Annotated in this window: 54 protein-coding genes and 1 riboswitch (2 of these 55 only partly in view); of the genes, 29 read left to right on the forward strand and 25 right to left on the reverse strand. The window is 66.4% G+C overall.

The features are described from left to right. The 4 genes in view from scnC to CJ179_RS23140 are tightly spaced (at most 22 nt apart) and all read right to left on the reverse strand, a layout consistent with a single transcriptional unit that may run on beyond the window. Positions 1-201, reverse strand: the 5' end (the start) of a protein-coding gene (scnC, locus tag CJ179_RS23125; protein WP_095863000.1) for a thiocyanate hydrolase subunit gamma. It extends 489 nt beyond the left edge of the window; the window shows 201 of its 690 coding nt (coding positions 1-201); it begins with the start codon at positions 199-201; its stop codon lies beyond the left edge, outside the window. Further along, a complete protein-coding gene (locus tag CJ179_RS23130) occupies positions 198-497 on the reverse strand; it encodes an SH3-like domain-containing protein (RefSeq protein WP_095863001.1) in 300 nt (99 codons plus the stop codon). Before CJ179_RS23130 ends, scnC begins: the two co-directional genes overlap by 4 nt. Beyond that, positions 494-937 carry an SH3-like domain-containing protein gene (locus CJ179_RS23135; RefSeq protein WP_072947371.1) on the reverse strand — a complete coding sequence of 148 codons (444 nt, stop codon included), beginning with the start codon at positions 935-937 and terminating at the stop codon, positions 494-496. The genes CJ179_RS23130 and CJ179_RS23135 overlap by 4 nt, the downstream gene beginning before the upstream one ends. Positions 938-959: 22 nt before the next feature. Further along, positions 960-1,154, reverse strand: coding sequence for a CbtB domain-containing protein (locus CJ179_RS23140; RefSeq protein ID WP_072947372.1), 195 nt, complete (start codon positions 1,152-1,154; stop codon positions 960-962). A 236-nt stretch (positions 1,155-1,390) separates the two neighbouring features. On the opposite strand from CJ179_RS23140, the gene CJ179_RS23145 reads away from it, so the two are divergent. Beyond that, positions 1,391-2,056 (forward strand): DsbA family protein, encoded by a 666-nt coding sequence (locus tag CJ179_RS23145; RefSeq protein ID WP_095863002.1) that lies wholly within the window; start codon positions 1,391-1,393, stop codon positions 2,054-2,056. On the opposite strand, the gene CJ179_RS23150 is transcribed toward CJ179_RS23145, so the two are convergent. Further along, positions 2,053-2,508: a hypothetical protein gene (locus CJ179_RS23150; RefSeq protein WP_095863003.1), complete on the reverse strand. Its 456-nt coding sequence runs from the start codon at positions 2,506-2,508 to the stop codon at positions 2,053-2,055. The two genes, CJ179_RS23145 and CJ179_RS23150, sit on opposite strands and share 4 nt — an antisense overlap. Positions 2,509-2,651: 143 nt before the next feature. On the opposite strand from CJ179_RS23150, the gene CJ179_RS23155 reads away from it, so the two are divergent. Continuing rightward, positions 2,652-3,596, forward strand: a complete 945-nt coding sequence (locus CJ179_RS23155) for a DUF5996 family protein (protein ID WP_095863004.1) — start codon at positions 2,652-2,654, stop codon at positions 3,594-3,596. Between the two features lie 40 nt (positions 3,597-3,636). Here the strand turns inward: CJ179_RS23155 and CJ179_RS23160 are convergent, their stop codons facing one another. The 3 genes from CJ179_RS23160 to CJ179_RS23170 form a co-directional block, all read right to left on the reverse strand. Next, complete coding sequence (locus tag CJ179_RS23160) at positions 3,637-4,434, reverse strand: CbtA family protein (protein WP_095863005.1); 798 nt, start codon at positions 4,432-4,434, stop codon at positions 3,637-3,639. Beyond that, positions 4,425-4,619: a CbtB domain-containing protein gene (locus CJ179_RS23165; protein ID WP_005244930.1), complete on the reverse strand. Its 195-nt coding sequence runs from the start codon at positions 4,617-4,619 to the stop codon at positions 4,425-4,427. Before CJ179_RS23165 ends, CJ179_RS23160 begins: the two co-directional genes overlap by 10 nt. A gap of 22 nt (positions 4,620-4,641) precedes the next feature. After that, a riboswitch (cobalamin riboswitch) is annotated at positions 4,642-4,775 on the reverse strand. Positions 4,776-4,825: 50 nt separating this feature from the next. Next, the gene (locus tag CJ179_RS23170) at positions 4,826-5,140 is read right to left on the reverse strand and encodes an antibiotic biosynthesis monooxygenase (RefSeq protein WP_012691525.1); all 315 of its coding nucleotides are present in this window, start codon (positions 5,138-5,140) and stop codon (positions 4,826-4,828) included. A 32-nt stretch (positions 5,141-5,172) separates the two neighbouring features. Between CJ179_RS23170 and CJ179_RS23175 the strand changes: the two genes are divergently transcribed. The 5 genes from CJ179_RS23175 to CJ179_RS23195 all read left to right on the forward strand — a co-directional run bounded on the left by CJ179_RS23175 (position 5,173) and on the right by CJ179_RS23195 (position 10,078). Beyond that, complete coding sequence (locus tag CJ179_RS23175; protein WP_072947377.1) at positions 5,173-5,928, forward strand: alpha/beta fold hydrolase; 756 nt, start codon at positions 5,173-5,175, stop codon at positions 5,926-5,928. Between the two features lie 62 nt (positions 5,929-5,990). Then, positions 5,991-6,449, forward strand: coding sequence for a helix-turn-helix domain-containing protein (locus tag CJ179_RS23180; RefSeq protein WP_072947378.1), 459 nt, complete (start codon positions 5,991-5,993; stop codon positions 6,447-6,449). A gap of 19 nt (positions 6,450-6,468) precedes the next feature. Beyond that, on the forward strand, positions 6,469-7,659 hold the full coding sequence (locus tag CJ179_RS23185; protein WP_095863006.1) for a putative toxin-antitoxin system toxin component, PIN family: 1,191 nt from the start codon (positions 6,469-6,471) through the stop codon (positions 7,657-7,659). 147 nt (positions 7,660-7,806) lie between these two features. Continuing rightward, on the forward strand, positions 7,807-8,826 hold the full coding sequence (locus CJ179_RS23190) for a methyltransferase (protein WP_072947380.1): 1,020 nt from the start codon (positions 7,807-7,809) through the stop codon (positions 8,824-8,826). A 58-nt stretch (positions 8,827-8,884) separates the two neighbouring features. Beyond that, positions 8,885-10,078, forward strand: a complete 1,194-nt coding sequence (locus CJ179_RS23195) for an ATP-grasp domain-containing protein (RefSeq protein WP_095863007.1) — start codon at positions 8,885-8,887, stop codon at positions 10,076-10,078. 25 nt (positions 10,079-10,103) lie between these two features. Here the strand turns inward: CJ179_RS23195 and CJ179_RS23200 are convergent, their stop codons facing one another. The 5 genes from CJ179_RS23200 to CJ179_RS23220 all read right to left on the reverse strand — a co-directional run bounded on the left by CJ179_RS23200 (position 10,104) and on the right by CJ179_RS23220 (position 17,725). Continuing rightward, the gene (locus CJ179_RS23200; RefSeq protein ID WP_072947382.1) at positions 10,104-11,363 is read right to left on the reverse strand and encodes an acetyl-CoA carboxylase biotin carboxylase subunit family protein; all 1,260 of its coding nucleotides are present in this window, start codon (positions 11,361-11,363) and stop codon (positions 10,104-10,106) included. 125 nt (positions 11,364-11,488) lie between these two features. Further along, positions 11,489-12,307 carry an aminotransferase class IV gene (locus CJ179_RS23205; RefSeq protein WP_257015711.1) on the reverse strand — a complete coding sequence of 273 codons (819 nt, stop codon included), beginning with the start codon at positions 12,305-12,307 and terminating at the stop codon, positions 11,489-11,491. 36 nt (positions 12,308-12,343) lie between these two features. After that, positions 12,344-13,270 carry a hypothetical protein gene (locus CJ179_RS23210; RefSeq protein WP_072947384.1) on the reverse strand — a complete coding sequence of 309 codons (927 nt, stop codon included), beginning with the start codon at positions 13,268-13,270 and terminating at the stop codon, positions 12,344-12,346. Next, positions 13,236-16,679 carry an ATP-binding cassette domain-containing protein gene (locus tag CJ179_RS23215; protein ID WP_095863009.1) on the reverse strand — a complete coding sequence of 1,148 codons (3,444 nt, stop codon included), beginning with the start codon at positions 16,677-16,679 and terminating at the stop codon, positions 13,236-13,238. The genes CJ179_RS23210 and CJ179_RS23215 overlap by 35 nt, the downstream gene beginning before the upstream one ends. Then, positions 16,673-17,725, reverse strand: coding sequence for a cupin domain-containing protein (locus CJ179_RS23220; protein ID WP_095863010.1), 1,053 nt, complete (start codon positions 17,723-17,725; stop codon positions 16,673-16,675). The genes CJ179_RS23215 and CJ179_RS23220 overlap by 7 nt, the downstream gene beginning before the upstream one ends. Before the next feature lie 217 nt (positions 17,726-17,942). On the opposite strand from CJ179_RS23220, the gene CJ179_RS23225 reads away from it, so the two are divergent. Both CJ179_RS23225 and CJ179_RS23230 read left to right on the forward strand, forming a co-directional pair. Next, positions 17,943-19,199 (forward strand): hypothetical protein, encoded by a 1,257-nt coding sequence (locus CJ179_RS23225; RefSeq protein ID WP_095863011.1) that lies wholly within the window; start codon positions 17,943-17,945, stop codon positions 19,197-19,199. 2 nt (positions 19,200-19,201) lie between these two features. Beyond that, complete coding sequence (locus CJ179_RS23230; RefSeq protein ID WP_095863012.1) at positions 19,202-20,197, forward strand: methyltransferase; 996 nt, start codon at positions 19,202-19,204, stop codon at positions 20,195-20,197. Here CJ179_RS23230 and CJ179_RS23235 read toward each other — a convergent pair. After that, complete coding sequence (locus CJ179_RS23235; RefSeq protein ID WP_072947389.1) at positions 20,175-21,077, reverse strand: A/G-specific adenine glycosylase; 903 nt, start codon at positions 21,075-21,077, stop codon at positions 20,175-20,177. The genes CJ179_RS23230 and CJ179_RS23235 overlap by 23 nt on opposite strands. 100 nt (positions 21,078-21,177) lie before the next feature. On the opposite strand from CJ179_RS23235, the gene CJ179_RS23240 reads away from it, so the two are divergent. Both CJ179_RS23240 and CJ179_RS23245 read left to right on the forward strand, forming a co-directional pair. Continuing rightward, positions 21,178-21,804 carry a carbonic anhydrase gene (locus tag CJ179_RS23240; RefSeq protein ID WP_095863013.1) on the forward strand — a complete coding sequence of 209 codons (627 nt, stop codon included), beginning with the start codon at positions 21,178-21,180 and terminating at the stop codon, positions 21,802-21,804. A gap of 59 nt (positions 21,805-21,863) precedes the next feature. After that, positions 21,864-22,628 (forward strand): hypothetical protein, encoded by a 765-nt coding sequence (locus CJ179_RS23245; protein ID WP_072947402.1) that lies wholly within the window; start codon positions 21,864-21,866, stop codon positions 22,626-22,628. On the opposite strand, the gene CJ179_RS23250 is transcribed toward CJ179_RS23245, so the two are convergent. The 3 genes from CJ179_RS23250 to CJ179_RS23260 are packed head-to-tail and all read right to left on the reverse strand — an operon-like array spanning position 22,621 to position 26,488. After that, entirely contained in the window at positions 22,621-23,583 is a 963-nt protein-coding gene (locus tag CJ179_RS23250; RefSeq protein ID WP_095863014.1) for an asparaginase, read from the reverse strand. The genes CJ179_RS23245 and CJ179_RS23250 overlap by 8 nt on opposite strands. Positions 23,584-23,597: 14 nt before the next feature. Further along, positions 23,598-25,043 (reverse strand): amino acid permease, encoded by a 1,446-nt coding sequence (locus tag CJ179_RS23255; protein WP_072947404.1) that lies wholly within the window; start codon positions 25,041-25,043, stop codon positions 23,598-23,600. Next, complete coding sequence (locus tag CJ179_RS23260) at positions 25,040-26,488, reverse strand: aspartate ammonia-lyase (RefSeq protein WP_095863015.1); 1,449 nt, start codon at positions 26,486-26,488, stop codon at positions 25,040-25,042. Before CJ179_RS23260 ends, CJ179_RS23255 begins: the two co-directional genes overlap by 4 nt. Positions 26,489-26,706: 218 nt before the next feature. On the opposite strand from CJ179_RS23260, the gene CJ179_RS23265 reads away from it, so the two are divergent. After that, positions 26,707-27,426, forward strand: coding sequence for a FadR/GntR family transcriptional regulator (locus CJ179_RS23265; RefSeq protein ID WP_095863016.1), 720 nt, complete (start codon positions 26,707-26,709; stop codon positions 27,424-27,426). Between the two features lie 17 nt (positions 27,427-27,443). On the opposite strand, the gene disA is transcribed toward CJ179_RS23265, so the two are convergent. After that, positions 27,444-28,529, reverse strand: a complete 1,086-nt coding sequence (disA, locus tag CJ179_RS23270) for a DNA integrity scanning diadenylate cyclase DisA (protein WP_012691546.1) — start codon at positions 28,527-28,529, stop codon at positions 27,444-27,446. A gap of 85 nt (positions 28,530-28,614) precedes the next feature. On the opposite strand from disA, the gene CJ179_RS23275 reads away from it, so the two are divergent. Beyond that, the gene (locus CJ179_RS23275; RefSeq protein ID WP_179377631.1) at positions 28,615-29,178 is read left to right on the forward strand and encodes a PaaI family thioesterase; all 564 of its coding nucleotides are present in this window, start codon (positions 28,615-28,617) and stop codon (positions 29,176-29,178) included. Between the two features lie 6 nt (positions 29,179-29,184). Here CJ179_RS23275 and radA read toward each other — a convergent pair whose 3' ends face one another. Together radA and CJ179_RS23285 are read right to left on the reverse strand one after the other, a co-directional pair. Next, positions 29,185-30,567: a DNA repair protein RadA gene (gene radA / locus CJ179_RS23280; RefSeq protein WP_072947408.1), complete on the reverse strand. Its 1,383-nt coding sequence runs from the start codon at positions 30,565-30,567 to the stop codon at positions 29,185-29,187. 46 nt (positions 30,568-30,613) lie between these two features. Beyond that, entirely contained in the window at positions 30,614-31,246 is a 633-nt protein-coding gene (locus CJ179_RS23285) for a hypothetical protein (protein WP_095863017.1), read from the reverse strand. A gap of 263 nt (positions 31,247-31,509) precedes the next feature. On the opposite strand from CJ179_RS23285, the gene carD reads away from it, so the two are divergent. From carD to rlmB, 5 genes are read left to right on the forward strand one after another with little or no spacing between them, the layout of a single operon-like run. Continuing rightward, the gene (carD, locus tag CJ179_RS23290) at positions 31,510-31,998 is read left to right on the forward strand and encodes an RNA polymerase-binding transcription factor CarD (RefSeq protein ID WP_005262216.1); all 489 of its coding nucleotides are present in this window, start codon (positions 31,510-31,512) and stop codon (positions 31,996-31,998) included. A gap of 18 nt (positions 31,999-32,016) precedes the next feature. Then, complete coding sequence (gene ispD, locus CJ179_RS23295) at positions 32,017-32,697, forward strand: 2-C-methyl-D-erythritol 4-phosphate cytidylyltransferase (RefSeq protein ID WP_072947410.1); 681 nt, start codon at positions 32,017-32,019, stop codon at positions 32,695-32,697. Continuing rightward, positions 32,697-33,173, forward strand: coding sequence for a 2-C-methyl-D-erythritol 2,4-cyclodiphosphate synthase (gene ispF / locus CJ179_RS23300; protein WP_005244898.1), 477 nt, complete (start codon positions 32,697-32,699; stop codon positions 33,171-33,173). The genes ispD and ispF overlap by 1 nt, the downstream gene beginning before the upstream one ends. Before the next feature lie 11 nt (positions 33,174-33,184). After that, complete coding sequence (gene cysS, locus CJ179_RS23305) at positions 33,185-34,579, forward strand: cysteine--tRNA ligase (protein WP_072947411.1); 1,395 nt, start codon at positions 33,185-33,187, stop codon at positions 34,577-34,579. Between the two features lie 2 nt (positions 34,580-34,581). Beyond that, the gene (gene rlmB, locus CJ179_RS23310) at positions 34,582-35,550 is read left to right on the forward strand and encodes a 23S rRNA (guanosine(2251)-2'-O)-methyltransferase RlmB (RefSeq protein ID WP_072947412.1); all 969 of its coding nucleotides are present in this window, start codon (positions 34,582-34,584) and stop codon (positions 35,548-35,550) included. 13 nt (positions 35,551-35,563) lie between these two features. Here the strand turns inward: rlmB and CJ179_RS23315 are convergent, their stop codons facing one another. After that, the gene (locus tag CJ179_RS23315) at positions 35,564-36,445 is read right to left on the reverse strand and encodes a biotin-dependent carboxyltransferase family protein (RefSeq protein WP_072947415.1); all 882 of its coding nucleotides are present in this window, start codon (positions 36,443-36,445) and stop codon (positions 35,564-35,566) included. Positions 36,446-36,492: 47 nt separating this feature from the next. On the opposite strand from CJ179_RS23315, the gene CJ179_RS23320 reads away from it, so the two are divergent. Beyond that, positions 36,493-37,176 carry a ZIP family metal transporter gene (locus CJ179_RS23320; RefSeq protein ID WP_095863018.1) on the forward strand — a complete coding sequence of 228 codons (684 nt, stop codon included), beginning with the start codon at positions 36,493-36,495 and terminating at the stop codon, positions 37,174-37,176. A 54-nt stretch (positions 37,177-37,230) separates the two neighbouring features. Here the strand turns inward: CJ179_RS23320 and ald are convergent, their stop codons facing one another. Then, a complete protein-coding gene (gene ald, locus CJ179_RS23325) occupies positions 37,231-38,337 on the reverse strand; it encodes an alanine dehydrogenase (protein WP_095863019.1) in 1,107 nt (368 codons plus the stop codon). Between the two features lie 212 nt (positions 38,338-38,549). Then, positions 38,550-40,157, reverse strand: coding sequence for a PucR family transcriptional regulator ligand-binding domain-containing protein (locus CJ179_RS23330; protein WP_095863020.1), 1,608 nt, complete (start codon positions 40,155-40,157; stop codon positions 38,550-38,552). A gap of 141 nt (positions 40,158-40,298) precedes the next feature. On the opposite strand from CJ179_RS23330, the gene CJ179_RS23335 reads away from it, so the two are divergent. From CJ179_RS23335 to CJ179_RS23345, 3 genes are all read left to right on the forward strand, one after another. Continuing rightward, positions 40,299-41,816 carry a CoA-acylating methylmalonate-semialdehyde dehydrogenase gene (locus CJ179_RS23335; RefSeq protein ID WP_095863021.1) on the forward strand — a complete coding sequence of 506 codons (1,518 nt, stop codon included), beginning with the start codon at positions 40,299-40,301 and terminating at the stop codon, positions 41,814-41,816. 20 nt (positions 41,817-41,836) lie between these two features. Beyond that, positions 41,837-43,225, forward strand: coding sequence for an aspartate aminotransferase family protein (locus CJ179_RS23340; RefSeq protein ID WP_095863022.1), 1,389 nt, complete (start codon positions 41,837-41,839; stop codon positions 43,223-43,225). A gap of 129 nt (positions 43,226-43,354) precedes the next feature. Continuing rightward, positions 43,355-46,612: an NAD-glutamate dehydrogenase domain-containing protein gene (locus CJ179_RS23345; RefSeq protein WP_095863023.1), complete on the forward strand. Its 3,258-nt coding sequence runs from the start codon at positions 43,355-43,357 to the stop codon at positions 46,610-46,612. A 62-nt stretch (positions 46,613-46,674) separates the two neighbouring features. Here CJ179_RS23345 and CJ179_RS23350 read toward each other — a convergent pair whose 3' ends face one another. Then, a complete protein-coding gene (locus tag CJ179_RS23350; protein WP_072939513.1) occupies positions 46,675-48,171 on the reverse strand; it encodes an APC family permease in 1,497 nt (498 codons plus the stop codon). Between the two features lie 253 nt (positions 48,172-48,424). On the opposite strand from CJ179_RS23350, the gene CJ179_RS23355 reads away from it, so the two are divergent. Beyond that, complete coding sequence (locus CJ179_RS23355; protein WP_072939510.1) at positions 48,425-48,886, forward strand: Lrp/AsnC family transcriptional regulator; 462 nt, start codon at positions 48,425-48,427, stop codon at positions 48,884-48,886. Positions 48,887-48,888: 2 nt separating this feature from the next. Here CJ179_RS23355 and CJ179_RS23360 read toward each other — a convergent pair whose 3' ends face one another. Next, the gene (locus CJ179_RS23360; RefSeq protein WP_179377632.1) at positions 48,889-50,415 is read right to left on the reverse strand and encodes a gamma-aminobutyraldehyde dehydrogenase; all 1,527 of its coding nucleotides are present in this window, start codon (positions 50,413-50,415) and stop codon (positions 48,889-48,891) included. A gap of 291 nt (positions 50,416-50,706) precedes the next feature. On the opposite strand from CJ179_RS23360, the gene CJ179_RS23365 reads away from it, so the two are divergent. From CJ179_RS23365 to CJ179_RS23390, 6 genes are all read left to right on the forward strand, one after another. Further along, the gene (locus tag CJ179_RS23365; protein ID WP_095863024.1) at positions 50,707-52,086 is read left to right on the forward strand and encodes an aspartate aminotransferase family protein; all 1,380 of its coding nucleotides are present in this window, start codon (positions 50,707-50,709) and stop codon (positions 52,084-52,086) included. 113 nt (positions 52,087-52,199) lie between these two features. Next, positions 52,200-53,687 carry an APC family permease gene (locus tag CJ179_RS23370; RefSeq protein ID WP_218834836.1) on the forward strand — a complete coding sequence of 496 codons (1,488 nt, stop codon included), beginning with the start codon at positions 52,200-52,202 and terminating at the stop codon, positions 53,685-53,687. Between the two features lie 192 nt (positions 53,688-53,879). Beyond that, on the forward strand, positions 53,880-54,719 hold the full coding sequence (locus CJ179_RS23375; RefSeq protein WP_072939502.1) for a polysaccharide deacetylase: 840 nt from the start codon (positions 53,880-53,882) through the stop codon (positions 54,717-54,719). Beyond that, positions 54,716-56,221, forward strand: coding sequence for a C45 family autoproteolytic acyltransferase/hydolase (locus CJ179_RS23380; protein WP_095863025.1), 1,506 nt, complete (start codon positions 54,716-54,718; stop codon positions 56,219-56,221). Before CJ179_RS23375 ends, CJ179_RS23380 begins: the two co-directional genes overlap by 4 nt. After that, complete coding sequence (locus CJ179_RS23385; protein ID WP_095863026.1) at positions 56,218-56,988, forward strand: SDR family NAD(P)-dependent oxidoreductase; 771 nt, start codon at positions 56,218-56,220, stop codon at positions 56,986-56,988. Before CJ179_RS23380 ends, CJ179_RS23385 begins: the two co-directional genes overlap by 4 nt. Positions 56,989-57,007: 19 nt before the next feature. Then, positions 57,008-57,482 carry the 5' end (the start) of an aromatic ring-hydroxylating dioxygenase subunit alpha gene (locus tag CJ179_RS23390; RefSeq protein ID WP_072939592.1) on the forward strand. 551 nt of this gene lie beyond the right edge of the window, so the window shows 475 of its 1,026 coding nt (coding positions 1-475); the start codon lies at positions 57,008-57,010; its stop codon lies off the right edge, out of view.

A 57,482-nucleotide genomic window follows, 5' to 3' on the forward strand; every position in this document is an offset into this window, starting at 1 on the left:
ATCCACCCACGCCTTCGCGACCAACTTCGAACCACCCGACGGCCCTACCGATTCGGCCCATTCCGAGAAGCGCCGGTGATCCTCGCGGGAGAACAGTCCGTGTTCGATGGACAGTTCCCGGATGGCGGTTTCCAGGATCTCGAATTCGCTGACCTCCTCCGAGGCCTGGATCGGGGCGTGATCGTCGTGCGAATGCGTCATGTGTCGGCCTCTCCTGCCGGCTCGAGCCAGCGCTCGGAGCACTCGGTTTCCAAGGTGTCGATCTCGTATCCGGTGTAGCGGGGCCAGAGGTCGGTCTGCTGGAAGCGGACGACGTAGAACGGCTCGGTCCGGCCGTCGTCGACGCGTCCCCACGCCTCGTCCTCGGGGATCACCCACTCCGGGCGGTGTTCGACGACGACGCCGGTGTGCCCGCGGATGAATGCCTGCGTGCGGGTGTGGAACATCGACGTCGCATCCTTGACGGTGACGCGGTCGCCGATCTCGAACTTCGTCATGACCGGCCTCCCGCCGTAGGTCCGCCGGCGGTCCGGGCCCGCACTTCGTCGATCTTGGCGGAGAGTTCGTCCGGCGTGATCAGGCCCTTGTTGATGAGTGTCTTGGCAGCCACCGTGATCCACCGCGCGTAGTACGGCAATCCGAAGTAGAGCGTGGCACCCAGGTCGTTCTCGGCGCGACGGCGTTCCTCCGAGTTCCACACGCCCCGCCAGCCGAGGCATTCGCACGTGACGTACGTGCTCATCTCCCAGTCCTCTTCGACCTTCTCCTCGTACGCGACGGGAAGGGCGGGCTGGCCGCCGACGTCGTGCAGCACGTGCCGCAGCGCGTCGAACGCGGAATTGGGGAGGTAGTACGGCGAATCCATCTCTTCGTGATGGAGGGGGCCGTACCCCGCCACTCTGTTCGCCTGTGCTTCGAATTCTGCTGGAGAGTTCATCGCGCGCTCCGTAGGGGTGGAACTAGTGACAGGGGACTCCCAGGAGATGGCGTCCGTCGTGCATCAATTCGTGCAGGTACATGCCACTTCGGGAGATCGCACCCTGGTCGAAGCCGACCAGGTAGAGGGTGAGAAGTGAGAGCAGGACGACTCCGACGGCGATCAGCACGATTCCGACTGATTCGACGGACTTGCTCGGTGAAGAGACGTAAACCATGGCTACTCCTGGAGGAGTTCGGGTTCCGCAACCATCGGCCGTCGATTGTCCGGGCATCGCGACGAGCGCCCCTCGTTCAGCGGCACGATCGATACGACGTTACTCTCGCCGTGTCGACACCCTCACCGTACCGTTCGGTCGAATTCGGCGGGCGTAAATACACCACGGCGAGCCAAGACATCCTCTGAGCGGAACGAGCCGGAACAGAATCCGGCACCGATCTGTTCCACTGAACTGTGACGACACAGCAGAAGCACGACGGCGACATCGAGATCGAGATCTGGTCCGACGTGGCCTGCCCCTGGTGCTACATCGGCAAGCGCCGTTTCCTGTCGGCCCTCGACGAGTTCGAGGGGCGCGACCGGGTCAACGTGACGTGGCGGTCGTACCAGCTGTCCCCGGACACCCCGGTCGGGGAGCGGCGCACCGAACTCGACGCCCTGGTGGAGAGCAAGGGGCTGTCGGCGGAGCAGGTCCGTCAGATGTTCGGGCACGTCGCGCAGACGGCGGCCGACGAGGGTCTGCGACTGGACTTCGACACGGTCGTCGCCGCCAACACCTTCGACGCGCACCGGCTGATCCACCTCGCGGGCGACAGGCGAGATGCCGTGGTGGAGGGACTGTTCCGCGCCCACTTCGGTGAGGGCGCCGTGATCGACGACCGCGAGGTGCTCGTCGACATCGCGGCGCGGGCCGGGCTCGACGCCGACACGGTGCGCGCCGAACTCGATTCCGATGCCGGTGCGGACGCGGTCCGGGCCGATCTCGACACCGCTCGTGCGTTGCAGGTGTCGGGGGTGCCGTTCTTCGTCGCCAACCGCCGGGTCGCGGTATCCGGTGCGCAGCCGAAGGACGTGTTCCTGCAGCTCCTGACGCAGGCGAGCGCGGCGCCGGTCACCTAGCAGCGGGCGAAGTACCGGTTGGCGTCAGCCCGGAACATGAGTGCCAGTGCGGCGATCACCGCCGCGAGGTGCGTGAGCCGGGCGAGCGCGATCACCGCGACGTCGAGCGTCAGACCGGAGACGGCGGACATCGGGTCATCGCACGCCGTCATCCAGGCGATCGGCTCCGCCACGAGCGACGTGACGCCGAAGGCGCCGAGGCTGATCGCGAGGACACCCCGCGCCCACGCCCTGCCGCTGCGGAACCGGGTCATGACGAACAGCACCGCGGCGTAGACGAGAACACGGACCGCGAGTTGTCCGGCGAGCCCGGCGACGTCGGCGTCCGGATTCTCCAGTGCGGTGGACGCGTGTGCAATCGCCTCCACCACGCCGGCGAACAGGGCGAGCCCGAGCAGCCAGAACGCGTGTTCGACCGTCTGCGGGGCCGGTGGTGCGGTGCGAGTGGTCATGTCCCCAATGCTGGTATCGGTGACATCGCGGGCACATCACCCCGGGGAGTGGCGGCCACCCCTACTCGGGTATCGGTGCGGCACCTTGCCATCACTCCGGACGGGGAGCACATTGAAAAGCACGTCGTCGGCAGGGAGGCACTGTGCGCGAGCAGACACGATCCGGAGATGCATGGCCGGCGTTGAAGGTGGACGAGTGGACGCCGACGAGGGACACCCTGCACATGTGGACGCAGATCGTCGGGAAGATCCGCCTGGCCCACGCACCGCTGATCAACCACTGGTGGCAGGTGCCGCTGTACGTGAGCCCCCGCGGTCTCACCACGTCGACCGTCCCGTACGGCACCGAGTGTTTCGACATCGAATTCGACTTCGTCGACCATCGGCTGGTGATCCGCACGAGCGCGGGCGGAACCGGAACGGTTGCGCTCGAACCGAAGTCGGTGGCCGATTTCTATGCGGAGACGATGGACACGCTGGCCGAACTGGGCGTGACGACGACCATCCTGGCCAGGCCCAACGAGGTGGAGACGGCTGTTCCGTTCGCCGAGGACACGCAGCACTGCTCGTACGACGGTGAGTCGGTGCACCGGTTCTGGCGGCAGCTCGTGCAGGCGGATCGTGTGCTGCACGAGTTCCGTGCCCACTTCATCGGGAAGGTCAGTCCCGTGCACTTCTTCTGGGGTGCGCTCGACCTGGCCTGTACCCGGTTCTCCGGTCGAAGCGCGCCCACTCATCCTGGGGGAGCGCCGAACTGCGGCGACTGGGTGATGGTCGAGGGCTACTCACACGAGCTGAGCAGCTGTGGATTCTGGCCCGGCGGTGGCGTCGAGGGCGCGTTCTACGCGTACGCCTATCCGGAACCGGACGGCTTCGCCGACTACCCGGTCGGGCCGGACGGCGCGTTCTACAGCGCGGAGTTCCGGCAGTTCCTGCTGCCGTACGAGACCGTCCGCACCGCGGACGACCCCGATGCGGCTCTACTGAAGTTCCTGCACAGCACGTACGATGCGGCCGCCGATCGGGGTGGCTGGGACCGGGCCGCCCTGGAGACGGACCCGGCCCGTTGGGACACCCATCCCATGTGAGTGGCACGGTGTGCTCCAGCACACCGTGCCACTCACATGGTCAGGCAGAGGCGTTCGCCGACGCGGGCGCCGTGGCCCGGGTGGCACGCTCCGTGAGGAACGCGAACACGAGTCCGAGAACCAGCCACAGCGTGGCCTGCGTCGCGAGGGACGACAGCCGGAACTGCCACAGCAGCACGGCGGGGAAGTCGTCACCCACTTCGTTGATCGTGGGCAGCACGAGGTATCCGATGGTCGCCACCACGAGGAACGCGACAACCGGCGCCGCGATCCGCACCGACAGGAACTCCTGCGCGGCGACGGCCTTCGCCGCGAAGACGGACGCCACCACGGCGAGCAGGCCCAGCGCGACTGCGGCAAGCCACAACCAGGTGCGCTGGTTGATCGTGTCGGGATCGCCGACGGCCGGCGGGTTGGCGGGGTACTTGAAGAACGGCACGGCCTCGATCGCCAGCCAGCCGAGCGCGGCCAGCGACATGCCGAAGACCGGACCCGACAGCGTGGTCAGCCGTCGCGCGTAGTGGAGGACGACGGCGAAGATCGCTCCGAGAGCCAGTCCGGCGAGGGACGTGGCGAGGAACAGTCCGAAGCGCTGCCCGTCGCGGCTGACCAGTGCGTCTTCCTCGTCGTGCGAGTGCCCGGCAGGCTCGTCCGCCTGGGTGGCGTCGTGCGAGTGGCCTTCGGGTTCGGCGGCGCTGTGCGATTCCTCGATCGCGATGGCCGCGTCGATGTGCGACTCACCGAGAACGAACGCGACGCCACCGGCCAGGATGCCTGCGATCAGGCCGGCCAGCAGACCGCGGATGAGGAGTTTCGTGAAGGAATCGGTCAGTGGCATGGCAGACCCAGGAGGTGGCGGCCGTCGTGCATCAATTCATGCATGTACATGCCACTGCGCGAGATCGCGCCCTGGTCGAATCCCACGAGGTAGAGAGCGAGCATCGCGAACAGAACGATCGCGAAAGAGATGACGGCGAGACGGGTCGTGTCGACCGACGAGCCGGGTGCGTAGGCGAGTGCCATAGTTCCTCCTGGGATTTCGCGTCCCCTAGGTCCAGGCGATGGCCGCAGTATCTGGCTGTCGAGGTGGTTCCCGTGAAGGACTACTCCGATTTACAGTGGCGCGACCGCTCCGGGATTGCACCGGATTCCTGCCGAACCATCGCATTGTCCTGCGAACTTTTGCACCCGGCGGGCCGTCGTGTCAATCCTCGGCCCGCCCCCGCCGCTCAGCTCTTGTTCGCCGCCGCGACGTCGAGTACGACCTCGAACTCCAGCAGCGACGCCCCGGACGCCACCGGCTTCTTCCGCTCACCCGCATGTGCTTCCCGGGCCGGACCGTCGCGCCACGCCGCGAATGCCTCTTCGCTCTCCCACTGCGTGACGACGAAGTAGCGGTTCTCGCCCTGCACCGGACGCAGGAGCTGGAAGCCGAGGAAGCCGGGAGAGTTCTCCACGGCGTGCGCGCGCGCCGCGAAGCGCTTCTCGAGTTCGGGCCCCGCACCCTCGGGGATTTCGATTGCGTTGATCTTCACCACTGCCATGCGGGCGAGATTACTCCGCTAGCGTCGGAGTGGTGGCGGGTGAGAGTGCGTTGCACGACGAGGGTGGGACGGGACAGCCGATTCTGCTGCTGCACGGACTGATGGGCAGTGCCCGGACGTGGGGACGGCACGTGCCGTGGCTGCGCGAGCACGGCCACGTCTTCACGTTCGACGCCGCAGGCCACGGCAGGCCCGCGCCGTCGCGGTTGACGACGGAAGCATTCGTAGCAGATCTGTCCGCGGCTCTCGCGGCCTTCACCGAGCCGTGGGTGGTGATCGGCCATTCGATGGGCGCCCTGCACGCCTGGTGCCTGGCGGCCGAGCACCCGGACAAGGTGTCGGCGCTCGTCCTCGAAGACATGGCCCCCGACTTCCGTGGCCGCACCGCCGACGACTGGGCGGCGATGATCTCGAACTGGCCGCAGCCGTTCGCGACCCGGGAGGATCTGTTCGAGTTCTTCGGTCCGGTTGCCGGACAGTACTTCCTGGAGTCGTTCGAGAAGCGCGCCGACGGCTGGTACCTGCACGGCGACGTCGACACGTTCCGCGACATCTCGGCGGAGTGGGGCGACCGGCACTTCTGGGACCAGTGGGCGTCGATCACCGTTCCGGCCCTGCTGATCGAGGGGGAGTTCACCATCACCCCGGACGGTCAGATGCGGACCATGGCGGAGCGGCATCCCGGCGCCGAGTACGTCCGCATCGCGCAGGCCGGGCACCTCGTCCACGACGACCAGCCGGAGCAGTACCGGAAAGTGGTCGAGGAATTCCTCGACGAACTCGGCTGAGAGCCACCTCGTCCGCTGCTCAGGACATTGTGTGTTCGTTTTTTTCGTTTTATGGTTGAGGTATGGCCGCTCTGATGAACCACACGGTGTTGCCGCCGGGCGCCGACGATCGGGACCTTCTCACCGCGTTGAAGTTTGTTCTCGCTGGTCAGGGCGATGTGACTATCTCGACCCCGGAGGGTTCGGCGCCGTTGCCGGACAGTGTCCGCGGGTTGCTCGTCGACGCGGTCACGGCTCTGGATCGGGGGCAGGCGGTGACGGTGGAGCCGCACCGGACGGTGCTGACGACGCAGGAGGCCGCCGAACTGCTGGGCATTACCCGGCCGACGTTGGTGCGGTTGCTGGAGGCCGGGAAGATTCCGTACTCGTCGCCGGGCCGGCATCGGCGGGTGGAGTTGGCGGATGTGCTGGCCTTCCGACAACACGAGCGTGCGCGACGCGGTCAGGTGTTCGAGGAGATGGCGCACGAGGAAACCCCGGACCCCGGCGACGCCGCTGACGGCTTCGTCTCGACCCGCTGATCGAGGGGCAGGGCAACCGGTGGCTGCCTTTCGGGTGGTTCTCGACGCGTGCGTCCTGCTTCCGCAGGCTCTGAACAACCTGCTGCTCACCCTGGCCGATGCCGAGTTGTTCCGGCCGGTGTGGACGCCGGATCTGCTCGACGAGGTGGAGCACAACCTGGCCGGGGAGAGGTTCGGTAAGTCGCCGGAGCAGGCGGCGCGGCGGATCCAGCAGATGCGCAGAACGTTCCCGTTCGCGGAGGAGGAGTCACGCGGGTACCGCGAGTTGATTCCCGCGATGACCAACGATCCGAAGGACCGGCACGTCCTGGCCGCGGCGGTACGGTCCGGTGCGGCATTGATCGTGACCGCGAATCCGAAGGACTTCCCACCTGCGGCCCTCGACCCGTTCGACGTCGAGGCGATCCACCCCGACGAATTCCTCTGCGATCAGCTCGATCTGGACTCCGAAGCGGTGTTCGAGCGGATCCACGTGCTGGTCGCCCGGAATACGCTCCCGCCGCGCACGGTGGGGGAGCTGCTCGAGTTACTCGACCGGCTGACCCCACGGTTCGTCGACGCGGTCCGGGCATTGCTGGTCGACCGGGACGACGCCTCGGACCGCGGTGCGGTGCCGGCGGTGTCCGCCCTTCCGGAGCTGACCGACGAGCAGATCGACTCGTTGCCGCCCGAGGTGCGGCAGACGTACCGGCAGATTCGTGCGGTGGATCCGGCCGAACTGGTGCGGTTTCTCGGGCACACAGATCTGGTGAATGCGGCGTGGGCATTCCTGATGCCGGTGTGTGTGGACGGGGATCTGCTGTCGGTATGGCCGAACGTGGACCCCGACTTCCGGGCGGTACTCGCGCAGAAGTGGGTGCGTGACAACCACTATCAGATGACTGTTGACGGTTGGGACAGTGAAGCGGTTGAGGCGGCCCTTGCCGGGCCTGTGCCGGATCATCCGCTGTGGGTGCATTTCGAACGCGTGCATCTGCGGTCGTTCCGGGCGATGCTGCCGGATCCGGCGACGTGGGGAATCGGTTCAGCCACCAGGATGGTCGCCCCGGGGGTCGAGGCGCTCTACGTACTCGACGCCTCGGCGCTGGAGGGCGGCCTGTGGCAGCCGAACGATCCCCGGTACGTGTGCCCGGTCCTCATGCATCTCGTCGACGGGCGTTGGCTGGTGCGAAATCTGGGGTCGGAGTCGGACCCTGCGACTACCACCTGAACCTACGTCGGTGCGGGGCGGGGGTGAATGGTTGCCAGCCCCTGGGTATCTATCGCGCGACGCGGTGAAACCTCACGCTGGTGGAACGCCCGGGAGTCCGGGAGTTCCACGTATTGCTGTACTCCACGACCTATTCAAAGGCGCACAATGTACTTCGACTTCCGTGACAAGCCCGACCGTCTCTGTGTCAAAGAAATGGTTCACGGCTACAACATATCCAGCTGCTTGTTCGTAGCCGTCGAGCTGGAGCTCGCCGATCTGCTGGCGGCGGGCCCACTGGCGCTTGCCGACCTCGCCCAACGAAGCGGCACTGATCCCGATGCGCTGAATCGGATCCTCCGCCTGCTGATGAGCGCGGGGATTTTCTCCGTGGACGAGCAGGACAGATGCGCACTCACGCCGCGAGCCGAATTCTTGCGCAGGGATAATCCGGAATCGATCGCAAGCGAGGTGGAGCTCTTTGCCGGCGCAGAAACGTACCTGGCCTGGAGCGAGCTGCTCCAATGCGCTCGTACGGGGCAGACAGGATTCGGCCAGTTCTTCGGCAAATCCCTCTTCGAGTACCTGGCCGAGCACCCCGACTCCGCCCGGCGCTTCCATCTGGGCTGGCACGAGATCTCGATCCGCGCCGGTCTCGAGACCGCGGAGGCGATCGATTTCGCGGACAATCGGCACGTCGTCGATGTCGGCGGTGGCTACGGCATCGTGACCGCCCAGCTGTTGCGCAAATACGGTCATCTGCGGGGCACGATTTACGACCTGGAGTTCTCGCTGGCCAGGGCCGGTCACACCTTGCGGGAATATGGCGTCGATGAGCGGTGTGGCATTGTGCCCGGCGACGGTTTCACAGAGGTGCCTGGCGGGGGCGACGTCCATCTGCTCAAGAGCGTTCTCCACACGATGAACGACGACGACTCGGTACGTGTCCTCACCAATTGCGCGAACGCACTCGAGCCCGGCGGCAGGATCCTGGTGCTGGAGCGGGTGATCAGCGAGGACGGCGGATACGTCTGGGGAAATGTGGTGGACGTCGCCATGCTGGTCATGACGGGCGGCCGGGAGCGAACGATTCAGGACTACGCGCGCCTCTACGAGCGCGCAGGCCTCGGACTCACCGGCAGTACGCTCCTGCCCTGCGGCTTCAGCGTAATCGAGGGCCGGAAGTGAGACCGGCCGGACGAGCGCGACCTCCGGGAATCAGCGGACCTCGGGGAGCTGGGTCGGCATGGCTCACATCTTGATCGTCGGCGGACATGACGAGACTTTCCGAATGATCGAAGATCTACCGGTCGAGCTGTCTGTGTTTCAGAATTCCGAATCGGTCACCGCGCAGCAGGCCAGGCGCGCCCACCGGCTGTGCGTATTCGATTACCGCAACCATGCAGAGGCGCTCAGCATGGCGCGGGAGCTGCACGAGGTCGAACCCGTCGATGCCGTCGTGTCCTTCACCGAGCACGGCCTCATGCCGGCCGCCGTGATCAAAGAGGCATTGGGCATCAAGGGCAATGCGCGGGAAGCCGTCCGGTTGACCCGCGACAAGATCGCCATGCGCGAGCACCTGGCCGGTCGTGATCTCGGAGCTGTGCGGACCCGAAGCTGCCATTCGGCCTCCGAGGTACGGAGCTTTCTTCAGTCAGTGGGCGGCCCGATCATCGTCAAGCCGGCTGAAGGCGCCGGCAGCTCCGGTGTTCTTCGCGTCTCCAGCCTTGACCAGGTCGAATCCGCATTCGCCTGCTCTCGAGGCGAGTACCCCGGGCCGACCCTCGTCGAAGAGTTCATCGACGGCCCCGAATACAGCGTCGAATCCTTCACCATGGATGGCCGGCACGACATCATCGCAGTGACCGCAAAAACCACCACCGGCCCGCCACGGTATATCGAAACCGGTCATCTGATGCCGGCCGTGCTCGCGGTATCGGCCCTTGCCGAGCTCCGCGGTCTCGTCACCGATTTCCTCAGTTCGATCGGTCATTCCTTTGGGCCGGCCCATACCGAAGTGCGTATCGGTTCGGCCGGGCCCCGGATCATCGAGGGCAATACCCGTCCTGGAGGCGATTTCATTTGGGAGCTGGTGCACCGTGCGATGGGTCGCGATCTGGTCCGGGAGTCGATCTGTCATCTTGCCGGGCTGCCGCCGCAATCGCGAACACCCGGGCTTGGAGCAGGCTGCGTCGCATTCTTTGGTTACGAGAATGTGGTGATCGAACGCGTGCAGGGCATCGAGGCCGCGCGTCAGGCCGAGGGGATAATCCGGTTGCAGTGTTCTCTCGAACCAGGGCAACACCTCGGTCCGCTCCGGTCCTCTGCGGATCGTCAAGGTGTCATAGTCGCGGTCGGCACCGATCTCGTGGACGCCGAGCGCCGGTTGGCTGACGCGCAGGCTCGGATTCGGGTGGAGACGAGTCCGCTCCCGCACTGACCGGGCAGATTCATGTTCTGCCCGGTCAGCCAGGTGTGGGGCATTGCGTGGGCTGCTCGATCGGTACGACTTGCACGGTCGTCAGGATTTCGCGAATGAGTGAGGTCACTTCCGAGCTCGACCGGCCGGCGACGATGCCGCTGACGGGTAATTCGAAATCGAAATAGCTCACCGTCTCCGGAAGAGAAGCGCCCGCGTCCAGCTCCTTCCATCGAACAACGTCTGGGTGGGCCTGAAACCGTTCTCCACCCGATATCGCGCAGTACCGCGACGGAAGCAGGTGACCCGGGAACATGAAATCCCCGTAGACCGTGCTGCTCGCCGTACTTTCGAACCATCGTTTCAGTGGATTGATGTCGAGAGGTGACCAATCGAGGTTGCAGGCCAAACCGGCCGCGACCAAGTCGATGCCTGTGGCAAGCCGGAACGTCTCCTTGATATGTCCGCCGCCGGGGCGGGCGCCGACCTCCAGGAAAACCATTCCATCTGCGGCCTCGATCATTTCGAGATGAAATGGGCCATTGTCGATACCCACGGCCCGAAGGTACTCGACCGCTACCTTGCAACGCCCACCGTCGTCGTCGACTTGAATCGATCCCTGCGGAACTCCCTGGGCGAACTCGAGGCAAGTGCCCAGATATCTGCTGGCGACGATCGCCACCGGCGCACCGGCAAGCATCACGCCATCGAAGTGAAAGATCGGCCCCTCCACATATTCTTCGAGCTGGAAGCGTTCCGGATCCCAGTCCTCCAGACCTGTAGGGTGATTGAGAATCGCAGCGCCGGCGTCAGCGTAGGTGGCGAAAACGAAAACATCCTTGCTGGCGGTTCCATCGAGTGGTTTGAGCACCGTCTTCCCAGCCCAAGGAGCGACATCGGCGGACGCAGCGGTGAGCGCCTCGTCGCAGCGAACAAATCTGGGCACGCGAAGTCCGCATCCTGCGACCGCGGCTTTCATCGCTACCTTGTCGTTCACGATGTGGACCTGCTCCGGTGATGTCCCTTCTACTCCGAGGCTCCGTCTTATCTGCGCCGCCTCCATCATCTCGTATTGGGAGACGCTGATGACCCGGTCGAAGGCATCGTCGGTGGAGAACAGGGTGCGAACTTCCTCGGCCAGACCTGCTCGACCCGGGCGTTCAACCCTCGTGCAGGGAAGGTCGGGCGGCAGGGTCGCAAGTTGCGCGCTCGAGCCCACGTAGACGACATCGTGAATTCCATGATCGATGACACGATGGTATTCGATGAAGGAATACGGAACGCGATGGAGGATGAGCAGTTTCATTCGGAAGACCCCGCTGGATGGAATACAGTTCGGCGAATAGGACTTTCACCTTCCAGTACTATCCCGAGCCGACGGCCGTGAAGCTAGGAACCCTGGGGGGAAAGATCGCCCACCTTGTGTGGTCGTCATCGGATCGCGGACCGGCCGTTGGTCAAGCGCCGATACTCGGTTGCAATCGCATCGACCACTGCGGACTTCGCATACCGGATCTCGTCGATGCCGGAAACCCCCATGATTTCGATCGCAGTGCCACACAGAAATGCGGCGTCGAACGATCCGATCTCGTCGTAGGCGATGTCGCGTTCCGTTACCGAGAGCTTCAGTCGCGGACACAACTCATCGATGACCACCCTTCGGGTAATCCCGTCGAGGGCCAATTCGGCAGTGGGCGTGAACAATGCGTCTCCCTTGACGAAGAACACATTCGAGCCGCTCGACTCGCACACAGCGTCGGCTGTCGAGAGGAAGAGCACATCATCGTAACCGTCGGCCCGCCCGCGGTGGCTCAAGTAGCTCAACGCGTAGGTAGACGACGTTTTCGCCTGATACGGGTGGCACGAGGCGGGTGCACGCCGCCACGTTGCCGTCGAGAGCCGATAGTGCTCCGCGGCCGAATACGAAGGAAAGGGCAGCGCAAACAGGACCACCTTGCTGGACGAGCCCTGCGCCTTGAAACTCACATCGGTGTCGTCATAGAAGACCAAGCACTTGATGTACGCATCGGTAAGGTCGTTGGCCCTCACCAATTCGCGGCAAGCATCGGCCAAGTCCGCATCCGAATAGTGCACGGTGTGCCCGAACAACTCGGCGGACCGCCGCAACCTCGCTATGTGGTCGTCACATTTGAAGATGCTGCCGCCGTACGTGCGGATACCGTCGAACACCGATGTGGCATACGACAACCCATGGGTGGCAGGTGACAGGCTCACCTCGTCGAATCGCACGCATCGTCCATCTGCCCAGGCTATTTCGCTGATCATCTAGTCTCCAAGTCGCGATCTCGCGTAGTCCCGCATCGCCTGCGTACGCCGCGTGTTGACCGGAATCAGCCAGTTGTCCAGGTCGACAATGTGAATTGCGCCTACCCGGACCTTCGCGTCGATGGCGCCTCGGCCGAGGCAGACGTCCGCGAAACCCAGCCGATCCGCGAAATGATACATTTGGTAGTAGTCGGCGATGTACAGATTCAATCCGCGTGGAATTCGGTCATGGTCCAGTCCCCGAACGAGTTTCGTAAACACGCCACGGTGGTCGTCGGCGTAGCTCAGTGATCCGGCCAACGGAGTATTCGAATACTTGTCGTAGTCCAGCTTCACGAAGTATTTCTCACCTTCGGACGAGCCTGCCAGCATACGCAGCACATCGTTCGTATAGAGGTTCTTGGCGTGTCCGTATTTGGCCACATTCAAGGCCTGAAGGCAGGCGAAATCGCGCAGGACCCGATTGTCTTCTGCCACGTCCGAGAGACGGTGTATCTCGGTTGTGCACGCCGCCTCGGCCTTCCTCGTGAGCCTGACGATCGATTTGTATTGGCTGGCTCCTACCGCGGTTCGCAGGGCGAGGTCCACACTTCGCGAAGACCGGAAGAATGCCGCCTTCATGAATGGAACTGCAATGACGTCGGCGCGCCGGCGGCGATCGGATCTGCGAAGGGAAGGGACCAGCAACCAGTCGGCGGTTGACGCCAGGCTCGACAACTCCGCCAGTGCCCGATCGTCGGGCTCGTCGCACACGGGCATGTAGAAGTATCCGGGTGCGACGTACGCTCGCTCGTGGTGCAGGGCGTCATCGCTGCTCACGCTGCCCTGGAGTACCGCGTTCCAGTGCGCGATGTTCCTCAGCGGAAGTTGTGGCCGTGGAACGTTGTGACTGTTACAGAACGCATCGCGTTGGGGCAGCCATTCCATGGTCTTCCTCCTTTCCATTCCAGTTCCGATCGGCTCTCGTGTGCGACTGGCCGGAATTCTCGAGGAGGCGTCGCTCGCCGTTGAAGTGGAAGACTCGGCTGGCAAGTTCGGTCAGCCCGGGATTGTGCGTGATGATGAAGAAGAGCGTGTCCGGCAAGGCAGAAATCACGGCCTGCAATATCGAGAGCTCTGCTGCTGTACTCAACTCGGATGTTGCTTCGTCGAGAATTGCGATCGCGGGGCGATTGATCAACAGGTCGAGGAGCGCCAGCCGCTGCAGTTCCGTCTTGCTCAGATTCAACTGACCGGTGGCGGGGACGGGCTCGTCGAATCCGGACGGTAGTCGCCCGACGACGTCTGCCACGTCGAGATAGTCGACGACGCGAGCCAATTCGAGCGGTAACGGGCTGTTGAAGTGTTCGATCAATTTGCCTGGCTTGAAGATCGGACTCGACGTCAGGAGGAGGATGTCTTCGGCGTGGGAATTCGAGACGTATCCCGTCGTCCGGCCCAATGTCGAGAGGACGCCTGTTGTCGGCTGCAGACTGCCCACAACCAGCTTCGCAAATGTCGACTTGCCGACCCCGCTCGGCCCCATGATGACCACGACGTCTCGGCTGGCAAAGGACTCGGAAAGCTCTTCCAGCAGCACCGCCCCGGTGTGCGGCGCGACGTACGCTACTTCCGAAAACGACACGAGCGCTGCGTCGTCAACTGCTGAGCCGGTCCAGCACGGCGCCGGGCCGGTCGGAGGCGTGAGGAGGCGATCCGCGCTGTCGAGAACCTGTCTGAGGTCCACCAGGCAACGGCCCACTCGGGCGAAAACGGCGATGAGGCTGTACGAGAGACTGAGCGCGAGAACACCGCTGAGGCCGGATCCGCCGCCGACCTGGACAAATACGGTGGAGCCGACGACGACCGACAGGAAGAGCACACCCATCAAGTCGAGCTTGTAATTGAACCAGCGGCGCGCGCCCGCATTATCCATCGAAGCGAAGGCGCGATTCATCAAACTCTTGTTCAGCCAATTGACGAGGGCCGAGTTGTCGCGTGCCAAATCGAATCTCGCTGAGCTCCAGGTAATGGCCTCGACCCGCTCCAACACGGTCGACGTCGTACCGATCTCTCTATCGTTGAAGTCCTGCAGTCGCCTTCCCGATCGCTTCGAACTGTGCCAGTAGGCGAAGCACATCCCGACAAGGGGCAGCAGGACGAAGATGTTCTTGCTCAATACGAACGCGGCGGTCGTGAGCAGCAATGTAACCGCACCCAGCGTATTCAGAAGTACTTCTGGCAGAAGTTCGTCGATACGTCGTTGATCCCATGTCAGTTTGCTCTGATAGTCCTGATCGACCTCGTCGAAGGCCGACCTGGAGGGCTTTGGACTCATGACGGTCGAGAAGTAATTCCGACACTTTCGGGATGCCGCCATGATGCTGCGTTTGACGATGAACAGGGAGGTGAAGATCGACAGGAGTGCCCCGGCGGACAGTGCGGCGATGAGGATTGTCGCTGCTGTCCGCGCATTCGTGGTCGAAATTCCGCTGGCAGCTGTGTAGTCACCGACGATCGTCAGAACGTCGCGGCACGCAAACAGGACGCATGCGACAACCGCGACCTTCGCGACGCCCAGGCTCATCAGACTGCGGCGTGACGAGGTCGAGAATTCGGGTCGGTCCACGCCCTGGGGACGGCGAGCGACCGACCGATCCTCGTGAGCGAGCGCCCCGTTGCGGTCTCGAACAGGATTCGCCGCACGTGGTGTGAGGTTTCGCATCACCTCCACGACCTCGCCTCCGGCCACTACCCATATCTCGTCTGCGGCATCTTTTTCATCGGGCTTGTCCGTTGCATAAATGACCGTGGTGTCGTGCCACGGCCCGCGTAGAAGGGCGGCCAGCAGCCCATTCGCCAGGTCGTCGTCCAGCCCTGCTGTGGGCTGATCCAGGTACACGAACTTCGGTTCGGCCAATAGTGCCCGTGCCAGTTCCAGTCGCTTCCCCTGCCCGCGGGACACGTTCCAGCCCTCGGTCCGGTCGCGTGACTTGCTCGAGAGGTAGTCGCCGTAGAAGGTTTCGGGAAGTCGGGACAGTGTCAAGGCTCGACGGGCCTCGTCGTCGGTGAATTCGCTTCGATAGAGACACAAATTCTCGTAGAGCCCGCCAGGGAATATCCACGGTTCATCCGGTACGAAGAACGTTTTGCTGTTCACCTGGCTGCTGTGACGTGCACCGATTTTCAGAACGGATGTCTTGCCACTGCCCGCGGCGCCGACGACGGCGATGTGCTTCGCCGTTGTTGCCGGTAGGCGCGTTGCGGTCGCATCGGTGTCCAGCGGGTGCGGACTGGATAGATACTTCGCAACGTTGGTGTGCCCGACAATGCCCTGGGACAGACTCTGAACAATGAAGGGAATATTGTTGGCGACGGATTTCAAGCCTCCGACCAGCGCCATTGTGGACAACAGGCCTGCTGGATCGACGTAACCAAGGTGGGCCAGCTGGGTGAACACCGCGGCCAGCATGGCAACGATCGGAGTGAGTGTCGATATGAGGTTGATCCGCGCGATGAGACGCGCCGCTTTCAGGAGCGCGCGCTCCTCGCCATCTCGCTTGTCGGCATAGCGCCGAAACAGTTCGTCGTTCCAGTTCTTGAGCCACGCGAGCAGGCGATTGTTCAGCGAGAACAGGCCGACTTCGATGCGATCTGCCGCCGTCGCCGACAGTGCAGCGTGCGCGGCATTCAATTGTTTGGCGTTCCAGTAGATCACCGCGGAACTGACGAGAATCACCGACAGTGCCGCCAGAGCGCTCAGTCCCAACGCCACGAAGAAGTACGCGGAGGTGAAGGTGATGGTTGCGAGTGCCAGAATGATGAAAATGAGTCCGGACCACGCGTTTTCGACGCGTGCTGCCTCCCGGTCCAGCAGCGTGACCAGGTCGGCCGGTTGGTCGGAAGGGGCATTGCTGCGTTTCTTGTGCAGCAGCCTTTGTTCTATGTATGTCCGGGCTCCGATGCCTACCACGTCGGCTTGCATGAAGGTGTGATTCAAGGCAAGCCATGCCAAGTAGGTCAGCACGATGCAAGTGATACCGAGCGTGAGGTTCGTCGTGACTGCTGAATCGCCGGTGACGAGGTGCTGGATCAGCGATTTCAGCGTGATCGCAGCACCGAAGGCGCATCCTGCATTGACCGCGATGGCCACGAGCCCGAGCATGATGTCACGACGAAGTCCGCCGAAGACGGATCTGCTCAGTCGCTCGCCTCGGGGCGCGTTCACGCTGTCCCGCTGCGCCGCGTCACACCACCGCTGCCATCTGGCAAGGTGTGAGGCGTTGGGCACCGGGTCGAGTCGAGTTCGGGGTGTGGGAACCTCGAACCAGACGATTTTCCTGAGGACGCTCAGCATGTGGAGTACGTGGGGACCGCCGTGTCGGCCAAGGCGATCGACGCGATTCTGTCGCACAATTGCGTGATCATCTTCCATCCCTCGGCAAGTGCTTCACGGAGTTCTCGAATCTCGGCCGGCGTTGCTCGATCGAGCAGATCGATTCCCATACTCACGTGCTCGCCGTCGTCTTCTCCGTGTTCTTGGAAGTGCGGAATTGCCGGAAATGCTCGCGCCGCTTCCCGGTGCCAGATTTCGCCACTACCTTCCAGCACCACATGCATCAGCAGAGTGCGCACCATGTCGCTCCGGTACAGCATTTGATGCCTGAACCACTCCATTGTCGATACGAACGTCTCATCGGTGACCGGCGCGTGCGCTGATCCCCGTTGGTTGCGCAGGTTGTCGTTATGGCCCAGTTCCTCGACCAGATGGTCGAGCGCCACCTGCTTGTGCGCCGTATCGGTAGTCATCGCGACACGCAGGTGCAGCAGGTCCTGAAACACGTCCGACCAGGTCTGCTGGCAGTCGAGCAGCCGTTCCCGAACGTGTGGGTTGTCGAACGAGGGGTCGTCGATCAGCCGCAGCAGGCTGCTGGTTCCGAATTGCTGCAGGTACTTCTCGTTGTCCGCCAGGAGCACAGCCGCCCGATTCGGTACCTCGCCTGCAAACACTGCGTTGGGCTGCTCGGCGTCCTCGTAGAGTGCCTTGCCGTCGAACTGGATCGAGAGCGCCCAGAAACCGTCCTGGGTTCCTTCGAAGCCGTGCCAGGTGTCGCCGGGTACGAGGATCATGTCTCCCGCACCGACCTCCTGCTCTGCACTGCCCATCGTTCGTCCGGAGCCCTCGCAGATCAGGATCAGGCTGGGCTCCGGGTGCTTGTGCACCGCCAGCACCTCACCGCACTCCAACCTGACCCAGCTGATCGCCAAATTGCTGGAAGCAGGAATGAATTGCGCCAACTGAGGGTGCTGGCTGAATATCTTGACGACACCCAGGTTGTGGACGCTCCCGCCGACAACGGCTTCGTTGATCGTCTCGAGTGCGCTTCTGGCGATTATGTGCATAGATTTCTTCCTTCTGTGGGATCGACCTGCCTCGAGTTCTGTATCGCTCCCAATCCTGGGCACGTGCCTGCGGGCGGAACAGGCACCCCAGGGTTGAAAACGTCACCCCCCCAGCGGAAAGGGTGCCGCAAAGTCTCCCTAGGGTGTCTATCCGCATTCGCCGCGCGTCGTCGAAGATTGCTGAACACCGCAGTAAGGATGAGAGGCGGGTTTCGCATTGATTTCCGAAACGCTGCTCGAAGCCGAGCAGAAGTTTGTTCGTTCCGGCGTGATCGGCGTCGGGGGCACGTGCGTTCAGGCTGCTGAAGCGACGACCGATGAATTGTCTGGACGCAATATCGAGAATGCGCTCCGACAATGGGAGGCGGGGGACGCGGAGTTTCCCCATGCGGCCGTCGCGGCCCATTATCAGACGGTCGGGCGCAACGGGGTCCGGCCCCGCCTGGTCGCCATGCTGCAAAACTTCCATGACAACAACCGTGCGCATCATGTTCTCGGTGCCTGGCTACCGATGACGTTCGATGCCCAGAATGGCGACTATCTGTCATATGTCGGGCTCGACTATTTCGACCAGGTCGTCCGGTCCGATGACGCGCAGCGCGTGGACGCATTCGTTGCTGCCGCGGCCATGGACCTCGCGTTGCTGGAGGCGCGAGCACTCGGGAGGTCGGCACACGCACCCCAGGTGGTCCGGACGCGCGCAGTGACACGGGTCGTGACCCAACTCGACAGGCTCGCACCCGATTTCTCGCTCGAACCTTCCGTCGCTGCGGCCGGTCTCGCGGCGCTGGCTCAGCCGGGCGCCGACTACGGCCCGTTTGCTTCAGTCGCTGCGCCGGCGCTGAACAGTGTGCCCGAAGAGATCGGAAGTGCAGTTCGGCTGACGTTGCTGCCGACGACGCGCCTGCACGACGAGCAGATGTTCATCCGCTGCATCCAGATCTTCGAAGGTCTGTATCGGCAAGTCGCGACGGCGATTTCGAGGTCGATCCGTGACCTGCGCGACGGTCTTGCTGCAGCGGCGAAGGATCGCCTCGACCGGGCGTCGATCCGCCTCGAAGCGGTGCCTGCGCTCTTCCGGGTTCTCACGACGATGCCGGTTGACGCCTTCTCGATTATTCGCGGCTTCACGCATGGGCGGAGCGCGGTGCAGTCGCGCGCGTTTCGTGAGGTCGAGTTCGCTTGCGCTCCACCTGAGTCCCGTGACTTCGAGCACGTTGGGAAAATCGATATCGGGGAGGATACATTGCAGGACGTCTATCTCGCGATGCGCAAGACGCATCCGGATGCACACGTTCTCGAGGAGGCGATGCGGCGCCTGGACCGTGCGTGGGTTGCGATGAAGCGCGGCCACTGGGGCATCACCCTGAAAGTCATCGGAACGGTGCCTGGCACCGGCGGGACGGCAGGCGCGTCGTATTTAAAACATGCTGCGATGACGTCACTCTTCCCGCGGCTGTCCGAGGTGGCGTGAACATGAGCGATATCAACCACCGAGTGAGAAAACAGATCATGGGATACATCGTGTCCCAATCTATTTCAGCCGTCTGTGAGCTGGGTGTGCCCGACCGACTGGCGGACGATGCGTGCTTGCTCGGCGATCTCGCGGCGAGCGTGGGCGCCGACGCCGACGCACTCGGTCGATTCCTGCGGGTCCTCGTCGCGGAAGGCTTGTTTGCGGAAGACGGTGGAGGGCGATTTGCGTTGACGGAGGCCGGTGAGCTTCTGCGGGCAGACACTCCGGGCTCGCTTCGTCACCTGGTCGGCTTGATGTCGAACGAGGCCTACCTCGTGTGGGGGCACGCAGCGCATTCGATCCGGTCGGGGAAGGAATCGTTTTCAGCGGCGTTCGGCAAGCCGTACTTCGAATGGTTGTCCGAGAATCCGTCGGCAGCCGATGAGTTCGCACGGGGCCAAGCAGGGCTGGTCGAGCTGCGTTTGCTGCCCTTGCTCGACCACGACTGGTCTGACGTGGGAACGGTCGTCGACGTCGGTGGCGGGACCGGCGCGCTGATCACCCGGTTGCTCGATCGGCACGAGCATCTACGCGGAATTCTGTTCGATCTGCCTCATGTGGTAGCGGAAGCGCCGTCGACGTTCGGTTCGGCCGGCATCGGTGAACGAACGACAGTCGTGGGCGGAAGTTTCTTCGACGACGTCCCAGGCAATGGTGACGTGTACGTGCTGTCTCAGATTCTCCACGACTGGGATGACGCGTCCGCAGGCAAGATCCTCAGCAGTTGCCGGCAAGCGATCCCGCCAGGCGGACGATTGATGATTGTCGAGCAGGTCCTGCCGGAATCGGCGACAACCCACCCTATGGCTCTGCTGGATCTCCACATGCTGGTTCTCCTGGGAGGTCGCGAGCGCACGATCACCGAATGGCGCCGACTGTTGACCGACCACGGATTCACGCTGGATTCGATCACGCAAGGTCCGCGGTCATCCGTCATCGAAGCGGTTCCGGTGTGAGCTGGCTGCCCTCGCCCGCGAGGGCGAAGAGCCCGTCGTCGGTCTGCTCGACGAGGCCGTCGATCAGCAGGGAGTGGAGGGCGCGGTCGCGTTGCCCGGGGTCGTCGAGCCACACCTGGTCGAGCAGGACGCGTTCGACCGGGGCGGTGCTTTCGCGGAGTACGGCCATGAGCTTGCCGCGCACCTGACGGTCGGTGCCTGCGAATTTCTGCACCTTCCGGCGCTCTCCGGTGTGCGCGGGACGTCCGGCGTCGACCCAGGCGCAGTTCGGCAGCGGGCAGCGGGAGCATTCGGGGGAGCGGGCGGTGCAGACGGTGGCGCCGAGTTCCATCAGGGCCGCGGAGAACGTGGCGGCCCGGGCACGCGTCCGGGGAAGCAGGGTGGACACGTCGGCGAGGTCACGGGTGGTCGACGGGTTCCCGGGCTCGGCGCTGCCGTGGACGGCCCTGGCGACCACCCGCCGGACGTTCGTGTCGACGACGGGGACCCGCTGTCCGTAGGCGAAGCAGGCGACGGCCCGCGCGGTGTACGCACCGATGCCGGGCAGGCCGAGGAGGGTGTCGACGTCGCTGGGCACCACGTCGCCGTGTTCGGAGGCGAGCACACCGGCGCATTCGTGGAGTCGCAGCGCACGACGCGGGTAGCCGAGCTTGCCCCACGCGCGCAGGACGTCGGCCTGGCTCGACGCGGCCATGCGGGAGGGGACGGGCCAGCGCTGCACCCATTCCTCCCAGATCGGGGCCACCCGGACGACCGGTGTCTGCTGCAGCATGATCTCGCTCATCAGGATGTGCCAGGCGGTGACGCCGTCGCGGCGCCACGGCAGATCCCGGGCCTGGGCCTCGTACCAGTTGATCAGCGCGGAGGAGTCAACGGCCACTTCGTCCTCACAAGTCCCTTCGTTCACGGGTGAAACAGAATTTCCGGGGTCGTCATAATCCCGTCGCGACGGTGCCACACGCCCGGTGCACAATGATCCCATGCCTAATTCGAACCCGGTGTCCGCATGGAAAGCCCTTCGTCAGGGTAACGACAGATTCGTCAGCGGCACCTCGCTCCATCCCAGCCAGGGCGTCGCCGATCGGGCGAAGCTCGTCGGCGGCCAGCACCCCACGGCCGTCCTGTTCGGTTGCGGAGACTCCCGCGTCGCCGCCGAGATCATCTTCGATCAGGGTCTGGGCGACATGTTCGTCGTCCGCACCGCGGGTCACGTGATCGACGACGCCGTGCTCGGGTCCATCGAGTACGCGGTCGGCGTGCTGAACGTCCCGCTGATCGTCGTGCTCGGTCACGACAGTTGCGGTGCCGTGAAGGCGACGCTCGACGCCCTCGACGACGGCAACGTGCCGCCCGGCTTCATCCGCAGCATCGTGGAACGCGTCGCGCCGTCGATCCTCATGGGACGCCGAGAGGGCCTCAGCACCGTCGACGAACTCGAGGGTCGCCATGTGGTGGAGACCGGTGCGCTGCTCATGCAGCGTTCGCGCATCATCGCGGAGAAGGTGGAGAGCGGCGCGTGCGCCATCGCGGGCGTCACGTACAAGCTGTCCGACGGCCGTACCCACCTGCAGGGCGCTGTCGGGGACATCGGTGAGCTCACGGACTGACCGCGACACGCCGCAGCCGCTGAGCCGTTGCCGCGCGACGCCGAACTACCGTTGACGTCGTGCTGGAACCGAATGGACCGTTGCCCCCCGAGATTTACTGGCGCCGCAGGGCGCTGGCGATCGGCGGCGCCATCGTCGTGTTGCTGCTCGTGGTGTGGTTGATCAACTCGCTGCGTGGTGGCGGTGACTCCGAGACGGATCCGGCGGCAGCGAGTTCGTCGTTGACCACTCCTGTGTCGATTTCCCCGACAGCCTCGGGTTCGTCCACGTCCAGCGGTGGTTCGGGCGGTTCCGGTGGCGGCGGCGGTGGCGCCGCTGCCGCCGGCGGCGAGGCGTCGTCGGGCACGTCCGGTTCGTCGGGGGCGTCGAGCAGCGGCGCCTCGAGCAGCGCAGCTCCCAGCGGTCAGCCGGTCGCTGCGGGACAGTGCCCGGACCAGTCGCTGGCCATCAAGGTGGCGGCAGACAAGCCGACGTACCTGCCCGGTGAGGAGCCGAGCTTCACGACGGTCGTCACCAACATCGGCACCACGCCGTGCGAACGCGATCTGGGCAGCAGCCTGCAGCAGGTGCTCGTCTACACGATCGACGGTGCCGTGCGCCTGTGGTCCAACATCGACTGCTTCCCGCAGTCCGCGGCCGATGCGCGCACCCTCGCCGCGGGCGAGCAAGCCCAGTTCACCGTGAAGTGGTCGGCCAAGACGTCTGCGCCCGACTGCCTGACGCAGCCGGAACCCCAGCGTGATCCGGTGGGGCCCGGCGCGTACACGGTGGTCGGGCAGCTCGGTCAGCTCCGCAGTGCGCCGGAGCCGTTCAATCTCAGCTGATCCTCGGTGCGGGGTCGATGCGTGAGCGTCGATCGAATTCCTTGTCGAGGTCGGTGTGCTCGGGGTCGGCGAGCAGCGCCGCGAGCAGGATGCGGGCCTGACCTGCTCTGAGGTCGGTGGAGAACAGTGCCCCCGCCGAGATGAGGTCGTGTCCGCCGCCCCCGCCGCCATACGTGGCGGAGGTCGGGCCGTGCGGCACCCGGGTGGTGACCACGACCGGGATTCCGGCGGACGTGCAGTCCCGGACCGCCTCGACGATCGCGGGGTTCGCGTTCCCGGATCCGAGCCCGTCGAGCACCAGCCCCCGGGCCCCGGCCGCAAGGCACGCGTCGATCTGGACGCGATCCGCGCCCGGATAGGCGGCCACGATGTCGACGCGGGTTCCGGAGATCGGATGCCACGACAGCGGATCGGGACGTTGCGGCAGCAGGTCGCCGGTGGGGTGGACGGATCGGAACGCGTCGAGGGACGTCGTGTCCGCCTTGCGCGTTCCGGACGCCCGGTGCAGGGCACCTCCGAACGCGATGAGGACACCCGCTCCGCGCAGGGCGGGGTTCGTTCCCGCGGCGATCGCGTCGGTCAGGTTGGCGCGGGCGTCGGATTCCGGATGGTCGAAGGTGCGCTGCGCACCCGTGAAGACCACCGGCCGCGGGTCGGCGTGGTGGAGGTCGACCAGGAATGCGGTCTCCTCCATGGTGTCGGTTCCGTGTAGCACGACCACCGCGTCGAGATCGGGGTCGCTCAGCTCCGAGGTGACGGTGTCGCGGACCCGGTCCATGTCGGCGAACGTCATGCTCGAACTGTCCTTCGACATCACGTCGACGACACGAATTTCCGTTCCGGCTCGGGTGCTGCCCAGCAGATCGGAGCCTGCGACCACGGGCCTGCTGACACCCTGCCCGTTCCGGGTGCTGGCGATGGTGCCTCCGGTGGTGACGACGGCGACTTTCGGCACTGTTGTCCTTCCTGCTAGGCGTTGGGGCGGTCGGATGCCAGGGTCCGGATGCGGTTCCTCGCGCCGTACCATCCGATCACCAGCAGCGGGGCGATGATCGCGATGGATCCGACGGTCCAGGTTCCGACCGGGTGATCGAATGCCATCAGTATGACGACGCATCCGAGGAAGACCAGGGTGAGGAGCCCGGTGTAGGGGGCGCCGAACATCCGGAAGCCGGGGCGGGTGAGGGTGCCGTCCTTCGCGAGTTTCCACAGTTTCAGCTGGCACAGAACGATGACGGCCCAGGCGCTGATGATCCCGAGTGCGGCGAGGTTCAGAACGATCTCGAATGCCTGCGTGGGAACGACGGCGTTGAGTCCGACGCCGAGCAGGATGACGAATCCGGTGAGGGCGATGCCGCCGTACGGAACTCCGGCCTTGTTCATCCGGGCGGCGAACGACGGGGCCGACCCGGCCATGGCCATCGAATGCAGTATTCGTCCGGTGGAGTACAGGCCGGCGTTGAGAGACGACAACGCGGCGGTGAGCACGACGAGGTTCATGATCGCGTCGGCGCCCTGCACATTGATGGAACCGAAGAACGTGACGAACGGGCTTTCGCCGGCGTGGTACTCGGTGTAGGGGAGCAGTAGCGACAGCAGCAGGACGGATCCGACGTAGAAGACGAGGATCCGGACGATGACCGTGTTGATCGCCTTCGGGATGACCTTCTGCGGGTTCTTCGTCTCGCCCGCAGTTGTTCCCACGAGTTCGATCGAGGCGTAGGCGAAGACGACGCCCTGGATCACCACGACGGCGGGCAGGATTCCGTTGGGGAAGAGTCCGCCGTTGTCGGTGATCATGCTGAAGCCCGACGAATGTCCTTCGATCGGCGTTCCGAACAGCACGAAGTAGATGCCGAAGCCGAGGAACGCGGCGAGGGCGACGACCTTGATGAGGGCGAACCAGAACTCCAGTTCGCCGAACACCTTGACGGAGACGAGATTCAGCCCGAGGACCAGTACGACTGCGGCGAGGGCGAAGACCCATTGGTCGACGTTTCCGAGCGGTGCCCAGTACTTCTTGAAGAAGTTCATGTACAGCGCGACTGCGGTGACGTCGACGACGGCCGTCATCGCCCAGTTCATCCAGTACAGCCAGCCCGCGGCGAAGGCCATCTTCTCGCCGAAGAATTCCCGCGAGTACGACACGAAGGACCCGGACGTGGGGCGATGCATCACGAGTTCGCCCAGGGCCCGCAGGATCAGGAAGGCGAAGAACCCGCAGAGGGCGTAGACGAGGACGAGTGCGGGGCCGGCCTGCTGGAGGCGTCCGCCCGCGCCCATGAACAGGCCGGTGCCGATCGCACCGCCGATCGCGATCATCTGGATCTGTCTCGGGCCGAGCGCTTTCCGGTAGCCGAGGTCTTCCTCGACGAAGATGTCGGCGCCGGAGGTGTCGTCCTTCTCGATCGTCACGAGACCACCTCCGCGGCAGCGGCGACGGGTGTCTGCCGTGGCGAACCGGACGCTCTCAGATTCGCGAGATGCTCGGGACTGAGGAGGCGGTCGAGTTCCTCACGGTCGAGCAGGCCCGCCTCGATCACGAGGTCGGCGACCCTGCGGCCGGAGACCAGCGCTTCCTGTGCGATCCGGGTCGAGGCGGTGTAGCCGATGTACGGGTTGAGCGCGGTGACGAGTCCGATGGAGTCCTCGACCCGGGCCCGCAGCAGATCGGCGTTGGCGGTGATGCCGAGTACGCAGCGGTCGGCCAGGATCCGGCAGGCGGCACCGAGGTGGCGCATCCCCTCGGACAGGGAGTGCACGATGATCGGTTCGAATGCGTTGAGCTGGAGCTGGCCGGATTCGGCGGCCATCGTGATGGTGACGTCGTTGCCGATGACCTCGTAGGCCACCTGGTTGAGGACTTCCGGGATCACCGGGTTGACCTTGCCGGGCATGATCGACGAACCGGCCTGTACCGGTGGGAGATTGATCTCGTTCAGGCCCGCGCGCGGCCCCGACGACAGCAGGCGGAGGTCGTTGCACACCTTCGACAACTTGACCGCGATCCGCTTGAGCACGCCGGAGAGGTGGACGAACTGACCGACGTCCTGGGTTGCCTCGACCAGGTCCGTGGCGAGGACGAGGGGGAGTCCGGTGAGTTCCCGGAGTGTGTCGCACGCCGCCTCGGCGTAGCCGGCGGGTGCGTTCAGGCCCGTGCCGATCGCGGTGGCGCCGAGGTTGATCTCGTGGACGAGGAGAGCGGCCTCGCCGAGACGGGCGCGGTCCTCGTCGATCATCACCGAGTACGTGGCGAACTCCTGGCCCAGCGTCATCGGCACCGCGTCCTGGAGTTGGGTGCGCCCCATCTTCACGGTGTCGGCGAACTCGACTGCCTTGGTCGCGAAGGCCTCCTGCAGGACCCGCATGGCGTCCAGCAGGTCGTCGATCGCGAAGATCGTCGCGATGTTGACCGCGGTGGGGTAGACGTCGTTGGTCGACTGGCTGAGGTTCACGTGCTCGTTGGGATGGAGTTCCGTGTACTCCCCGCGCCCGTGGCCGAGGATCTCGAGTGCCCGGTTGGCGATCACCTCGTTGGCATTCATGTTGGTCGACGTCCCGGCGCCGCCCTGGATGACGTCGACGACGAACTGCTCGTGCCAGCGGCCGTCGACGATCTCATGGCACGCCTGTCCGATCGCGTCGGCCTGGCGGTGATCGAGGATCCCGAGTTTCTCGTTGGCGCTCGCTGCGGCCCATTTGACGTAGGCGAGTCCGCGAATCAGGTAGGGGTTCGTGGAGATCGGCCTGCCGGTGATCGGGAAGTTCTCCACGGCCCGCAGCGTGTGGATTCCCCAGTAGGAATCCGCAGGCACTTGGCGGTCGCCGAGCAGATCGTGTTCTGTTCGCGTTTCGAGCACTTGATCATTCCTCACGGGGATTCGCGCGAGCCGTTGCTCTGCACGGATGCGGTGGACGGAGTCTGCTGCTCGAAGAGGTAGATTCCTCGGTCGAGCCACCCGGCTATCCACCTGCCAGGCTGTCAGACAGGTGCAATTGTTACCTCGCTCACTCGCAGCCGTCAACCCGGGACCGTGCCGTGTTGACGCCGCCGCCGGGGCGTGAGCAGAATATCCCCATGAACCTGTCAGACAGCTGGGCAGCCAGGCGCCCTGTCACGGCGCGGGTCAGTGCCGCCGAGGCGGTCCTCGCGGATCTGCGGGACGCGATCACCTCGGGTGAGCTGTCGGTCGGTGAGCGACTTCCGTCCGAAGCGTCCCTCGCGGCGCGGCACGGAGTCAGCAGGTCGGTGATCCGGGAGGCCCTGCGTTCCTGTCACGCGCTCGGACTCACGGAGACGAAGTCGGGCCTCGGTACGTTCGTCGTCAGCGATTCGATCGCCCGCGACCTCGACTTCGGGAACTACGCGGCCAACGAACTCGTCGAGGCGCGCCCGCACGTGGAGATTCCCGCCGCCGGATGGGCGGCGCAGCGGCACACCGCCGAGGACCTGGCCGCCCTGCGTGGCCTGGTGGACCAGATGCGGGACGAGGACGACCCGCTCGTGTGGGTGTCGCTGGATGCGCAGTTCCACGCGTACATCGCCCGGACGAGCCGGAACCGCGTATTCGAATCCGTGATCGTCGACATCCGCGAAGCCCTCACCCGCCAGTCCGAAACGCTGAATCTGGTTGCGGGACGGCAGCAGAAGTCGAACGACGAGCACGACCGGATCGTGGACGGCATCGCATCCGGAAGCTACGACAAGGCCGCCCGCGCCATGGCCGAACACCTGGACGCGGTGCGGGTCGCACTGGAATCCGTGGTCGGAGAAGGCAGCCCGGACCACCGACGGTGAACTGCGACCGCCGACGACTAGTCGTACGGGCCGGAGATCGACGTCTCGGCGAGCCGGGACAGGCCCTCGCGGATATGGCGCGCCCACAGCCCGCCGATCCCCTCCACCGACTGCAGGTCGGCGGCCGTCGCGGCCAGCAGTGACTGCAGGGTTCCGAACGAGCCGACGAGCCGGTGAATCTGGTTGAACTGCAACCGGGGAACGCGAGTGAGGACGCGGTAGCCGCGGGGGCTCATCGGCGCCTCGAGCGCCTCGATGGTGCCCGGGTAGCCGAACGCCCGCGCCAGCGTCGTGAGGTCGAGAAGGTCTGCGTCCGTGATCCTGTCGAGCGCGGTGAGCGACTTCTCGACGTCCTCGGCGGGCGCCGGGCCGGAACCGGCCAGATAGTCGCGCACGATGAGTTCCCTCGCCACGTCGTTGTCGCCGACGAGTTCCTCGAGTTGCAGTGCGAGCTGCCGCCCGTCCGTCCCGAGTTCGAGCACGTCCTGCTCGATCTCGACGGACACGCGCCGCACCATCTCCAGGCGCTGCACCACGGTCAGGGCGTCGCGGAGCGTGACGAAATCCTCGATCTCCACCACCGACAGCTGGCGGGTCACCTCGTCGAGCCGCGCCTTGTACCGCTCGAGGGTGGCGACCGCCTGATTGGCGCGCGACAGGATCGTGGCGGACCCGTCGATGACGTGCCGGATGCCGCCGACGTACACGCTGACGATGCTCATCGACTGGCTGACCGACACCACGGGGTATCCGGTCTGCATGGCCGTCCGCTCGGCGGCGCGGTGACGGGTGCCGGACTCGACGGTCGGGATCTTGTGGTCGGGCACCAGTTGGACGTTGGCGCGCACGATGCGGGACCCGTCGGTGGACAGGACCACGGCGCCGTCCATCTTCGACAGCTCACGCAGGCGGGTCGGGGCGAACTCCACGTCGAGTTCGAAGCCGCCGTCGCAGATCTCTTCCATCTGCTCGTCGTAGCCGAGGACGATCAACGCACCGGTGCGGCCGCGCAGAATGCGTTCCAGGCCGTCGCGAAGTGCAGTTCCGGGAGCCAGCCGGGCAATCGTTTCGCGCAGTGCAGACGACGACTCGGCATCGTTCATCGCGCAATACTCCCGCTGAGGTAGACGTCACTTGTCGGGGACCGCCGCGGAAACACGTCCGGACCCGCGTTTAGATTACCTATCCATGAGTGGTACCTGGACTTTGCCCGACGACCTGACCCTGCCCGGCCGGGTCGACAGCTTTCCCGCCGCAGGTCAGCCGGTGCCGCACCACTGGTCGAGGTGCTTCGGGTGCGGAGACCAGTCGCCCGCCGGCATGTCGATGAGCTTCACGGCCGGGAACGGGCTCGACGTGTGGGGCCGGCTCGAGGTGGCACCCCGCTACCAGGGCGGTCCGGGAGTGATCCACGGCGGCATCCTGTCGACAGCGTTCGACGAGGCGCTGGGCATGGTGTGCCGGTCGATCGTCGACGGACCGGTGGTCACCGGGCATCTCGAGATCGACTTCACCAGGCCCATACCGCTGGGTTCCGTCCTCGAATTCCACGCGCGGGTCGACGGGTCGATCCGGCGCAAGGTGTACGCGAGCGCCGAGGCGCGCATCGTCGAGGGGCCCACCGCCGACCCTGGCGTGGTGGTGGCGACGTCGAGGGGGCTGTTCCTCACCGTCACGGCCGAGCACTTCGAGAAGACGAAGGACTTCGTGGACGGCGTGCCGGAGCGCCCGTTCGGAACCTCGTCGATCTGAGCAATCTCACCGCAGCGACGCGATCGCTGCTCCCAGGTTCCCGACCTCGGTGACCTTCATACCCTTCGGTGCCGCCCCGGAGTCGAGGGGAACGATCGCGCGGGTGAACCCGAGGCGGTGCGCCTCGGCGAGCCTGCGCCCGACGCCGGGCACCCGGCGAACCTCACCGGCCAGTCCCACTTCGCCGAGGATCACGAGCCCGTCGGGAACGGGACGGTCCTTCACCGCGGACGCGACGGCGAGGGCCAGCGCCAGGTCAGCGGACGGCTCGGTCATACGCATCCCGCCGACGGTGGCGGCGTAGACGTCGTTCTTCGCGATCGGCACCCCGCACCGGCGGTCGAGCACGGCCAGGACCATGGCCACCCGGGCGCTGTCGAGTCCGCTCACGGCGCGCCGGGGTGCGGGCATGGACGTGGCCGCGACGAGTGCCTGCACCTCACCGAGGAGTGGCCGTTTGCCGTCCATCATGACGGTGACGGCGGTTCCGGGAACGGCTTCGGCGCGGTGGTGGAGGAACAGTCCGGACGGGTCGCTGATTCCGGCGATGCCGTCTTCGCGCAGTTCGAAGCAACCGACCTCGTCGGCGGCACCGAAACGGTTCTTGACGCCGCGCACCATCCGCAGCGTCGAATGCTTGTCGCCCTCGAAGTGCAGCACCACGTCGACGAGATGCTCGAGCGACCGCGGACCGGCGACCGCACCGTCCTTGGTGACGTGGCCGATGAGGAGCACCGGCACGCCGCTGGCCTTCGCGAGGGAGGTGAGGGCGCTGGTGACGGCCTTCACCTGGGTGACGCCGCCGACCACGCCGTCGACGTCGGCGGCCAGCATGGTCTGCACGGAGTCGACGATCAGCAGGGTGGGACGCACCTGCTCGACGTGACCGAGGATGGTCGCGAGATCGGATTCGGCGGCGAGATAGACCCGCTCGTGGACGGCGCCGGTGCGGTCGGCCCGCAGTCGCACCTGCCCGGCGGATTCCTCGCCGGTGACGTAGAGCGACCGGTCGTCCGGGCCTCGCCGGGCCCACTGGTGGACCACCTCGAGGAGCAGGGTCGACTTGCCGACGCCGGGTTCGCCTGCGAGGAGAACGACGGAACCGGGCACCACACCGCCGCCGAGAACACGGTCGAGTTCGTCGATGCCGGTGGGCTTGGCGCGGGTGGACGTGCTGTCGATCCGCGTGATCGGAGTGGCCGGGGTGGACGGAAGGACCGCTCCGGCTCCCGCTTTCGCGAGCGAGGCGCCGGAGCGGCTCGCGACGGCTGCGACGATCGGGGCCTCGTCCATCGAGCCCCAGCTACCGCATTCGGGGCACCGCCCGACCCATTTGGGAACCGTGCACTGGCACGACGAGCAGCGGAAGCTGGATTTGAGTTTGGCCACCCGGCCAGCCTAGGTATCGGGTCCGACAGCGGACCCGATACGGCTGCTAGTGTCCGCCGCCCTCGGCTTCGGTGCCGGGCGACTTGTCGGAGACGTGCCGCTCGGTCTCGTGGCCCGCGTCGACGGGAACGGACACGGTGATGTCTCCGGCCTTCTCGAACGAGAACGTGACGGGGAAGGTGAGGCCCGGGCGGACGCCTTCCTTCAGGCTGTTCAGAGTCACCAGGACGACGTCGGTCGGCGCGTCGGCGCTCTTGTCCGTCTCGGCGGCGGCGTCCGCGCCGGCTTCGGCGTCCCCGACCGGCAGGCCGGCGACGAGCGCGCTCTGCGGCGGAATCTCGAGTCCGCCGGACTTCTCGCCGAGCGTGACGGACTGCGCGAAGTCGGTGCTGATGCGGGTCAGCGTGTCCGGGGTGTCCTCGTTGTTGTTGATCGCGGTGAACGCCAGGACGGCGTTGCTCCCCGGCTCGAGGCTGTACTCGGCGGAGTTGGGGTAGACGACGTGCACGTTGCGCAGGGCGATCGATCCGGCCTCCGCGCTGTTGCCGTTGACCGCGGCGACCTGACTCGACGTCTGAGTGATCTGGCCCGCACTGCACGCGGACAGCACGAGGGCTGCGCCGGCAGCGAGAGCGACGGCGGTAGCGACTCGGCGAGTCGACTTGTCGAGAGCAGTCACGAGTTGTCCTCCGGTGTCAGGTTCGCACTTCAACTAGGCAGAGTAGTAGTTCCCCCGCGTGGCCTGCTCGCTGGGTACTCACAATGGTTGTCTGCGTGCGGTTTCGGTGCCGGAGAACGGCCGGATCGGGGTGTCCGGAATGCACGTATCGGGACCCCTGTCAACCCCTAGGGTCAGGCCATGATGCCCCTGACCTGCACCGTTGATGCGACCAGGATCCGGACACGTGTTAAACTCGAATGATCGAAAGGGGCACGGGACAGATGATTTTTAAGGTCGGAGACACCGTCGTATACCCCCATCACGGTGCGGCGCTGATCGAAGCTATTGAAACCCGCACCATCAAGGGTGAGCAGAAGGAATATCTCGTTCTCAAGGTTGCTCAGGGCGATCTCACCGTACGGGTTCCCGCAGACAACGCAGAGTACGTGGGCGTACGCGACGTCGTCGGCCAGGAAGGTCTCGACAAGGTCTTCCAGGTACTGCGGGCTCCGCACACCGAAGAACCCACCAACTGGTCACGCCGCTACAAGGCGAATCTCGAAAAGCTCGCGTCCGGTGACGTCAACAAGGTCGCCGAGGTCGTTCGTGACCTGTGGCGTCGTGAGCAGGACCGCGGTCTGTCCGCGGGAGAGAAGCGCATGCTCGCGAAGGCGCGGCAGATCCTCGTCGGCGAACTCGCACTCGCCGAAGGCACCGACAGCGACAAGGCCGAGACCATCCTCGACGAGGTCCTCGCGGCCGCGTCCTAGACAGTCGCGATACACACAGTGGCCGAGGGACAAGGTCCTGTAGTCGCGCTGGTTCCCGCCGCAGGTCAGGGAGTGCGTTTGGGTGAGAACAAGCCCAAGGCATTCGTTGATCTCGGGGGGACGACCATGCTGACACGCGCGGTCGACGGGCTCCTGCAGTCGGGGGCTGTCGACCGCGTCGTCGTGATCGTCCCGGAGGAACTCGTCGAGTCGACGCGCAGCCTCCTCCCCGGTGACGTCACCGTCGTCGCCGGTGGGAGTGAGCGGACCGATTCGGTTCGCGCCGGACTCGCCGTCGCGGACGACGCCGAATATGTCCTCGTGCACGACGCCGCCCGCGCTCTGACGCCGCCGTCGCTCATCGCGCGGGTGGTCGCGGAGCTGCGGTGTGGCCGCACCGCGGTGATTCCCGTCCTCCCGGTGGCGGACACCATCAAGACCGTCGACGTTCTCGGCGCGGTCACCGGCACCCCCGAACGGTCCGAACTGCGGGCGGTGCAGACGCCGCAGGGTTTCACCGCGGAACTGCTCCGCCGCGCGTACGCCGCCGCCGACGGCATCGCCACGGACGACGCCGGCCTGGTGGAGCGGCTCGGGGAACGGGTCCGCAGCATCGTCGGAGAACCCACAGCATTCAAGATCACCACGCCGCTGGACCTCGTCCTGGCCCGCGCGCTCGTGGAAGAGGGAGCGCACTAGTGCGAGTCGGAATCGGGACGGACGTCCACCCGATCGAGCAGGGACGGCCGTGCTGGATGGCGGGCCTGCTGTTCGAGGACGAGAACGGCTGCGCGGGTCACTCCGACGGCGACGTCGCCGTCCACGCACTCTGCGACGCCCTGCTCTCCGCCGCCGGCCTCGGCGATCTCGGCTCCGTCTTCGGAACCGGCAGACCCGAGTGGTCCGGGGTGAGCGGCGCCGCGATGCTCGCGGAGGTCCGCCGGCTCCTGGAAGAGGACGATTTCGGTGTCGCCAACGCCGCGGTCCAGGTGATCGGGAACCGGCCGAAGATCGGCCCGCGCCGGAACGAGGCCCAGAAGGTGCTCAGCGACATTCTGGGAGCCCCGGTTTCGGTGTCCGCGACCACCACGGACGGGCTTGGTCTCACCGGCCGCGGCGAGGGGATCGCCGCGATGGCCACCGCATTGGTCATTCCCGATCGAAGCGCCAGGTAGGATCGCTGGTCGTGACCCTGCGCCTATTCGACACCGAGACGCGGGCCTTGCGTGACTTCGCTCCGCTGGCCCCTGGACACGCATCGGTGTACCTGTGTGGCGCCACGGTGCAGGGCGACCCCCACATCGGTCACGTACGCAGCGGCGTCGCCTTCGACGTGCTGCGACGCTGGCTGCTCGCCCACGACTACGACGTGGCGTTCGTCCGCAATGTCACGGACATCGAAGACAAGATCCTGAACAAGGCCGCCGAGGCGGGCAGGCCGTGGTGGGAGTGGGCCGCCACGTTCGAGCGGTCCTTCACGTGGGCCTACCAGCAACTGGGTGTGCTGCCGCCGTCCGTCGAGCCGCGCGCCACCGGGCACATCACGCAGATGGTCGAGATGATGCAGCGCCTCATCGACAACGGCCACGCGTACGCGGCGGGCGGCGACGTCTACTTCGACGTCCGTAGCTACCCGCAGTACGGCAGCCTGTCCGGGCACAAACTGGACGACGTGCACCAGGGCGAGAGCGCCGGCGAATGCAAACGCGACCCCCGCGACTTCACGCTGTGGAAGGCGGAGAAGCCGGGCGAGCCGTCGTGGCCGACGCCGTGGGGCCGTGGCAGGCCGGGCTGGCACCTCGAGTGCTCCGCGATGGCCGAGTTCTATCTCGGGGCGGCGTTCGACATCCATTGCGGTGGCCTGGACCTGGTGTTCCCGCACCACGAGAACGAGATCGCGCAGGCCAAGTGCTCCGGCGACGACTTCGCGCAGTACTGGCTGCACAACGGCTGGGTCACCATGGGTGGCGAGAAGATGTCGAAGTCGCTCGGCAACGTTCTCTCCGTGCCGAACGTGCTGAAAAAGGTTCGGCCGCAAGAGCTTCGGTACTATCTCGGCAGTGCCCACTACCGGTCGATGCTCGAGTACTCCGACACCGCGCTCGACGAGGGCGCGGCCGCGTACCGCCGCATCGAATCGTTCGTCACGCGCACGCAGGAGCGCGCCGGTGAGGTCGCGGTCGGCCGGTGGACGGACGCGTTCGCACGCGCGCTCGACGACGACCTCGCCGTCCCCGCCGCACTCGCCGAGGTGCACGGCAAGGTCCGCGAGGGCAACATCGCGCTCGACGGGGGAGATCTCGAGGGCGCGCGCGCAATCGCGTCGCAGGTCCGGGCCATGCTCGGAATCCTCGGCGTCGACCCGCTGGACGCGCACTGGACTCAGGAGACCGCGGACGCGTCCGCGGCAACCGATGCCCTGGACGTTCTGGTCCGGGCCGAACTCGAGCGCAGGCAGACTGCCCGCGCCGAGAAGAACTGGGCTGTGGCCGACGAGGTGCGTGACCGTCTCATCCGGGCGGGCATCGAGGTCACCGATACCCCCAACGGGCCCGAGTGGTCTCTCAAGGCAGGACAGTAGTAATGGCTGGAAATTCGAGTAGGCGCGGAGCCATCCGCAAGGCCGGCACCAAGAAGGGCCAGGTCGCCGGTTCCGGTGGCCAGCGTCGCAAGGGGCTGGAAGGCCGTGGCGCCACGCCGCCCGCGGAGGCCCGCACCAAGCACCCCGCCGCGAAGCGGGCCGCCCGCGCCGCCCGGGACGCCGAGAAGCAGCCGGGCCGCGGTCGTCAGACCGCGGGTCGCAAGGTGCTCGACGGCCCCGAGAACGTGCTGGGCCGCAACCCCGTCGTCGAATGCCTGCGTGCCGGTGTCCCCGCGACCGCACTGTACGTCGCGGTCGGGACCGAGAGCGACGACCGTCTGAAGGAATCCGTCCAGCGGGCGGCCGACGCGGGCATCTCCATCCTCGAGGTTCCCCGCACGGATCTCGACCGGCTCAGCGCCAACGGCATGCACCAGGGCATCGCGTTGCAGGTGCCGCCGTACCGCTACGCGCACCCCGACGACCTGATCGCGGAAGCCCGCAAGCACCAGGAGGCGCCGCTGCTGGTGGCCCTCGACAACATCACCGACCCCCGCAATCTCGGTGCCGTCGTCCGGTCGGTGGCTGCGTTCGGTGGTCACGGTGTGGTCATCCCCGAGCGGCGCAGTGCGTCGGTCACCGCGGTGGCGTGGCGCACGAGCGCCGGCGCCGCCGCGCGTCTGCCCATCGCCCGCGCCACCAATCTCACTCGCACGCTGAAGGATTGGGCGTCCAAGGGCGTCCAGGTGGTCGGGCTCGACGCGGGTGGCGACACCACGCTCGACGAGTTCGACGGCAGCGGCCCGGTGGTCGTCGTGGTCGGCTCCGAGGGCAAGGGACTGTCGCGTCTGGTGCGCGAGAACTGCGACGCCATCCTCAGCATCCCGATGGCAGGCCCCGTCGAATCGCTCAACGCGTCCGTCGCCGCGGGTGTTGTGCTCGCCGACATCGCCCGGCGCCGCCGGAGTTAGATTTCCGCCCCGATCACTTCGGGATCGGCGACGTCACCACCCGGTGGAAGCGCACCCGGTGCCCGGGTCGCAACTGCGCGGCCATCGGCAGGTCAGCCTCGGCGACCACGGCGATCACCGGGTAGCCGCCCGTCACCGGATGGTCGGCGAGGAACAGGATCGGCTGACCGTTCGGGGGCACCTGCAGGGCACCCGCCACCATCGCCTCGCTCGGCATCTCGTCACGCACGGATCGGTGCAGCGCTCCCGGGCCCTCGAATCGCGCCCCCACCCGGTTGGTGTCGGAACTGACCGTCCACGTCTCGCGGAGAAGGGCGTCGACCGACGCGGGCGTGAACCAGTCGTCCCGCGGTCCGAGGCGGACACGCATCGTCAGCGGATCCTCGGGGGTGACCGGTGGCGGGATGATCTCGTCCGCGGGCCAGTCGCCGGCATCCGCACCCACGAGCAACCGGTCACCCTCGGCGACGGGATCGGGGCCGAGGCCCGACAGTGTGTCGGTGGACCGGCTCCCCATCACCGCGGGTACGTCGAACCCTCCCCGCACCGCGACGTAACTGCGCAGCCCCTCGGTCGCGAACGCGATCTCCAGTAGATCTCCCGTGTTCAGGTGGAGCATCGTGTAGTCGGGTCGGGGTTCGGAATTGACGGTGACGGGGTTGCGGGCGCCCGTGACGGCGACGGAGACGGTCCCGGTCGCCCGCACGGCCAGCCCGCCGAGCGTGACCTCCAGTGTGGCTGCGCCGGAGTGGTTGCCCACCAACCTGTTTGCGCTGTCGTGCGCCTCGCGGTCGGCGGCACCCGACTCGCCGACACCGATGGACGCATAGCCGGGGCGGCCGCGATCCTGCACGGTGGTGAACGGTCCGGTGCGCACGACCTCGAGCCAAGCCATCGTCCGATTGTCCCGCATCCCGGCGTCGTCTGGATACGCTCTCGACCATGTTGACCGCGACTCTGTACGGCCTCGGCACGGCCGTACCCTTGCTGATCGGTGCCGTCGTCGGGCTGCGCTACGACCTGCCGCGGCCGGTCCTCGCGGCACTCATGGCGTTCGGTGCGGGAACGATGGTGGCCGCCGTGTCCACCGAATTGTTCCAGCCCGCGTTCGAGACCGAAGGGATCTGGACGGCAGGCGCGGCCCTGTTCACGGGGGCACTCGTCTACGTGGTCGCAGACCGGCTCATCGAGCAGAAACTCGGTGCCGCCGCTCTCGGCTGGGCGTTGATGCTCGGTGCGCTGCTCGATGGCATCCCCGAGAACACCGCCCTCGGGGTGACGATCAGCAGCGCAGGCGGGGTGGTGCTGCTCGTCGCCGTCGCGGTCGGAAACGTGCCCGAGGCGGTCGCGGGCGCGGCGTCCATGCGGTCCCAGCCGCACTTCAGCCGCGGCCGCGCCCTGTCGGTGTGGGTGGCGACCGCCGTCCTGCTGGTGGTGATCGGTGCCGATGCCGTGTCCGACACCATCTCCGACGGCACCATCGCGACCATCCAGGCGTTCGCCGGTGGCGCGACCATCGCCGTGCTCGCGGACTCGCTGATGCCCGAGGCCTACCGGGAAGGTGGGTGGTGGGTCGGGTTGTCCACCGCGCTCGGGTTCCTCGTCGCGTTCGGACTCGGCGCCTAGCCTGCTCAGGCGGGCAGTAGCTTCAGGCGGGCAGTGTTTCAGGCGGGCAGTGTTTCAGGCGGGCAGTGTCGCGACCGGGTAGCCGTGCGCGGCAGCGACTTCGGTGGACAGCAGCTTGCCGTCGTGGGTGGACAGTCCCTCGGCGAGGCCGGGGACGGTCGCGGTCGCTTCCTGCCAGCCCTTGTCGGCGAGCGCGACGACGTACGGCAGGGTGGCGTTGGTGAGGGCGTAGGTGGAGGTGCGGGGGACGGCGCCGGGCATGTTGGCGACGCAGTAGAACACCGAGTCGTGGACCTGGTAGGTGGGTTCGGCGTGCGTGGTGGGGTGGGAGTCGGCGAAGCAGCCGCCCTGGTCGATGGCGATGTCGACGAGCACGGAGCCGGGCTTCATCCGGGAGACCAGGTTATTGGAGACGAGGGTGGGGGCCTTGGCGCCGGGGACGAGGACGGCGCCGATGACCAGGTCGGCGTCGAGGACGGCCTGCTCGAGTTCGAGACTGTTGGAGACGATGGTCTTGACCTGGCCGTGGTACTGGGCGTCGATTTCCCGCAGCCGGGCGATGGACAGGTCGAGGACGGTGACGTCGGCGTGCATGCCGTGTGCGATGGCGATGGCGTTCTTGCCGGAGACGCCGGCGCCGATGACGACGACCTTGGCCGGGCGCACCCCTGGGACACCGCCCATCAGGACGCCGCGGCCACCGCCCTGGCGCATCAGGTGGTAGGCGCCGGCCTGCGGGGCGAGGCGTCCGGCGACCTCGCTCATCGGGGCGAGCAGCGGCAGGGAGCCGTCGGCGCCGGTGACGGTTTCGTAGGCGACGGAGGTGGTCTTCGACGCCAGCAGGGCGTCGGTGCACTCCTTGGATGCGGCGAGGTGCAGGTAGGTGAACAGCACCTGGTCCTGGCGGAGGCGGGGGTATTCCTCGGCAATGGGTTCCTTGACCTTCAGCAGCAGGTCGGCACTCTCCCAGACCTGGTCGGCGGTCGAGAGGATCTGGGCGCCTGCGGCTTTGAAGTCTGCGTCGGCGAAGGACGAGCCGACGCCGGCCCCGGTTTCGATGATCACCTCGTGGCCGCGGCCGACAAGTTCGTGGACACCGGCGGGGGTGATGGCCACGCGGTATTCGTGGTTCTTGATTTCGCGGGGGATGCCGATCTTCATGAGAACTCCGTGCTGTTGGAAATTCGATTGGTAGGTGCCAATAGTGAAGAAAGCGATCATTCATGCCAACAGTTCTGAAGATAATTCTCAACATCGGGGTTCCGGATCGCGACTATTCGGATGTCGGCACCCTGAGCCGGTTCTCGTCGAACGATGTTCGAGAGTGGCTTCGCCCCGTGAGTACTTATTAACCGCCCGACGTTAATAAGTACTCACGGGCGGCGGAGCTGCAGGATCAGCATGGCCGTGTGCAGCGACGTCCGGGACTCGGCGTCGTCGAGGTCGACACCGAGCAGTCGCTCGATCGTGGCCAGCTTCGCGTAGAGCGTGGGGCGCGAGAGGTGGAGCCTCTTCGCGAGTTCCGTCTTGTTGCCGCCGAGTTCGAGGAAGCTCCGCAGGACTTCGACGCTGTCGCCGCCGTGGCGCGCGCGATGCTCCAGCAGGCCGCGGAGTTCGGTTTCGGCGAACGCCTGCACCCGCGGATCGGTCCGGATGAGGGCGAGGAGCCCGCGCAACCGGATGTCGGCTGCCCGGTGAAAAGCCTTGTCGTCCGGTGGCAACGACAGCGCGACGTCGGCGATGTGCGCGGATTCCGTGAGGCCGCCCGCGGCGTCCAGCAGCCGGGTCGATTCGGGGCCGACGCCGATCGTGCAGTGCAGGACGCCGTCGAGCCGGGCGAGTGCGGCGCGGATCGCCCCGCAGAGTTCGGTCAGCGCGCCGCGTGCGGACGCCGGCGGATGGGACAGGAGCAGGTCGATCTGCCCGGCCCGGGTGTTCGCGGTCAGTGCCGTCTGCCGCGACGTCCGGACCGCGTGACGCACGGCGTCGAGCATGGTGATCCGGCGTCGCTGTGCCAGAACCTGGTCGGCGCTGGCGGTTTCGCCGACCCGGACCGTCATCGGCAGGTAGGTCAGTGCCGGCCGGAGACCGAGTGCGTGGGCGCGTGCGGTCGCCTCGGCCTCGTCCTGGATGCGTCCGCGGCGGAGTTCGTCGATGAGCCCACTCTGGGCCTGCTGCTCGAGTGCGGTCCGGTCCTGCTCGACCATGCGGTGCAGTGCGAGCGCCTGGGCCGCGCGTTCGAGGGTCATCCGCGCACGACCTTCCGCGGCGACGGGGCGGGGGGCGACGAGTCGTCCCCATTCCTGCCGATGTGCGCCGACGGGCGTCGTCGTCCACGACTCGGGCCCGTCCACCGCGGTCTGCTGCGACACGGGCGTGAGCCGCGACCGGCGTTCCCACTCGGCGAGGAGGTCCGCCGTCGCGGTGCCCTGCGCCGCGAACGCCAGCACCTGCCGGTTGAGGTCTTCGAGCACGATCGGGGCGCCGAGCATGCCGGCCGCGGCGTCGACGATCTCGCCGAGCGACGCCCGCTTCATGCTGAGGTCGGTGAAGACCTCGTGGGCGTGCCGTGCGAACGCGACCTCGTCGTACTGCTCTGCGACGATCGACCGGTGCACCGCCTCCGTGACCTCGACGAACTTGATCTGACGGTGCAGCGCGATCACGGGGAACGACAGTCTGTCGGCGGCGCGTGCCACCCCGTCCGGGACGGTGTCGACGTGGACGCCGAGTTCGACGACGAGTCCGGCTGCGCCCGCCGCGGCCAGCCCTTCCAGGTATTCCACGCTCGACGAGTCGTCGGCGAGGGGTTGCCCGGTGGTGAGGACGAGTTCGCCGCCCTGGAGGAGGTTCGACAGGTCGGGTAGATCGCTGACGTGCACCCATCGCACCGGCCTGTCGAGTGTTCCGCCGCCGATCACCTCGGGCGTCCCGGCCTGGACGACCGGGAGCGCCAGGATGTCGACGATGGTGGGCAGCATTTACGCAGTGTAAATCAGAAGGCGGATTGTTATACAGATCGTCGGGGTCTGGGGGCTGGTTCACGGACCAGAGTGGAGGCATCACGCGATCCGTGCGGATCGCCCCGGTATCCGCTCTCTCCCGGTTAGGACACCCATTTCATGACACACAGCGACGGCGCCGCGCAGACCCGAACGATCTCGCACTGGTTCGACAACAAGAGCTTCGCGGGCACCAGCGGGAACACCGCCCCCGTCACCAACCCGGCGACCGGCGCCGTGACCGGGCAGGTCGCCCTCGCCAGCGTCGAGGACGCCCGCGCGGTCATCGACTCGGCCGCCGCCGCCTTCCCGGCGTGGCGTGACACCTCGCTGGCCAAGCGGACGCAGATCATCTTCAAGTTCCGGGAACTGCTCAACGAGCGCAAGGGCGAGTTGGCCGAGATCATCACCTCCGAGCACGGCAAGGTCGTCTCCGACGCCCTCGGTGAGGTGAGCCGCGGCCAGGAGGTCGTCGAATTCGCGTGTGGCATTGCGCATCTGCTCAAGGGCGGCATGACGGAGAACGCGTCGACGAATGTGGATGTGCATTCGATCCGTCAGCCCGTCGGACCGGTCGCGATCATCTCCCCCTTCAACTTCCCCGCCATGGTCCCGATGTGGTTCTTCCCCGTCGCGATCGCCGCCGGCAATACGGTGGTGTTGAAGCCGTCGGAGAAGGACCCGACCGCCGCGATCTGGATGGCCGACCTGTGGGCCGAGGCCGGCCTGCCCGCCGGGGTGTTCAACGTGCTGCAGGGCGACAAGACGTCCGTCGACGAGCTCCTCACCAACCCGGCCGTCAAGGCGATCAGCTTCGTGGGGTCTACCCCGATCGCGCAGTACGTGTATGCCACCGGCACCGCCCACGGCAAGCGAATTCAGGCATTGGGTGGGGCGAAGAACCACGCCATCGTCCTGCCGGACGCCGACCTGGATCTGGCCGCCGACGCCATGGTCAACGCCGGGTTCGGGTCCGCCGGTGAACGGTGCATGGCGATCTCGGCGCTGGTCGCGGTCGGGGACATCGCCGACGAGTTGGTCGCGAAGATCACCGAACGCACCAACACGTTGAAGATCGGCGACGGCACCAAAGATTCCGACATGGGACCGCTGGTGACGAAGGTGCATCGCGACAAGGTCGCGTCCTACATCGACGCCGGGGAGGCCGCCGGGGCCACCATCGTCGTCGACGGCCGGCAGGTGCAGGCCGACGGTGCCGAGGACGGGTTCTGGCTCGGCCCTACGCTGATCGACCACGTCACCACCGACATGTCCGTGTACACCGACGAGATCTTCGGACCCGTCCTGTCCGTGATCCGCGTCGAGAGCTACGACGAGGCGCTGGAACTCATCAACTCCGGCCCGTTCGGCAACGGCACCGCGATCTTCACCAACGACGGCGGCGCCGCCCGGCGGTTCCAGAACGAGGTCGAGGTCGGGATGGTCGGAATCAACGTGCCGATTCCGGTCCCGACCGCGTACTACTCCTTCGGTGGCTGGAAGAACTCGCTGTTCGGCGACACCCACGCGCACGGCGCCGAAGGTGTCCACTTCTTCACCCGCGGCAAGGTCGTCACCAGCCGTTGGCTCGACCCGAGCCACGGCGGCATCAACCTCGGCTTCCCCCAGAACAACTGAGCAGGAAAGGACCCACGGTCATGACGACGACAGTCTCCCAGGAACTCCTGCCCACCGGTCAGCCCCTCGACGCGGCCCGTGCCGAGGGCGAGCGCGCCTACGCGCTCGACCGCGCGCACGTGTTCCACTCGTGGTCCGCGCAGGAGCAGATCACACCGATGACGATCCTCGCGTCCGAGGGTTCGTACGTGTGGGACGGTGCCGGGAACCGCATGCTGGACTTCTCGTCCCAGCTGGTCAACACGAACATCGGGCACCAGCACCCCAAAGTCGTTGCTGCCATTCAGGACCAGGCCGCGAAGCTGTGCACCATCGCACCGCAGTATGCGAACGACGCCCGCTCCGAAGCCGCGCGGCTGATCGCCGAACGAACCCCGGGCGATCTGAACAAGGTGTTCTTCACCAACGGTGGCGCCGACGCCAACGAGCACGCCGTGCGCATGGCCCGCCTGCACACCGGCCGGTACAAGGTGCTGTCCCGCTACCGCTCGTACCACGGTGGCACGGACACCGCGATCAACCTCACCGGCGACCCGCGTCGGTGGCCCAACGACTACGGCAACAGCGGAGTCGTCCACTTCCACGGACCGTTCCTGTACCGGTCGCAGTTCCACTCGGAGAACGAGCAGCAGGAAACCGAGCGCGCGCTCGAGCACCTCGATCAGTTGATCCGCCTCGAGGGGCCGAACTCGATCGCGGCGATCGTGCTCGAATCGGTTCCCGGGACCGCGGGGATCATGGTGCCCCCGCCCGGTTACATGGCCGGCGTCCGCGAGATCTGCGACCGCTACGGCATCGTGTTCATCGCGGACGAGGTGATGTCGGGGTTCGGCCGGACCGGAAAGTGGTTCGCGATCGACCATTTCGGTGTCGTACCCGACCTGATCACGTTCGCGAAGGGGGTCAACTCCGGTTACGTTCCGCTCGGCGGTGTCGCGATCAGCGAGAAGATCGCGGCGGCGTTCGCCAACCGGCCGTACCCGGGCGGACTCACCTACTCGGGACATCCGCTCGCCACCGCCGCCGCGGTCGCGACGATCAATGCGATGGAGGACGAGCGGATCGTCGAGAACGCGGCCAGGATCGGCAGCGAGATTCTCGGTCCCGGACTGCGTGGCCTCGCCGACCGGCACCCGTCGATCGGTGAAGTGCGCGGGCTCGGCGTGTTCTGGGCGATCGAACTCGTCGCCGACCGTGCCACGAAGGAGCCGCTCGCCCCGTACGGCGCGTCCAGTCCGGCGATGAACGAGGTGATCGCGGCCTGCAAGGCAAGTGGACTGCTGCCGTTCGCCAACTTCAATCGTATTCACGCGGTGCCGCCGTGCACCGTCACCGAGGCCGAGGCCCGTGAGGGTCTCGCGATCCTCGACACGGTTCTCGACATCGCGGACGCACACCGCAACTCCTGACACACCCCGTCCGACGACACACCCGTGTCCCGGCACTCGATCCGTCCCGCGGTCAATGGCGCCCGCGGGGCGGATCTTTCTCTATTCCACGACAACCACTCGGCGCCCGGATCTCAACGGAGAGAATCTATGAGCTCGATTTCGTCCACGATCGCCCTGTCCCTGCCGGAAGGCTATGTCGAAGAACGGGATCGGCCACCGCTTCCCGACGTCGCCATCCTCGACCGACTGACCGCCGACGCCTTCGACCTGCACGTCGACACCGCCGGAACCGGTGAGAATCCGCAGTTCCGGGTCACGCTCTACAGCGGCGGCTCGACCGTGTCGCTCGAGCGGGTGCTCCGCCTCCTCGGGAGTCTCGACCTCGCGGTCGACGACCAGCGGACGTCCGTATTCCGCCGCGCCGACGGACTGGTGTGCCGGCTCTACGACTTCCGGGTGTCCGCGGGACCGCTCGTCGCGTCCGCGATGGCCGCGGGATCCGTCGAGCCCGAGGCCGTCGTGGAGACGTTTCGGGCGATGTGGTCGGGCCGGGCGGAGGCGGATCGGTTCAACGTGCTGGTGCTCGCCGCCGGCCTCGACTGGCGGGAGGTCGTGCTCCTGCGCGCCTACGCGCGCTTCCTGCGGCAGAGCGCTCTGCCCTACGACCAGGGCCGGATCGAGGCGGTGCTGTTGTCGCGTCCCGAGTTCGCCTCTGCGCTCGTGGGTCTGTTCCACGCGCACTTCGATCCGCGCGGGCATTCTGCCGGCGACGTCGAAACCTGCCGAGCCACGGTCGAGTCACTGCTCGAAGAGGTCGAGGGCCTCGACGCCGACCGGATCCTGCGCGCGTACGTGAATCTCGTCTCGGCGACGACCCGCACCAACTTCTACCGGGACGGGACGCTCGGCCCGGCCCGGCCCCAACTGTCGCTGAAGTTCCGCTCCGGCGAGATCGACGAACTTCCGCGGCCGCGGCCGTTCTACGAGGTCTTCGTGTATTCACCGGACATGGAGGGTGTGCATCTGCGATACGGACCCGTCTCGCGCGGCGGCCTCCGCTGGTCCGACCGCCCCGACGACTATCGCACCGAGATCCTCGGACTCGTCAAGGCGCAGGCGGTGAAGAACGCCGTGATTGTGCCCGCAGGCGCCAAGGGCGGTTTCGTCGTGCGCAATCCGTCGTCCACCGGCCTGGACTGCTACCGGCAGTTCATCTCCGGGTTGCTCGACGTCACCGACAACCGTTCGGACACCGCCGAATCGGTTCACCCGGACGGCGTCGTCTGCCGCGACGGCGACGACCCCTACCTGGTGGTGGCGGCGGACAAGGGCACGGCCACGTTCTCCGACGCCGCCAACGAGGTGGCCCGGAAATACGACTTCTGGCTCGGTGACGCGTTCGCGTCCGGTGGTTCGGTCGGCTACGACCACAAGAAGATGGGCATCACCGCGAAGGGTGCCTGGGTGAGCGTCACCCGGCATCTGTCCGAACTCGGAATCGACGTCGATCGTGACAGCTTCACGGTGGCGGGGATCGGCGACATGAGTGGCGACGTCTTCGGCAACGCCATGCTGGCGACGTCGGGGATCGGCGTGGTCGCCGCGTTCGACCACCGGCACATCTTCGTCGACCCCACTCCCGGCCACGAGCAGGCCTGGCAGGAACGCCGCCGGTTGTTCGAGCTGCCGAGGTCGTCGTGGGCCGATTACGACCGGACGCTCATCAGTGCGGGCGGGGGTGTCTGGTCGCGGGACAGCAAATCGATTCCGGTGAGCAGCCAGATGCGGACTGTGCTCGGTCTCGCTCCGTCGGTGACGACGTTGACGCCGCCGGAGATGATCCGCGCCATCCTCGCAGCCCCGGTGGATCTGCTGTTCAACGGCGGCGTCGGGACGTACGTCAAGGCCTCGTCGGAGTCGCACACGGACGCGGGGGACAAGGCGAACGACAACGTCCGGATCGACGCCGGCCGGCTGCGCGCACGGGCCGTCGCCGAGGGCGGGAACCTCGGCATGACCGCACTCGCCCGCATCGAATTCGCCCGCACGGGTGGACGCGTCAACACGGACGCACTGGACAACTCCGCCGGCGTGGACTGCTCGGACCACGAGGTGAACATCAAGATCCTGCTCGACTCGCTGCCGGTCGACCGGCGGCTCGATCCGGCCCGGCGCTCGGACCTGCTCGGGACGCTCACCGACGACGTGTCGGAACTCGTCCTCGCGAACAATCGCGCACAGAATCGGGTTCTCGGCGACGCCCGGTCGAACGCCCACCGGATGGTGGACGTGCACGCACGGATGGTGGGCGACCTGGTCGACAAGCGCGGCCTGGACTGCGAACTGGAGGCGCTGCCGAACGCCGACGGCTTCACCGAACTGTCGGAGGCGGGGCTCGGGTTGACCTCACCGGAACTGGCGACCCTCCTCGCGCACGCCAAGCTGGATCTCAAAGCGGAACTGGTGGATTCGGCCGTCTTCATCGACGGGTACTTCTCCGGACGGCTCGGCGCGTACTTCCCGGCTGCACTGCGCTCCGTCCTCCCCGTCGACGCGCACCCCCTCCGCCAGGAGATCCTCGCCACCGAGATCGTGAACGATATCTTCGCCCGCGGCGGGCTCACCTATGCGCACCGGTTGCGCGAAGAGACGGGGGCCGGCCCCGCGGATGTGGTGCGCGCGTTCGTCATCACGTCGGAAGTGTTCGGGCTTGCGGAACTCTGGTCCGACATCGCCGCGGCGAAACTGCCGCCGGCGACGGAGTACGAGCTGGTCGTCGAGGCCCGCAGGTTGCTCGACCGGGCGTCGCGGTGGTTCCTCGCCAACCGACGCCAACCGCTGTCGGTGGACGCCGAGATCGACGACTTCCGGCGTGCCGTCCACACGCATTCCGGCGATGTCGCCGGATGGCTCCGCGGCGCCGAGGTACTGGCGATGGAGGAAACGCGGCGAATCTACGACGAGGCGGGCGTCGAGACGTCCATCGCCCGACGGGTCGCGGACGGCCTCTACCGGTTCAGCCTGCTCGACATCGCCGACGTCGCCCGCGAACTGGACCACGACGTCGCCGAGGTGGCGCCGCTCTATTTCGCGCTCTCCGATCACCTCGGTGTGGATCGGTGGCTGATCAAGGTGTCGGCGCTTCCGCGGGGTGAACGGTGGCACACCCTCGCCCGGGTCGCGCTGCGTGACGACCTGTACCGCTCCGTCCGGCTCCTGACCCGCGACGTGTTGTCCTCGGGTGAATCCGGAGATTCAGCGGACTCCCGGATTCTGCTGTGGGAGAGCACGAATCGGGCGAGAATCGAGCGCGCTCGCCGGACGCTGGGGGAGATCGACGCCGCGTCCACCCACGATCTCGCGTCACTGTCGGTCGCGGCGCGCCACGTGCGCTCCATGGCCTGATGCGCTTCGCGCCTGTGAGTACTTATTAACCGCCCGCGGTTAATAAGTACTCACAGGCGAAGCTATACGGTGCGCGCCGGGTCGGCGGCGGGGGCGTCGTCCTCGTCGTCGTCGGGCACGAAATCGGCCTCGACGGCGGACGCCGGTTCCTTCCAGACCCACGGCTGACCGTCCTGGACGACGCGCCGGTAGGCGTACAGCACGATCGACAGGGACAGGACGAAGACCCCGACGATCAGTTCCTTCGTGCTGCCGTAGCCGGTGATGGAGGCGCTGAGAGCGCCGACGACGACCATGATCGTGTCGACGACCACGAGGACGCCGGCGATGTACACCCACTGCTTGCCGAGCTTGATGGGGCGATGGGCGTCCGGTTCGTCGCGGCGCAGGTTGAGGAAGCCGGTCAGCGACAGGATGTGGCAGATCAGGTAACCGACGATGCCTGCGACGATGACGGCGAGGGCCTCGCCGACGAACAGGATCAGGATGACGTTGACGAGCAGGTCGAGCGACATGGCCCGCCCCGGGACCTTGAAACGGTTGAGTTCACCGAGTTGCTTGATGGTGAGGCCCTCGCGGGCGCTGCCGTGGAGCACGCGTCCGCCGTCGGCGGTGGTCATGACCATCAGGAGAACGAGGCCGGCGATGAGGCAGATCGCCATCACGATGTCGCCGCCGGGGAGGAGGCTTTCGAACACGGTCAGGTAGAAGGAGACGGGGTTCTCGGCGACGTCCGCCTGATCAACGAGTCCGCCGACGCCGAACGGGACCAGGATGTAGACGGCGATGACGAAGAAACCGGCCAGTCGCAACGCAATTCGGCTGTCGCGGATGGTGTCGCGGAACTCGGGCACGAACGAGGCGACCGCCTCGATGCCGTAGACCGACCAGGCGAGGACGAACATCCAGGCGATGGCGGTGCGCCAGCCCGCTTCACCGCTGGCGGCGATATCCCAGTGCAGGTTGCTCATCGACCAGGTGTCGGACAGGAGCGGAGCGGCCGCGAAGACGACGATCGGGACGAGGACGAGGGCACCGGTCGCGTACATCAGCCACATCGCGGGACGCATCCCGAGGACGTTCAGTCCCCAGCCCATGAACAGGACACCCAGTGCGATGACGTGGGGTAGTCCAATGGTGGCAAGGCCCGTGGAGAACGTCCACGTCTGTTCGGGGAACCACTCGGCCTGGACCAGTTTCCCGATCTGGAGGCCGTAGATGGCGAGCGAACTGGACCACGAGAACCAGTAGCCGTAGGTCGCGAGCGGACCGACGAGGGTCGAGCGGGTCCGCCAGCCCTGATGGGCGTACATCGAGATGCCGCCGACCTTGTCGACGAACATGCTGGCCATCTCGGAGTAGATGAAATTCTGCAGGCACGCCAGGACGGCGACGGCGCCGAGGAGGACGAGCGTCGTCCAGGCGCCGATCAGGCCGATTGCGTAGCCCATGCCGACGAACAGTGCGGCCGGGATGGAGAGGCTGATGGTGAAGCCGTCCCACCACCGCAGGTTCTTCTCATAGGTGTGGTCGTCGGCGAAGGAATCGTGCAAGCTCACGGGATTCTCCAGTTCTGGGCCTTGTCGGCGCAGTGTGTGTATTCAGAATGCGGCCCTCGGTGACTCGAGTCGAGTGGGGTGGACGCCGACGGGCCGCCGCAAGTATGTGATTCAAGACACTAACACCGCGCAATGCGTCGCACAAGGTGAAATTGCCCTCGCAATGCGCCTCAATCGACGCTTAGCATCAACGAAATGCAGCTGTTCTTGCCCGCAACGCCACTGATCTCGTCGTTCTGGATAGAGTCGGTGCATGTCTCAGCACACTCTGGACGAACTGGACCGCGCGATCCTGCGGCAACTCGAAGACGACGGGCGGCGAGCGTTCCGGGAAATCGCCCGCAACCTGGGTTCGTCCGAGGCGACGGTACGAGCCCGCGTGAAGCGTCTGCAGGACCTGAACATCCTGCGCATCGTCGCGTTCGCCGATCCCGAGCGGCTGGGCGACTCCCAACTGGCTCTCGTGTTCCTCACCGTCGACCCGGCCCGGCACCAGGACGTCGTGGACACGCTGACCGAGATGCCCGAGATCACGTACGTCTCGACACTGCTGGGGCGGAGCGACATCTGCGTCGAGGTCGGCAGCGCCAACAACGCCGAACTGTGGGCCTTCCTCAATCAGCACGTCAGCGCCATCGAGGGCGTGCGCACCACGGAGACCATCTCGATCCTCAAGGTACACAAACTGCGGTACGGCACGCCCTCGAAGGAGTAGCCCTACTGCGTCGCGCCGAACACCGTGCGGTGCCACGCTTTCCGCGACACTCCGGTGATGTCGCTCATGACGTGCTTGACGGTCAGGTACTCCTCGAACGAGTACGTCGACATGTCCTTGCCGAAGCCGGACGCGCCGACCCCGCCGTGCGGCATCTCGCTGATGATCGGGATGTGATCGTTGACCCATACACAACCCGCGTCGATCTCCCGTGATGCGCGCTGCGCGCGGTACAGGTTCGTCGTCCACGCCGACGCGGCGAGACCGTAGTCGGTGTCGTTGGCGCGGCGGAACGCGTCGTCGTCGCCCGAATGACGGCTCACGGTGAGCACCGGTCCGAACACCTCGTCGCGGTACACCTCCGCATCCTCGGTGACGTCGGCGATCAGGGTGGGGAGGTAGAACGCTCCGGGCAGGTCGGGGGCGGATCCGCCCGTCACGATCCGGAAGCCGGCGGCGCGGGCGCGCTGCACCATGCCGTCGACCCGGTCGCGATGCGCGAGCGTGATCAGCGATCCGAGGTCGGTGTCCGGGTCGTAGGGATCGCCCACCACCACCCGTTCCATCAGTTCGGCCACACCCGCGACGAAGTCGTCGTACAGCGAGTCCGCCACGATTGCGCGGGTCGCCGCGGTGCAGTCCTGGCCGCCGTTGATCAGCGACGCCGCGACCGCGCCGTGCACTGCCGCCTCGAGATCGGCGTCGTCGAACACGACGAACGGGGCCTTGCCGCCCAGCTCGAGCTGCACGCGGGTGCCGTTCGTCGATGCCTGCGCCATCACCGTGCGGCCCACGGCGGTCGACCCGGTGAAGGTCAGCATGTCGATTCCGCGGTGTCCGGCGAGCGCGGCGCCCACCTCGGCGCCGGTGCCCGTCACCACGTTGAACACTCCGTCGGGGAGCCCGGATTCGGTGGCCAGCCGGGCGAGGCGGAGCGTCGTGAGGGGGGTGAGCTCGCTCGGTTTGAGCACGACCGTGCACCCGGCGGCCAACGCAGGAATCACCTTCCAGACTGCCATCTGCAGCGGATAGTTCCACGGCGTGATCGACCCGACGACGCCGACGGCGTCACGCCGGATGCTCGACGTGTGGTCGGGGGAGTACTCCGCGGCGGCCTTGCCCTCGAGATTGCGGGAGGCTCCGGCGAAGAAGTCGATGTTGTCGATGCTGCCCGGGACGTCGAACTCGCGAGCGAGCCGGATTGCCTTGCCGGTCTGCGCGACTTCTTCGCGGGCGAACAGTTCCGCGTCGCGCTCGAGTGCGCGGGCAAGGGTGGTGAGAACTGCTGCGCGCTCGGCCGGGGCGGCACCCGACCAGCCGGGGAAGGCGGCACGCGCCGACCGGACGGCGGCGTCGACGTCCCGGGCGGTCGCGAGGGTCAGTGCCGTGACCGGGGCGCCCGTCGCCGGATCGATGATGCGGTGGATGTCGCCGGAGCCCTCGGCCGGGGATCCGGAGATCCAGCAGCCGGGCACGGTGGTGGGCAGGCCGAGCGAGGTGGACGGCGGAAAAGGGACCGAGACGGTCATGAGATCACTCCAAGACGGGGGCGAGAAAAAAGATTCACCCACAGTAGAAGAGCGCACTCGTGTTGGCTACCCGACGCCACGAATTCAGTGACCAATCCGGAACATTTCCTGCGCATTGCGTCAATATTTATCAAGTTGCTACTTGAATTCGCGGGCAGAAGGCGTCACGATTGACGCATGCCGGATCGGACCTCGGCGTTCGACGGCCTGCCGAGGCGATCGGCCCGGATTCGGCCTCTGATGCTGGACCAGTCCGAATTCGACTGAACCGAAACACAATTGAGGACTACGATGACTGCAGTCACCGAAAGAACCACGACCGGACTCGAAGCGTCCGCCCGCCGCCATCTGTGGGGGCATTTCTCCCGGCACGGGGACAACATCACCCCGCCGATCATCACCCGCGGCGACGGCGCCCGGATCTGGGACTCCACCGGTAAGAGTTACCTCGACGGACTGTCCGGGCTGTTCGTCGTGCAGGCCGGACACGGCCGGGCCGAGCTCGCCGAGGCCGCCGCCAAGCAGGCCGAACAGTTGGCGTTCTTCCCACTCTGGTCCTACGCCACCGAACCCGCCATCGAACTCGCCGAACGCCTCGCCGGCTACGCCCCCGGCGACCTGAACCGGGTCTTCTTCACCACCGGCGGCGGCGAGGCCGTCGAAAGCGCCTGGAAACTGGCCAAACAGTACTTCAAGAAGGTCGGCAAACCCGGCAAACACAAGGTCATCTCCCGCTCCATCGCCTACCACGGCACCCCCCAGGGGGCGCTGGCGATCACCGGCATCCCCGCGCTGAAGGCCCCGTTCGAACCGCTGACCCCCGGCGCGTTCCGGGTCCCGAACACCAACATCTACCGCGCCCCCGACCCCCTCGGCAGTGATCCGAAGGCGTTCGGGATCTGGGCCGCCGACCGGATCGCCGAGGCCATCGAATTCGAGGGCCCCGACACCGTCGCCGCCGTCTTCCTCGAACCGGTGCAGAACGCCGGCGGCTGCTTCCCGCCGCCGCCCGGCTACTTCGAACGGGTCCGGCAGATCTGCGACGAGTACGACGTGCTGCTGGTCTCGGACGAGGTGATCTGCGCGTTCGGGAGGATCGGGTCGATGTTCGCGTGCGAGGACTTCGGGTACGTGCCCGACATCATCACCTGCGCCAAGGGCCTGACCTCGGGGTATTCGCCGATCGGGGCGATGATCGCCTCGGACCGGTTGTTCGCACCGTTCGCGGACGGGACGTCGATGTTCGCGCACGGCTACACCTTCGGCGGGCACCCGGTCTCCGCGGCGGTGGCATTGGCGAACCTGGACATCTTCGAACGCGAGGGCCTCAACGCGCACGTCGCCGAGCAGGCGCCGGCGTTCCGGGCCACCCTCGACAAGCTCACCGATCTGCCGATGGTCGGGGACGTGCGCGGGGAGGGGTTCTTCTACGGCATCGAACTGGTCAAGGACAAGGCCACGAAGGAGTCGTTCAGCGACGCCGAGGCCGAGCGGATCCTGCACGGGTTCCTCTCCACCGCCCTGTTCGACGCCGGCCTGTACTGCCGGGCCGACGACCGCGGCGACCCGGTCATCCAACTCGCACCGCCGTTGATCTGTGGGCAAACCGAATTCGACGAAATCGAAAACATCCTCCGCGGCGTCCTCACCGAAGCGTGGACCCTGTTGTAACGCAACAGGCCCCACACGAAGGCGGCACTTCGACAACGGCGTCGAGGTGCCGCCTTCGTGTTTCCGGTGCGCCTCACGCGCGCATCGCACCTTCTCACGAGAACGGCAGAATCATGACTTCCCACTCCTCGCTGTCCGCGAACGGCGGTGCCGGCCCGGACGGCCCCGATCGCGGCGAGAGCATGCATCCCCTGAACCGCGGATTGGGCGTCGGCGCCATCGTCTTCATGGTGGTGGCCGCCGCCGCACCGCTCGCCGTCGTCGCCGCCCAGGTGCCCATCGTCATCGCGTTCGGCGGCAGTATCGGTGCGCCGCTGTTCTTCCTGATCGCCGCTGTCATCCTCACCTTGTTCGCGGTCGGGTACACGCTGATGAGCAGGCACGTCCGCAACGCGGGGGCGTTCTACTCGTACGTGCAGGCCGGGCTCGGACGGATCAACGGGCTCGGTGCCGCGTTGCTGGCGCTCGTGTCGTATTCGATGCTCCTCATCGCCGTCTACTCCTATCAGGGGGTGGCGGCGAGCAACGCCGCCGCGCAGTACCTGCATGTCGACGCCCCCTGGTGGGTGTTCTCGTTCGCAGCTTTCGGGATTGTCTCCGTGCTCGGGTACCGCGACATCGAGCTCAGTTCCAAGGTTCTCGGGGTACTCCTGATCACGGAGGCGCTCATCGTCGTCGTGCTCGACGTCGCCATCCTGGTCAAGGGCGGCGCAGCAGGACTGACAGCCGCCCCTCTGCTGCCGACCACGGTGTTCGACGGCTCGCCCGGGCTGGGTCTGATGTTCGCGTTCTTCGCCTTCTTCGGGTTCGAGGCCACGGCCGTGTTCCGGAACGAGGCGCGCGACCCCGACCGCACCGTTCCGCGCGCAACGTACGTCGCGGTCGTGTCGATCGGTGCGTTCTACGCGCTGTCCGCGTGGGCGGTGGTCGTCGGAGCCGGTGCGACCGATGCGGTGGATACGGCATCGGACGATCCCGTGAACATGGTGTTCGACCTCGCCACCCGGTACGCGGGGACGGTCGTGCACGACATCATGCAGCTTCTCGTGGTGACCAGCGTCTTCGCGTGCGTGCTGTCGTTCCACAACGTCATCACGCGATACCAGTTCACTCTCGGCTCGATGGGAGTGCTGCCGTCGGCGCTCGGCCGGGTCAGCCCGAAGTACGGGGCGCCCTCGCGCTCGTCGATCGTCCTGACCGCGATCTCCGGAGTGCTGCTCGCGGTGGTCGCGGTCAGCGGTATCGATCCGATCACCCAGGCCTACACGTGGCTGTCCGGTGCGGCGACGCTCGGGATCGTCCTGCTCATGGCGCTCACCAATCTGGCGGTCATCGTGTTCTTCCGCAGGCACGATCTCGACAAGCGCCGGTGGCACACGGTGGTGGCACCGTCGCTCGCGATCCTCGGTCTGCTCGCGGTGGTCGCTCTCGTCGTGACCAACTTCGAACTCCTCATCGGAGATCGGCTGGGCGCGTTGATCATCGGAGGCCTGGTGCTCGCCGCGTACGGTGTCGGTGTGGTCGTCGCCCTGCGGATGCGACGGTCCCGCCCGGCTGCCTACGCGGCGCTGCGGGACGGCGAAACGCAGACCGGCGACTGACGCTGCGCAATGCGCAGCAGGACCGACGAAGTTCGACGCAAAGTTTCGGTGTTTCTAGGGTTGTGTGGCGGTTTGCGCGCTGTTAATGTGGTCTGCAACACGCAAAGCGTTGAATCAATCCGCATTGGCTGCCGAAATGCGCAGCATCGAGTCGAATCCGCCGCCGAAGCGGCGCAATCAGAGGAGCGTGTCTTGACGATTCAGGACTTTCCCACCGCAGACTGGCCGGGCGGCAAGGCCGCCGCGGTGTCGTTGACCTTCGACGTCGACGCGGAGGCCGGCTGGCTCGGGGAGGGCGACGAGTACGCACGCCGTCTGACCATCCTGTCCGAGGGCCGCTACGGCGTCACGCGCGGAGTGCCGCGCATCCTCGACCTGCTCGCCCGATACGACATCTCGGCCACATTTTTCGTCCCCGGACACACCGCGCAGCATCACCCCGCGATGGTGGAGAGCCTGCTCGACGCGGGGCACGAGATCGGACACCACGGACACCTGCACCTGCGCAGCGACAAGGTGAGCGAGCAGCAGCAGATCGACGAGATCGACAAGGGCCTCGAAGCCCTCGAACGGCTCGGCGTCCCGCGGCCGCAGGGATACCGCTCCACGTCCTGGGAACTCACCCCCGAGACATTCGGACTGCTCGTCGACCGCGGATTCCTCTACGACTCCAGCTGCATGGGCGACGACCGACCGTACGTCGAGTCCTGGGACGGCCTCGAGATCCTCGAACTGCCCGTGCACTGGTCGCTCGACGACTGGCCGCGCTTCGGCTGGAACATCGACGGAGGCGGCAACGTCGCCGACCCCGAAGAGCTGCGTCGTTGCTGGACAGCCGAATTCGAGTCCGCCCGCGCCGAACGTCGGCACACGAGCTTCACGATGCACCCCGAGGTCATCGGACGCCCCTACCGGCTCGGCCAGTTCGAGCAGGTGGTGGCGCACATGGCCGAATCCGGCGACGTGTGGTTCGCCCGCCTCGACGAGGTCGCCGAGTTGGTGGCGCCGCGACTGCTGCGGGTGGCGTCGTGACCCGCCGGTTCCGCTCCACGCAGACCCGGCCGTGGGACCGCGGACACGAATTCGGCAGTGCCCACGCGGAACAGGTCGGCGCGTCGGTGGCCGCGTACCAGCAGCTGTTCGACCGCGCTGCCGGCTCGGCCGTCGACCTCGACCACTGGGGGACCCTCGCCCTCGAGCGGATCACGGCGGCCGCACCCGCACTCGCCGACGAGATCGCCGGCATCGCGGACGGCGCCGGTCTGTCGGTGGCCGCGGTCGCGGCGATCAATGCGCGTACCGAAGTGCTTGCGGCGGTTGGCTCGATCACGCCGAGTGAGTGCTCGACCGTCGTCCGGCTCCGGGACGGGGCGCCGCCGGTCTCCGTGCAGGCATGGGACTGGTTCGCCGAACTCGCCGACCTGTGGCTCGTCTGGGAGATCCCGCACGAAAGCGGTCACGTGACCACCACCGTCAACGAATACGGCATCGTCGGCAAGATCGGCGTCAACGACCGCGGCCTGGGCGTGCACTTCAACATCCTCCACCACACCGGGGACGGAAACGGGATCGGCGTCCCGGTGCACGTGCTCGCCCGCGCCGTGCTCGACGAATCACGCGACCTCAACCACGCGCTCGTCCGGCTCGCCCAGGCGGAGGTGTCCGCGTCGACGTCGCTGACGCTCGTCGCGAGCACCGGCGGCGAATCCACGGCCGTGAGCGTCGAACTCAACCCCGGCGGAATCGGGTACGCACTGCCGGACCCCGACGGCCTCCTCGTCCACACCAACCATTTCCTCAGCAGCCCGGCGAACCTGCACGACAGGGAACTCCGGGACGGACCGGACACCGTGATCCGGTTCGACATGCTCCGCCGTCGACTGTCGGGCAGACCGGACGTCGACGCACCCGCGGTCGTCGAGGCGATGGCGTCGCACCTGCTGGGCGGCGGGGCGACGTGCTGCCACGTCGACCCGGCCCTGCCGGCGTCGGCACGCTTCGAAACCCTCGCCACCGTCTCGCTCGACGTCGAGAACGGAACCCTGACCGCCCATTCCGGTGGGCCCTGCACCATTCCTGCCGATTTCGCGGCACCGACCAAGGAGAACACCGTGCTGAAACTGAAGCGCATCGACAACATGGACATCCTCACCCGCGATGTCGACGCCCTCGTGGAGTTCTACCACGGCGTCCTCGGGCTGCCCTTCCACCTCCCGTACGAGAAGGACGAGGAGTGGGCGGCGATCGACATGGGCAACGTGACGCTCTACATCTTCAAATCCGAAGTGGGCGAACACGCTCCGCGCCGCACCGCGGTCAACCCCGACAACCCACCCGGCTACGATTCGATCGCGTTCGAGGTCGACAGCCTCGACGAGGCCGAGGCCGCGCTGGACGGACGCGTCGAATGGGTCGACGAGCGGATCCAGTGGAAGCACCCCAGTGGCACCTGGTACCAGTACCGCCCGTTCTTCGACCCCGACGGCAACATGCTGTACGTCACCGAGCCGCACATCGTGGGGGCGGGAGCATGAGTGTCACCGCCATCCCGGGTGTTCGGCTGGACGACCGTGTCGCGCTGGTCACCGGCGCCGCACGGGGCATGGGAGCCGCACATGCCCGGACCCTCGCGGCCCGCGGCGCCGACCTGATCGTCGCCGATCTCGACGCCGCGGAACTGTCGGCGGTCGCCAAGGAGATCCGCGACAGCACCGGCCGCCGCGTCGAATGCCTCGAACTGGACGTCACCGCACCGGACGCCGGCGAACGCGTCGTCGCCGTCGCGAACGACAACTGGGGTCGCCTCGACATCCTGGTCCACAACGCCGGCATCATGCACGACTGGAAGTCCCTCGGCGACACACCTGTCGAGAACCTCCGGCCGTACCTCGACGTCAACGTCCTCGGGCCGTACGCCATCACCCGCGCCGCCGCGCCGCTCCTCGCCCGCAGCGAGGCACCGCGCGTCATCTTCATCTCCTCGCAGTGGGGGCAGGTCCCCGGCGGCCACTCCTACGGCTACATGGTGTCCAAGACGGCGCAACTCGGGCTGATGAAGGCGCTGTCCTCCGAACTCGTCTCGCAGAAGATCCTCGTCAACGCCGTCGCACCGGGCGCGATCCACACCCGGATGGTCCCCGACGACGTCTATGCCGAAGAACTTGCCGCCGTCCCCCTCGGCCGTCTCGGCGACGCCCACGAAATCGCCGCGGCCGTCGCCTTCCTCGCCTCCGACGGAGCCGCCTTCATCACCGGACAGACCCTCGCGGTCAACGGTGGAGCGCTCGTCGTCGGCGCCTGATCTCCCCGAAAGGACCCTCGTGACCACCTCGATCCCCACCCCCACCAAACGCGAACTGGCCGAAGCGTCGATGCGCCGCTCCTGGTTCCCCGTCGCCCGCCTCTGCGACCTCGACAAGCCCCAGACGGCCACGCTTCTCGGCGTCAGCCTGGTGATCTACCGCGACGGCGAGGGGCGGATCTCGGTGCAGTCGCGGCGCTGCCCGCACCGCGGCGGCGACCTGTCGATGGGCGAAGTGCACCAGAGCTCCATCGGCTGCCCCTACCACGGCTGGGAGTTCTCCAGCACCGACGGCAGCTGCAGCCGCATCCCGTCCCTTGCCGATCAGGGCAAGATCCCACCGCGCGCGTCGATCGCCACCTACCCCGCCGTCGAACGGTTCGGTCACGTCTGGACGGTGCTCGAAGACCCGATCCGCGACATGTACGAGATCGAGGAGTGGCAGGGCCTCGACCTCGAATGGCTGGCCGCCGACCCGATCGACTCGTCGGTCG

The sequence above is a fragment of the Rhodococcus sp. ACS1 genome, from assembly GCF_002300155.1.
GTDB lineage: Bacteria > Actinomycetota > Actinomycetes > Mycobacteriales > Mycobacteriaceae > Rhodococcus_F > Rhodococcus_F koreensis.

Coding starts and splice junctions, on each gene's coding strand:
- CJ179_RS23130 (WP_095863001.1), bottom strand. CDS start 497: ATGACGAAGTTCGAGATCGGCGACCGCGTCACCGTCAAGGATGCGACG.
- CJ179_RS23135 (WP_072947371.1), bottom strand. CDS start 937: ATGAACTCTCCAGCAGAATTCGAAGCACAGGCGAACAGAGTGGCGGGG.
- CJ179_RS23140 (WP_072947372.1), bottom strand. CDS start 1,154: ATGGTTTACGTCTCTTCACCGAGCAAGTCCGTCGAATCAGTCGGAATC.
- CJ179_RS23150 (WP_095863003.1), bottom strand. CDS start 2,508: ATGACCACTCGCACCGCACCACCGGCCCCGCAGACGGTCGAACACGCG.
- CJ179_RS23160 (WP_095863005.1), bottom strand. CDS start 4,434: ATGCCACTGACCGATTCCTTCACGAAACTCCTCATCCGCGGTCTGCTG.
- CJ179_RS23165 (WP_005244930.1), bottom strand. CDS start 4,619: ATGGCACTCGCCTACGCACCCGGCTCGTCGGTCGACACGACCCGTCTC.
- CJ179_RS23170 (WP_012691525.1), bottom strand. CDS start 5,140: ATGGCAGTGGTGAAGATCAACGCAATCGAAATCCCCGAGGGTGCGGGG.
- CJ179_RS23180 (WP_072947378.1), top strand. CDS start 5,991: ATGGCCGCTCTGATGAACCACACGGTGTTGCCGCCGGGCGCCGACGAT.
- CJ179_RS23190 (WP_072947380.1), top strand. CDS start 7,807: ATGTACTTCGACTTCCGTGACAAGCCCGACCGTCTCTGTGTCAAAGAA.
- CJ179_RS23195 (WP_095863007.1), top strand. CDS start 8,885: ATGGCTCACATCTTGATCGTCGGCGGACATGACGAGACTTTCCGAATG.
- CJ179_RS23200 (WP_072947382.1), bottom strand. CDS start 11,363: ATGAAACTGCTCATCCTCCATCGCGTTCCGTATTCCTTCATCGAATAC.
- CJ179_RS23210 (WP_072947384.1), bottom strand. CDS start 13,270: ATGGAATGGCTGCCCCAACGCGATGCGTTCTGTAACAGTCACAACGTT.
- CJ179_RS23215 (WP_095863009.1), bottom strand. CDS start 16,679: ATGCTGAGCGTCCTCAGGAAAATCGTCTGGTTCGAGGTTCCCACACCC.
- CJ179_RS23220 (WP_095863010.1), bottom strand. CDS start 17,725: ATGCACATAATCGCCAGAAGCGCACTCGAGACGATCAACGAAGCCGTT.
- CJ179_RS23230 (WP_095863012.1), top strand. CDS start 19,202: ATGAGCGATATCAACCACCGAGTGAGAAAACAGATCATGGGATACATC.
- CJ179_RS23240 (WP_095863013.1), top strand. CDS start 21,178: ATGCCTAATTCGAACCCGGTGTCCGCATGGAAAGCCCTTCGTCAGGGT.
- CJ179_RS23265 (WP_095863016.1), top strand. CDS start 26,707: ATGAACCTGTCAGACAGCTGGGCAGCCAGGCGCCCTGTCACGGCGCGG.
- disA (WP_012691546.1), bottom strand. CDS start 28,529: ATGAACGATGCCGAGTCGTCGTCTGCACTGCGCGAAACGATTGCCCGG.
- CJ179_RS23275 (WP_179377631.1), top strand. CDS start 28,615: ATGAGTGGTACCTGGACTTTGCCCGACGACCTGACCCTGCCCGGCCGG.
- carD (WP_005262216.1), top strand. CDS start 31,510: ATGATTTTTAAGGTCGGAGACACCGTCGTATACCCCCATCACGGTGCG.
- rlmB (WP_072947412.1), top strand. CDS start 34,582: ATGGCTGGAAATTCGAGTAGGCGCGGAGCCATCCGCAAGGCCGGCACC.
- CJ179_RS23315 (WP_072947415.1), bottom strand. CDS start 36,445: ATGGCTTGGCTCGAGGTCGTGCGCACCGGACCGTTCACCACCGTGCAG.
- CJ179_RS23320 (WP_095863018.1), top strand. CDS start 36,493: ATGTTGACCGCGACTCTGTACGGCCTCGGCACGGCCGTACCCTTGCTG.
- ald (WP_095863019.1), bottom strand. CDS start 38,337: ATGAAGATCGGCATCCCCCGCGAAATCAAGAACCACGAATACCGCGTG.
- CJ179_RS23330 (WP_095863020.1), bottom strand. CDS start 40,157: ATGCTGCCCACCATCGTCGACATCCTGGCGCTCCCGGTCGTCCAGGCC.
- CJ179_RS23335 (WP_095863021.1), top strand. CDS start 40,299: ATGACACACAGCGACGGCGCCGCGCAGACCCGAACGATCTCGCACTGG.
- CJ179_RS23340 (WP_095863022.1), top strand. CDS start 41,837: ATGACGACGACAGTCTCCCAGGAACTCCTGCCCACCGGTCAGCCCCTC.
- CJ179_RS23345 (WP_095863023.1), top strand. CDS start 43,355: ATGAGCTCGATTTCGTCCACGATCGCCCTGTCCCTGCCGGAAGGCTAT.
- CJ179_RS23355 (WP_072939510.1), top strand. CDS start 48,425: ATGTCTCAGCACACTCTGGACGAACTGGACCGCGCGATCCTGCGGCAA.
- CJ179_RS23360 (WP_179377632.1), bottom strand. CDS start 50,415: ATGACCGTCTCGGTCCCTTTTCCGCCGTCCACCTCGCTCGGCCTGCCC.
- CJ179_RS23365 (WP_095863024.1), top strand. CDS start 50,707: ATGACTGCAGTCACCGAAAGAACCACGACCGGACTCGAAGCGTCCGCC.
- CJ179_RS23370 (WP_218834836.1), top strand. CDS start 52,200: ATGACTTCCCACTCCTCGCTGTCCGCGAACGGCGGTGCCGGCCCGGAC.
- CJ179_RS23385 (WP_095863026.1), top strand. CDS start 56,218: ATGAGTGTCACCGCCATCCCGGGTGTTCGGCTGGACGACCGTGTCGCG.